We start from the raw sequence: 57,671 nt of genomic DNA, 5'->3' as shown, positions 1-57,671 counted from the left end.
TGTTCTGGGTGCAGTTGCTAAATACAACGGCTTCTCCATCATTGCGCTAATTAAATATATCAAAGACGAGCTATGGTTAGTTTTAGGTACCTCTTCTTCCGAAGCGGCACTGCCAAGCTTAATGCGCAAAATGGAGCATGCAGGGTGTGAAAAATCGGTTGTCGGGTTAGTTATCCCAACGGGTTATTCATTCAATCTTGATGGTACGAATATTTATATGACGATGGCTGCATTGTTTATTGCCCAAGCCACTAATATTGAGCTCACTATTTGGCAACAAATTTCGTTGCTGTTAGTTGCGATGATAAGCTCAAAAGGTGCAGCTGGTGTGACGGGTGCAGGGTTTATTACCTTAGCAGCCACACTGATGGTGGTGCCAAGCGTTCCTGTCGCAGGTATGGCGCTTATTTTAGGTATCGACCGTTTTATGTCTGAGTGCCGTGCATTAACTAACTTAGTGGGTAACGCATGTGCGTGTATCGTTGTTGCGCGTTGGGAAAAAGAACTCGACACAGAAAAATTGGCTCATGCATTTTCAGCAAAAAATGAAACATTAGATTCAGTGATTACTGAAGATGACAGCATCAATACAGACACAAGTAATATTCATCCGGTTGATTTAGCTAATAATAAATAACCATAACTTCTTCACTTAATAATAAATAGGCCGCTAATTAGCGGCCTATTTATTATATTCAAGATAATTTCTATAAACCTAAAGCATACTTCAACGCCAGCTTTTTCGCTTCTCCAGCACGCTGTGCCGCCATCAACCCAAGATTCCTAACTATTTTCAATCCTGGTAACTTTTCACTAAATGCCATATAAAATACGTCCATTCCAGCTTGCATAATTAAATTATCAGGCAAACGACGGCGTTGATAACGCTTCAATACATCAAGGGAATGCCAAGGTTGTATGTATTCGCGCGCGTAAATCACTTCTTTCAACAACGCATCAACATCTCGGTAGCCTAAATTCACTCCCTGCCCCGCTAATGGATTAATGGTATGAGCGGCATCACCAATCAATGCTAATCCATCTATTACATAGCGACGAGCATGATGACGAGTCAGTGGAAATGCCCCTGACGCAATTGCGGTAACAGGCCCTAAACGTTCAGGGAAAGCTTCAGAAATCGCTCCCGTCAACTGTTCCATTGACATGCCTTGTAAACGCCTAATCTTTGCAGGGCTGTCATACCAGACTAATGAAGCCCAATTATCATACAGCGGTAAAAATGCCCTAGGCCCTGATGGAAAAAACTGCTGCCATGTTTTATCTTGCTGAGACTGCTGTGTTTGAATGCTAATCAACATACATGATTGGCGATACTGCCAGCCACGGCTACCAATCCCTGCCATTTTGCGGACCTGCGAATTCGCGCCATCAGCTCCAATAACAAGCTTAGCTTGCAGAGCTCGGCCATCATCTAATGCTAATATCCACTCTTCTTGTGACTTAGGTTGGTATAAATTGATAAGTCTCGCAGGGCAGACAAGGTCTAGATTGTTGTATTTTTCACATTCTTGCCATAATGCAAGCTGTAACACACGGTTTTCTACCATAAACCCAAGTTCAGGCAACCCAAGACTCTGAGCATCAAAAACCACATTGCTCTCTGGCTCTTCCCATGTTTCTAACTGGCGATATGGAGCACTTCGCATTGACTTAACATGTTGCCAAGCCCCTAATTGCTCCAACAATTCAACAGAAGCACGGCTAATCGCAGAAATACGAACATCTGGAGCACTTTGTGGGTCAAAGGCCGCAGGTTGTGCTTTTTCAAGCAAAGCGACTCGCATGCCTTCTTGAGCAAAGCCCAATGCTGCTGCCGCGCCAGTCATACCTGCGCCAACGACGACAACATCATAAGATTCGATTAATTTATTCATACGTTCGCTACTATTTATTGTTTAATAAAGATTGTTGTTTGATAACAGTGACCACGTTGATAAAGGTATTGTACCGAAAAATGATGATCCTCACAGGAAATATAAGCATTGAAGGCTTAGAGGTTATTCGAGCCCTTCATCTTTATAACCTTACAAACAGTGTATTTTGCCGAAAACACTTTAATTTGCACAAAAAACAACCACAATTTTGCAACATCCTCTGGTCACTGATGCCGCAAATGAATACAATACGTGCTAATTTTAAAACAATAGGCAAATTGCCTGCCCTTAGATTTCGTGTGGTGATATTATTTTAAATATCTTTGCATTTATCCCATCATACAATGATGTCCTTAATCAAAATGCATGCGAGCTCCCAAATATAAAGGGTAGGACTTTGGATTTACAACGCGTTTCGGAGTCCATTACACTAGCCGCTTCGAAAACACCGGATATACGACATGTCGACGAATAAAAAGCTATACATTAAAACTTGGGGTTGCCAGATGAATGAGTATGACTCATCCAAAATGGTTTCTTTATTAGAAAATACCCATGGTTATCAACTCACTGAAATTGCTGAAGAAGCAGATTTATTACTGCTTAATACCTGTTCAATTCGTGAAAAAGCACAAGAAAAAGTCTTCCATCAACTTGGTCGTTGGAAGTTTTTTAAAGACAAAAACCCTGACATTATTATTGGTGTAGGCGGCTGTGTCGCTTCACAAGAAGGGGATTTTATTCGCCAACGTGCACCAAGCGTTGACATCGTTTTCGGCCCGCAAACTTTGCACCGTTTGCCTGAGATGATTAACCAAGTTCAAGGTACGCGCAGCCCAGTTATTGATATCAGCTTCCCTGAAATTGAAAAATTTGACCGTTTACCCGAACCTCGTGCTGAAGGGCCAACGGCTTTCGTTTCGATTATGGAAGGCTGTAATAAGTATTGCACCTTCTGCGTAGTGCCTTATACCCGTGGTGAAGAAGTTAGCCGCCCTTGTGATGATATTCTATTTGAAATCGCACAGTTAGCTGCACAAGGTGTGCGTGAAGTTAACTTACTGGGTCAAAACGTGAATGCTTACCGCGGTGAGACCTTTGATGGTGAAATTTGCTCATTTGCAGAATTACTGCGTTTAGTTGCAGCTATTGATGGTATCGACCGTGTTCGCTTTACCACTAGCCACCCAATTGAATTTACTGACGATATCATCGAAGTTTACCGGGATACTCCAGAATTAGTCAGCTTCTTGCATCTACCCGTGCAAAGTGGCTCAGACCGCGTTCTAACGATGATGAAACGTGCTCATACGGCACTTGAATACAAAGCCATTATTCGCAAACTACGCGAAGCACGCCCTGGTATTCTTATCAGTTCAGACTTTATCGTGGGCTTCCCCGGTGAAACAACCGAAGACTTCGAAAAAACCATGAAACTGATTGCTGACGTGAATTTTGACATGAGCTACAGCTTTGTTTATTCCGCGCGTCCTGGCACACCCGCTGCAGATTTACCTGACGACGTAACGGAAGATGAGAAAAAACAGCGTCTATACTTACTGCAACAGCGCATTAATCAGCAGGCATTAAGCTTCAGCCGCCAAATGGTGGGAACCATTCAACGTATCTTAGTTGAAGGAACATCGCGTAAAAATGTTATGGAGCTGTCTGGGCGTACTGAAAATAACCGTGTTGTGAACTTTGAAGGTACACCGGATATGATTGGTAAATTTGTGGATGTCGAAATTGTGGATGTTTATACCAACTCATTACGTGGTAAAGTCATTCGTACAGAAGATCAAATGGGTCTTCGCGTTCATGAATCGCCAGAGTCTGTTATTGCACGCACCCGTAAAGAAGATGAGCTAGGTGTTGGTAGTTTTCAGCCCTAAGCCACAACCATAGGATATTCAGTGACCGAGACAAAAAATTTGCAAATCGCAACACAAGAAATCTTTCTAGAACCCGCAGATAACCAACGTTTAATGGGCCTCTGCGGGCCATTTGACGATAATATCAAGCAGCTAGAACGCCGCCTTGCTATCGAAATTAATCGCCGTGATAACCGTTTTAAGTTATCGGGTAAGCCGCTGAACGTTCAAGCGGCCAGCAAAATTTTGCGTCAACTGTATGTTGATACCGCGCCTGTGCGCGGTGTTATCCCTGATATCGACCCTGAAAATATTCACTTAGCCATTCTGGATAGCCGTGTTTTAGAGCAATCCGCCGATAGCGTTCCTGACTACGGTAAAGCGGTGAATATTAAGACTAAACGTGGTGTGATCAAACCACGCACCCCAAATCAAGCGCAATATATCGCCAATATTTTAGACCATGATATTACGTTTGGCATTGGCCCTGCGGGAACTGGGAAAACCTATTTAGCGGTAGCCGCGGCAGTTGATGCCTTAGAACGCCAAGAAGTTCGCCGCATTCTGCTTACGCGCCCTGCTGTTGAAGCAGGTGAGAAACTTGGTTTTTTACCGGGCGACCTCAGCCAAAAAGTCGACCCTTACCTGCGCCCACTTTATGATGCGCTATTCGAAATGTTAGGCTTTGAAAAAGTTGAAAAACTGATTGAGCGTAATGTTATCGAAGTCGCGCCGCTGGCCTATATGCGTGGCCGTACGTTGAATGATGCTTTTATTATTTTAGATGAGAGCCAAAACACCACCATCGAGCAGATGAAGATGTTTTTAACACGTATTGGCTTTAATTCTAAAGCGGTTGTGACGGGAGACATTACTCAGGTTGACTTGCCTCGCGGTAGTAAATCAGGATTACGTCATGCCATTGAAGTGCTCTCCGAAGTCGATGATTTAAGCTTCAATTTCTTCCACAGTGAAGATGTGGTTCGTCATCCTGTTGTTGCCAAAGTCGTCATGGCTTATGAAGCATGGGAAGAACAAGACAATAAACGTCGCCAACAGTTACGTGAAGAAAAAGAACAGCAAAAGCAATTTGAAAAGCAGGAAAATCTATAAATGAGTGACATTATTCTCGATTTACAAATTGCGTGCGAAAACCCTGAAGGCTTGCCTCCTGAAGCCGAATTTCAGCGTTGGTTAACAGCTGTTTTGCCTAAATTTCAAGCACAAAGTGAAGTCACTATTCGGGTGGTTGATGAACCCGAAAGCCATCACTTAAACTTAACCTATCGTGGCAAAGACAAACCGACCAACGTGTTGTCATTCCCCTTTGAGGCTCCGCCAGAAATTGAGCTGCCTTTGCTCGGTGATTTAATTATCTGTCGCCAAGTTGTTGAGCAAGAAGCTATCGAGCAACAAAAAACGGCAGAAGAACACTGGGCTCATATGGTCGTTCATGGTTGCCTTCATCTTTTAGGCTATGATCATATTGAAGATGATGAAGCAGAAGAAATGGAAAGTTTAGAAACCGAAATTCTGGCTGAATTAGGCTACGAAGACCCATATCTTGCAGAAAAAGAGTGACCTAACTATAATTTTTTGAGATATCTTTCTCAAAGAAAGCATTATTTTACAAAAAACTGACGGTTATTTTGCAGATAAACCGTCAATTTTGTGCTAAAAAAGAATGTAGCAAACTGTTTTTATTAACTAACCTAAGCTCCAAATACTTTGACTTGGGCTACTTTTGGTACCAAGTGCAGCCAACAACGCTGCGGTTCGAGATACGACGAGTGAATACTCTAAATAATTCGAATTGCAGCTAGGCGGCAAGCTAGGATATCTCGATGAGCATACATAAGTATGTGATTCGATTAGCCGAGTCCAGCCAACAACGCTGCAGTTCGAAGTATGACGAGTATTTTTTGAGGAAAAAAAAATTAACCGCCATGAGCGACGATAACTCTTCGAGTAGCGATAACCCTGGTCCTAAGAAAGGGTTCTTTGCACTGTTAAATCACCTATTTCATGGTGAACCTAAAAATCGTGATGATTTGGTCGAATTAATCCGCGACTCTGAACAGAACGATTTGATCGATCCTGACACCCGCGAAATGCTTGAAGGGGTAATGGATATCGCGGATCAACGCGTGCGCGACATTATGATCCCGCGTTCCCAAATTGTTACCTTAAAACGTAATCAAACGCTTGATGAGTGCCTTGATGTCATTATTGACTCTGCTCACTCACGCTTCCCTGTTATTAGTGAAGACAAAGACCATATCGAAGGGTTATTGATGGCAAAAGATTTACTGCCATTTATGCGTACCGACGCAGAGCCTTTTAGTATCGATAAGGTATTACGCCAAGCGGTTGTTGTACCTGAAAGTAAGCGAGTAGACAGACTACTCAAAGAATTCCGCTCTCAACGCTATCATATGGCTATCGTTATTGATGAGTTTGGTGGTGTTTCTGGTCTAGTAACCATTGAAGATATTTTAGAGCTCATCGTAGGCGAAATCGAAGACGAGTATGACGACCAAGACGATGTTGATGTTCGCCAGCTTAGCCGCCATTCTTATTCTGTCCGCGCCCTGACGCAGATTGAAGATTTCAATGAAGCCTTTGGGACTCATTTTAGTGACGAAGAAGTTGATACGGTCGGTGGCCTCGTTATGCAAGCCTTTGGTCATCTACCTTCTCGTGGTGAAACCATAACCATAGACAACTATCAATTTAAAGTTGCGATGGCAGATAGTCGCCGGATCCTTCTGCTTCACGTAAAAATCCCAGACGACGCGCCAGTTCCAACTTTGGAAGAAGAAAAGACTTAATGAACTCAACGTCTATTTATCAAAGTCAGCGGTTGCGGTTACTGCTGGCTTTAATTTTCGGAGCCAGTGGAACGCTGGCTTTTTCGCCTTTTGACATCTGGCCTGCCGCACTACTTTCTATCCTTTTCCTCCAATTACTGACCTTGCAGCGCACGGTCAAGCAATCTTTTGCTATCGGCTTTGCTTGGGGATTTGGCTTATTCGGTAGTGGCGTTAACTGGGTTTACGTCAGCATTGCAGATTTTGGCGGCATGCCAGGCCCTGTTAACGTATTTATTGTTATTCTTTTAGCGGCATACCTTTCTCTTTATACTGGGCTTTTTGGCGCATTGATGGCTAAATTTGCCCCACATGCCAATATTTGGCGTTTAGTCTTTTTTGCCCCAGCACTGTGGCAGGTTACTGAGTTTTTACGTGGTTGGGTTCTCACTGGTTTTCCATGGCTGCAATTTGGTTATAGCCAAATTGATGGGCCGATGAAAGCTCTCGCTCCTATATTTGGGGTGGAAATGATTACGTTGCTATTATTTAGCATCAGTGGTCTGCTAGTACTCGCTATCCTACGCCGCAGCTTTATCGCGCTCGCTGTTGCTGCTGCCTTAATTTTTGCCCCATTACTCGCCAAAAATGTACAATGGTTTACCCCCCTTGAAGACAAGAAAATGGAAGTGGCACTGGTTCAAGGCAACATTCCCCAATCAATGAAGTGGGAAGCCAGCTTTTTACAACAAACCAAAGACACCTATATGGAGCTCTCTCGCCCTTATATCGGTAAAGCGTCTTTGATTGTTTGGCCTGAATCGGCAGTACCTTCCGTTGAGCTCGACAACCAAACGTGGCTTAAATCTCTCGACCAATTACTGGCAGAGTCGAACACTCAGTTAATTACGGGTATTGTGGATGCACGCCCGATGGATGGTGAATATACTTTTTATAATACAATCATTGTATTAGGCGATAAAAAACCGTATTTATATCCATCTAAAAACCGCTATAACAAACACCATTTAGTGCCATTTGGTGAATATGTACCTTTAGAAGATTTACTGCGCCCTATCGCACCGTTCTTTAATTTGCCGATGTCAGGTTTTAGCCGTGGCGATTATGAACAAGCGCAATTAGCAGTTGGTAATATTCATCTAACGGCTGCGATTTGCTATGAAATTATTTTAGGTACACAGGTCAGAGATAACTTTAAGCCTGATAGCGACTACTTACTTACTGTTTCAAATGATGCGTGGTTTGGAAAATCCATAGGCCCTTGGCAACACTTCCAAATGGCACGGATGCGTTCTTTGGAGTTAGGCCGCCCACTGTTGCGCTCAACCAATAATGGTATCACCGCAGTGATCAGTGCAGATGGCTCTATTCAGGATATGCTGCCACAATTTAAAACGGCAACACTGGCTACTGAAGTCACCCCAACAACAGGGCTGACTCCTTACGCACGTTGGAGTAATTATCCGATGTGGGGAGTGGTCGTGATATTTGGTATTCTCGGTTTTGCTATGAATAGACGTCAAAAGTAACGATGTTAACCCCACCTCGATGCCTATAAATGAGGTGGGGAAACTAGCTAAGCAACTAATAACCCTCGTACATCTGCAATTTTCACTGTCACAATACAACCTGCATTGAATTGTAAAAAATCATCTTCAATACCATCGGAAAAAATAACGCCGTTATCGGGCATTAATGACTCCACCGCTAACGGGTTACTCGGCTCTATCGTGCCAAATACCCATCTGGTTCCTGTCGTTTTACTTAAAAACGGCTCCCTAACACTAAACTGTAACTTACATTCCTCCCAGCCAAATCCTTGTGCTAACGGATGATTATTCCCTCCCATAATTGCCTGTGCCCCCGCTAAAATAGATTGAAACCACCCCGTTGACCCAAGTCCGGTCGATATAATAATTCCAGAGGATGATTGAAACTCTTGTTCTCCATTCCAGTTCAATAAATAACGTGCCGATGTGTGGCTTTTCGGGCCAATAAATAAATCGTTCACCGCCAGTAGTGATTGCCCGTCATTGGTTGTTGCCTGTGCAAAGGTCACTGATTTTTGTTCAACCTGACCTTTCAATGTTTTCGTTACCACCTCCTGTAATTGACTAATTTCAAATGGCAGTAGTTTTCCATCCCACCTTGCAGGATCGGGGTTAATCGCAATAACGGGCTGCCCTTTTAAATACTTTAACGTATTAGCCACTAAGCCATCCTGCCCAATCACGACGATAATGTCCTGCATAGAAAATTGGTAGCTTGGTAATAATTTTCTTTCCAATAATTGAAATCGGCCTAAAGACTTCAAAATTGATTCAGCTTGAACTAATTGCCGCTGATATAAATCATGTTCATTCAAGTAATCATCGACTTCCACATGATTATGTTCCAAATAAAATTTTGCCTGAGGCCATGTATTGAAGCGTTCAATGAGCTCCTGTAAGCGAGTTTTACGTATCACGAGAATGAATCGGGCATCATCAATCTTATTCATTATTTCGCCCCTTTTTTCATTAGCTGTCCAAATAAATCAGGGGAAATATTTAACTCGCCAATTTTTCCTGCATTTTGTGCTAATGATTCAAATGCCATTGCCATCAATTGCTCTGGTCCCATTTTCGCCAACGCAAGCGCTTTTAAGTTCTCCACTGGTAATTGGCTATAAGCTTTCATTTTAGATTCAATCGCATAGGCATCTGCATCAGATTGGATCCGTTGGTTTTCCACGCTAAGTGCCACCAACTCATTACGTTTTGCTTCCGCACTCACCTGTGCTGTTAATTCTTCTTGCTTAATCTCTGCACGTTCACGTAACAACTTACGTTCATTATCAAGGCGAGCTTCTTCAATTTGCTGCTCTTTGGCCTGCACAGATAAGTCAGTTTCTAGCTCAGCTTCTTTAATCGTCCTTTCTTGTTCGACAGAAAATTTTCGTCTGGCATAGATAGCGTCATCCGCTTCTTTCAAAATGGATTCTCTCGCTTGTGCTTCTAATGCTTTGAGGGTTTCAGGTGAAGGTGCAATTGCTGCAATGGAAACATCTAAAATAGCGATGCCTAATGACTCGATTGCAGCTTGTTCTGCAAGTTGCTTGCTAACTAATGTCACCAATGATTGGCTAATCAATAATGCATCTCGTAATGAAGTAGTTTGTATCTTAGCTTGGATAATAGTTTGAGCCGCACGCACTACCCTGTCGCTCAGTTTAAGTGGATCTTCAGATGCATAGCTTTTTCCATCTTTAGTTAAGTTAAAATTTAAAACATCCGCCGTTTTTTCGGCAGCGACTACCTGAAAAGAAATTTGTCCCTGAATACGTAAACTTTGGAAATCAGAAGATTGTAAATTAAAAATAAAGGGGGCTTCTTGTGCATTCAATGGAAGCGCCGCAATAGAGGTTTTATCCGAGTTATACCAAAAACTGAGCCCCTTACCTTGTTTACGCACTTTTCCATTCACTGATTGAATAACAAAAGTTGATGAGTCTGCTTTGAAATATTTAAAGTTAAACATAGTGTACTCCTCATTAATGTCCTTAAGACTTTAATTTATTATTGTCTTATAGACAAAAACAAGTCAAGAACTAAATGTCCTAATGACAATAACTATTTTTATCTGTATGATTTCCCCCTAAACTTCACCTTTGAATTTGAGTGGTAACAATATGAATGAAAAAGAATTTCTTGCTAGCTATGACAGAAAGGATTATTTATCACCTTTACTCACTGTCGATGCCGTTTTGTTTGCTTACCATGAAAACACGTTGAAGGTATTACTGGTTGAACGAGCTAGTTTCCCCGAAAAGGGGAAATGGGGTTTGCCGGGAGGATTTATTGATGAGCAACATGATCAAACCTTAGAAGAAGCTATTTTACGTAAACTAAAAGAAAAAACAGGCGTGATCCCCCCTTATATTGAGCAGCTTTGTACAGTTGGAAACCACCAACGTGATCCACGCGGTTGGTCTGTCACTGTTTGTTATACGGCTCTAATTGCTTACCAAGCCTGTGAAGCCCATATTGATACAGTAGATTCTGTCAGGTGGGTCTCTATTGATGAAATAGATCAGCTTTCTCTTGCGTTCGACCATTTTAAACTCTATCAACAAGCGAGAGAACGTCTAAAGCAAAAATCACTTTATTCGATAGTTCCAGGCTTTGCATTACCTGAAGTTTTTACCTTAGCTGAACTTCAACATGTCCATGAAGTTCTGATTGGTAAGCCCCTGCAAAATAAATCATTTAGGCGCCGACTTGAACAAGCGGATTTGTTGATTGATACTGGAGAGAAACGCCATGAGCGCGGTCGCCCTGCTAATTTATATCGCTTAAAACCACAATCAGCGGATTACCGTTTTATTCGTAATTTGGAATTTTAATTTTTGAACTGCCTGATAAATCAATATTATCAGGCACCGCAATGAATGCTATTGGCAAATCGCAGGGGTCACAATATAAGTAAAAATGAGTTTGTTGGACTTATGGTAATTATGCGTAATGCCTTCAGGGAACATTCCATGCAAAATATCCATACCTGCATTTTTACCGCAGTAGTTGCGGTTCAAAATTTCACGCATATTTTGCTGCCAGCTATCGCCTTCCAATACGTTGTCAGGGATCCCTTTGATGGTGTATTGGTAAAATAACATGCCATTTTTCGCGGTGACTTCAGTCAATAGAGTCACATCATCAATCAGCATAGGTAATGATTCTGCCATGTCAGACAGAAAAATGCCCCGTAACATCGTTGGGTCATCATCTCCTTTAGCATTAAAGGCATTAATTTTATCTTCTGTTGAATTAGCTTTTATTTCATCATAACGCTGTTCTATTTGTGAATTTTCGATCGTTCCTGACGGTTGTTCCGGTACTGTTTTCTCTTCCACCTCAGGGGAACATCCCGCGATTAGTATCACACCTAAAAATAATCCAACCACTTTTTTAAACATAGCCATCCCATTCACCTATTTTATTATTTATATAGCCGAATGAGTTTACCATAATGATAAATTAAACTTATAGGCAGAAAAATCCCCTTTTTTAGCCCAAAGGGGATGATAGAAAACTAAAAAGATGCCAACCACATACGCATTTTTAAGCCATAAGAACTCGTCCAACCCGATGTAAAACTGACTAGCTCACCGTTATCAATCACCATAAAAGTGGGCGTCGCACTGACCCCAACCGCATTGGAAAGTTGCCCGCTTATATCGTTGATCACAGGAAAGGTTAGCTCCTTGTTTTCCATCCCCTTAATTAAGCGAGATGTTTCACCTGAACGTATCGCTACCGAAATAATTGGCATACCTGATTGGCTTAATTCTGATACCGTTGGCGAAGTCAAATTACAGACCCCACACCACGTCGCCCAGAAATAAACCAATATCGGTTTTTCTTTACTTAACTCTGCCAATGAAACCGTCTCACCGTTGGCCAGAGTGTGTTGTTCCAATAATACAGGCGCAAGGGTTTGTGGCTTGCGCCATAAATCCATCACTGTAAAGGCAATAAATAAAATAATTGCCAAAACAATAATTTCTTTAGACCATTTTTTTATTTTATTCATATAGTTGCTTACCTATTTGGTATCAAATAGTACAAATCAATGATGTAAGAAACCAAAACATCCACTTAAAATGAATGCTTTAGCATTTAATTAAATATTTGTTTTCCTATCCTCTAATTCTAGAGTTTTGGATTGTTTAATCTTTATCCTCTAATTTTAGAGTTTGGATTGTTTAATCTTTATCCTCTAATTCTAGAGTTTGGATTATTTAATCTTTATCCTCTAATTTTAGAGTTTGGATTATTTAATCTTTATCCTCTAAATAATTCGCGTTGTGGCTAGGCGGCAAACGAGACTATCGTGGGGAGCATACACAAGTATGTGACTCACGTAGTCGAGAGCAGCCAACAACGCCACAGCGCGAAATATGACGAGGATAACGAGGATTATTTGAGCTTAGCCAACTGCTCCTTCACTACCGCCTCAAACTGCTGTGCATCAATAGCACCTGGGATCAACTCATCACCTACCAATGTTGCTGGCGTACCATTCACACCCAATTTCTCTGCCAACATCATATTGGTGCGAATGCCATCACGGCTCTTATCACTGGCTTTCAGTTTATCGTTTCCTGTCGCTTTAAGCGCATCTTTGATATTGGCATCTGATAGCATGCCTTGTTTTTGCATAAATTTGTGGTGTAGAGCTTCAAATGCTTTCGGATCTTCTTGCCACAGCGTCATGGTTAACTGAGCTGAATCCATTGAAGTCTGGCCTTTAAATGGTAAGTATTTAATTACCACAGCCACATCATCAGGGTATTTTTTCACAAGATCCATCAGTTGTGGGTCGAAACGCTTACAGAATGGGCAGTTAAAATCAGTAAAATTAACCAAAACTAACTTGGCATCTTTTTTACCGATACGCGGGCTGGTTGGGTCATTAAACAAAGCATCGTGCTCCGCTTTTAACGTTTCTTTCATTTGGGCTTGTTGTCTTTCCCCTTGTTTAGCTTGCAGGGCAACAATCGCTTCTTCCAAAATTTCTGGGTTTTCAATCAAAGTATCACGCACTAATTTACGCACTTGCGCTTCTTGGTCTGCACTTAAAGGTGCCGCTTGTGCTACTGACCCCATCATTAGCGACGAAAATAAAACGGCTAAGATTGTTTTTTTCATTTTGTGGCTCCTTTGGCCTGATTCATAACGGATATTAGCGATTCACGGTCAAGTATTGTTGACAGTACTTCGCCTTCGGCCAAGTTAGGGCCATAAATTTGATTAAATGGAACAGCGACCTGCCCACGTTTTTGTAAAAATGCCGTAATTTCAGGTGAAGGTTTGGTCCAATCACCTCGTAAAGTAACAACATCAGGTTCACTAAGTAGCTGTTGGATATCATCTCTCAGTAGTACATTGTATTTATTTGCCTTACAAGTCACACACCATTCAGCAGTAACATCAATAAAGACGCGCTTGTTATCCGCCAGCGCAGCCGTAATCGCTTGCTCAGTCAAAGGTTGCCAATTTACGGTATCTTTAACGAGAGAACGGCTGCCGGAATGCTGTTCTTGCGTCATCCAAACAAACCCACCAGCAAAAGCGGCAAATAATATGAATGGCAAGATAGCTGCCCTTACACCTCGTTTTATCGCGATAAAAACAACTAATAATACTAAGAAAATGACAGCAATCGCCGTCGAAGTAGGCACACCAAAATGTGGTATTAATAAGCTAATTAACCATAAGCTAGATACCAGCATCATTAACCCTAGTATGGCGCGTAATTTCAGCATCCACATACCTGGTTTTGGTAGTAAGCGAGAGATAGCCGGAAAAGCAGCGATCAGTAACCACGGTAAACTCATACCGATACCTAATGCGGTGAAGATCAACCACAACTCTTCCATCGGCGCTGCCAGTGCAAATGCTACGGCTGTGCCCAAAAATGGTGCAGAGCAAGGTGTTGCCAGTAATGTCGCGAATACCCCTTGCCAAAAATGACCGCTGCTACCATGCCCCCCAGCTGTTGCCAAGCGTGTATTGGCCTTGCTACCTAAGTTGATTTCAAATAAGCCAAATAAATTTGCAGTAAATAGCGCTGTTACCAATACCATAAAACCGATAAACCATGGGTTTTGGAACTGAATACCCCAACCAACAGCTTGTTGACCGACTCGTAATAACGTCATCAATAGCGCCAGTAACCAAAAGGAAACTAAAATACCAAGAGATGACAATAAAAACTGACGGCGAATGGTATTTTGCTCACCATGAGGCACCATCAATACAGAGCCAAGTTTCATCGCTAACACAGGCAGAACGCATGGCATCAGATTAAGGATCAAGCCCCCCAAAAGTGCAAATAGCATCACCTGCCATAACGAAGCACCACTCACTTTTGATGCTATCGTGCCAGTAAATGTACTCACTTGATGACTAATTTGCTGCGAAATTTCGCCATCTGCAACCACAAAAGAAACTGTTTTACCGGTTAAATCGGGAGACTCGCCCCCCCAATCATCACCAACATCTATTGTTGCTGTTAAATGATTGCCTGTTGTCTCTATTACAGGCACGCCTAATGCTGCACCTTCAACCACATCAGTAAAAATGTTAGGTTGTTCCCACGAATTTCCTGAACTTTTTTGTAATTCAATGATTAGCTTATCATTGGTAAAGCCAACTTTGGTTTGCTCTACTAAGCCACTAGATGGTGGAACCGCCCCTTTGGCTTGGTTAAATGCCCAAGTAAAGTCAGCAGGAGCTGGCTCTGTTAAATCGAGTTCAAACGGGTAATCGGTTAAAATACACACATTACTGCAGGTTGATAACGTGAGTGTTCCAGCAAGTTTATCGAGCTTTTCATTACTTGTGACTGTAATGGGGAAAACAATATCTCCCATATAGCCTTGAGTTGAAACACCCGCGACATCAAAGCGACCAGGTGTTGGCCATTGCCAATCTGTTGATTCAACAGGTGACGACCATACAATTTCAGGTGCGACTCCGCCTTCGCCAGGCGAACGCCAATAGGTTTTCCACCCGTCATCAAGTTTTACATCGAGCAAAATGTCGATTTTGCCATTTTCCTGTGCCGAACTTAATAACCTGACCTGCGCATGCCGTGGAGTGTTGTCATTCATCCACCCCGTATTCGCAGGTTGCAACCACCCCGTATCTGCAGCGTATAAACTGCTCGAAAATAGTGCAAAAAATATAAAAAATGAATTAATTAAAAAACGCATTGTTTCCTCCAGAATAAATTACACAAACGAGTCCCTATCCGTTGTGTGCTAATTCCGAAGATTACAAAATTGTAAGTGTCGTCTGACTCTTGGAGGGGCATGCTTCTCTTCATTATTTGCTCTAGATATAAATAGATTAGTACAAAATAAAGTTAGCGCAGCCAAAGAAAGAAACATGAAGAAGAATGGTTCAAGAACAGCAGGTAGCAAAGTCATTAATGACTTAGCACTCAGTTCACAGCTGGAAAGATGTGTACCGCTGCTATCACTTTGTTTTACCTGTGATTGATCGATATAAGAAACGTGAGTACCCGTGTTAATTTGTGCTTGCGCTAATACATCTGGCACAAAAAAATTGGCGAGCAAACGCTCTCCGACGGCACGTTGATTCATACAAACCAATACCATCAGACAGGCGAATATCACTAATCCTTTACCTAATTTTAAATGCCTGTTCATGCGCATCTTGGTATAACTTCCTGAAATAACACTAATTATGCGACTTTGACAACCATAACGATAAAAACCTATCTTTGACTAATACCGTTACCCGATCTATAAGTTAAATAGAGGTTACATCTTACACAGCAAAACATTCCGTACAAGTGCCATCAGCTAACTTTACAAATATCACCCTCTTTTTCAGTAAACAAAAATGCAGTTCTACCAAAACTAGGCACGCAAATTGCTTTATCTAATATATGGCATGAAACGAAGATAACTTGCACCTTAACAGTGCATGATTATCAGTTTAAGACAATTTTAGATGGTAAATCACCATGTTAGTGCGGTAATTCAAAAATTACCCAAATAATATGCGAGACAGCTCCCGAAATTGAAACAATTCGTTTTCATTAATTAACAAATTTAATTACTTTTTAACAACAATAAAACATATAGCGGATAATCGCGGAATTGTCTAAATCTGCGAAATATTTGCAAACACAACACTACGAAACCACAGTAATTCAGGCGTTATCTCGCGATAGCACCTTAAAAATTACAACGGGTTTACACCGATGTTCTAAAGGAGTTGTAACTATGCGTATAAGTAAACTTGTATTATCGATGATGATTTTAGGTGCAACCTGCGCAGTCCAAGCAGAGGAGTTAAACGGCACTCTGAAAAAAATCAAAGACAACGGTGTAATAGTTGTTGGTCATCGTGAATCTTCCGTACCTTTCTCTTACTATGATAATAGCCAGAAAGTGGTTGGTTACTCACAGGATTATTCAAATGCCATTGTTGATGCAGTGAAGAAAAAATTAAACATGCCTGATCTGCAAGTCAAACTCATTCCAATCACATCACAAAACCGTATTCCACTCCTGCAAAATGGCACATTTGATTTTGAATGTAGTTCAACAACCAATAATGTAGAAAGACAAAAACAAGCCGCTTTCTCTAACACAATCTTTGTGGTTGGGACGCGCTTACTCACTAAAGGTGACTCTGGTGTGAAAGACTTTGCTGACTTAGCCGGTAAAAATGTCGTCGTGACCTCAGGTACAACTTCTGAAATTCTGTTGAATCAGTTAAATGATGAAAAAAATATGAAAATGCGCATTATCAGCGCGAAAGACCATGGTGATTCGTTCCGTACCTTAGAATCAGGTCGTGCTGTTGCCTTTATGATGGACGATGCGTTGTTAGCAGGTGAGCGTGCAAAAGCGAAGAAACCGGATATCTGGGAAATCGTTGGCAAGCCGCAAACCGAAGAAGCTTATGGCTGTATGTTGCGTAAAGATGACCCTCAATTTAAAGCGCTTATCGATGAAACCATTGCAAATGCACAAACATCAGGTGTCGCTGAAAAATCCTTTGATCGTTGGTTCAACCAACCTATTCCTCCGAAAAATCTGAACCTGAAATTTACGTTATCCGATGAAATGAAAGCCTTATTTAAAGCACCAAATGATAAAGCATTAAACTAATAAAAAGACAAACAGGGTATTACTGAAGTAAGAATTGCAAGGCGGTCGTTCCCCGCCTTGCATCCTCTTTTACGACAGTATTCGGGAATTTCATTGCCCACAGGAAGTCAATATTATGTCAATTAATTGGAATTGGGGGATTTTCCTTCAGGAAGCCCCGTTTGGGAATACCACCTACTTAGGGTGGTTAATATCTGGCCTCGAAGTCACCGTAACACTTTCTATTTGCGCCTGGATCATCGCATTTCTAGTTGGTTCATTTTTCGGTATTTTACGTACCGTACCTAACCGCTTTTTAGCTTTTTTAGGTACCGCTTACGTAGAGTTATTCCGTAACGTACCGCTTATCGTACAATTTTTTACTTGGTATTTAGTTATTCCAGAACTTCTCCCTCGTTCAATCGGGGATTGGTTTAAAATGGAATTAGATCCTAACTACCAATTCTTTATTTCCTCAATGCTTTGCCTTGGGTTATTTACCGCAGCACGAATGACTGAGCAAGTACGCGCAGCCATTCAGTCACTGCCTAGAGGGCAAAAAAGTGCCGCACTCGCAATGGGCCTCACTTTGCCACAAACCTATCGCTACGTTCTATTACCCAATGCCTATCGGGTCATTTTGCCACCAATGACCTCAGAAATGTTGAACTTGGTTAAAAACTCAGCCATTGCGTCAACCATTGGCTTAGTCGATATGGCAGCACAAGCAGGAAAGCTATTGGACTATTCTGCTCACGCATGGGAATCCTTTACCGCAATTACATTAGCTTATGTCGGTATTAACGTCATTATCATGATTCTGATGACGTTACTAGAGCGCAAAGTTCGCTTACCAGGCACCATTGGAGGGCGATAAAATGATGTATGAATTTGATTGGAGCTCAATTGCTCCGAGTATGCCCTTTTTAATCGATGGCTTCATTGTCACTGCGAAAATTACACTGACCGCGATAGTGGTGGGAATTTTGTGGGGAACGGTTTTGGCCGTGATGCGGTTATCCACATTCAAGCCAATCAGCTGGTTTGCAGCCCTGTATGTGAATACATTCCGTTCTATTCCGTTGGTTATGGTTTTGCTGTGGTTCTACTTAATCGTTCCTAGCTTATTACAAAATGTTCTAGGCTTATCACCAAAAAATGATATTCGTTTAATTTCTGCAATGATAGCCTTCTCTCTTTTTGAAGCCGCTTATTATTCTGAAATTATTCGTGCGGGTATTCAAAGTATTTCACGAGGACAAGCTTCTGCGGCGTTAGCTTTGGGAATGACAAATATGCAAACCATGCGGCTCGTGGTATTACCGCAAGCCTTTAAAGCCATGGTGCCGCTGTTGTTAACTCAAGGAATTGTTCTGTTTCAGGACTCATCCCTCGTGTATGTACTCAGTTTGACAGACTTTTTCCGTACTGCCACCAATATTGGTGAGCGTGATGGGACACAAGTAGAGATGGTACTGTTTGCGGGTCTGGTGTACTTTATTATCAGTTTTGGCGCTTCTATGTTAGTGAATTATCTTAAGAAAAGGACTGTTTCATGATAACCCTGAAAAATGTATCCAAATGGTATGGCCAGTTTCAGGTGCTTACAGACTGCACAACTGAAGTTAAAAAAGGTGAAGTTGTGGTTGTGTGCGGGCCATCAGGTTCTGGTAAATCCACATTAATAAAAACAGTGAATGGTTTAGAACCAATTCAACAGGGTGAGATTTTTGTGAATGATATTCAAGTTAATAACAAAAAAACTGACCTTGCAAAACTTCGCTCTAAAGTTGGGATGGTATTCCAACACTTCGAGCTATTTCCTCATTTGTCGATTATTGAAAATCTGACATTGGCGCAAGTTAAAGTATTAAACCGCGATAAAAAAGAAGCTGAAGCAAAAGGTTTGAAATTATTGGAACGCGTGGGTTTATCCAGTCATGCCAATAAATTCCCAGCTCAGCTTTCAGGGGGACAACAACAACGTGTCGCTATTGCTCGAGCGCTGTGTATGGATCCTATCGCCATGTTGTTCGATGAACCAACATCGGCCCTTGACCCTGAAATGATCAATGAAGTACTCGATGTTATGGTTGAGCTCGCCAATGAAGGAATGACCATGATGGTGGTGACCCATGAAATGGGCTTCGCCAAAAAAGTGGCTAATCGCGTTATTTTTATGGATGAAGGCAAGATTGTCGAAGACAGTAAAAAAGAAGACTTTTTCGCTAACCCACAATCTGATCGTGCAAAAGATTTCCTCGCAAAAATTCTCCATTAATCTTTCTCAGGGAGCCATTAGGCTCCCTAGCCTTAACACACATTCATGCGGGACAATATTGTTGCACTATGAGTATTGCCTAAGCGAATAAATCAACAACAACTTGCTGAATTTGAAATAGTTCACGAAACCACTACCATTTCACTGGCTTTTTAGTTAAGTTGTTTGGTTATCAGCGTAAAATATCCTGATCCGTTCCCCGAAAAACAATATCCAGCTTCCCCCTATTAGGTTCAGCTAATCAACTATTGTTGTTTTCGGTGTAGATCCGCTATGCTATGCGGATCTCAATTAAGAAAGACATTCACGCTACAGATGTAGCCTTTATTCACCATAGGATTATCGGTGCCATGCAAGAACAATATCGTCCAGAAGATATAGAGCCTAAAGTACAGCGTCACTGGGATGAAAAAGCAACTTTCAAAGTGACAGAAGACAACAGCAAAGAAAAATACTATTGCCTGTCCATGCTACCTTACCCTTCTGGTCGACTACACATGGGCCACGTACGTAACTACACCATGGGTGACGTTATCTCTCGTTACCAACGTTTGTTGGGGAAAAACGTTCTCCAACCAATTGGTTGGGATGCGTTTGGTCTACCTGCTGAAGGTGCTGCGGTTAAAAATAATACTGCTCCTGCGCCATGGACTTACGCCAATATCGATTACATGAAAAACCAGCTAAAAATGCTCGGTTTCGGTTACGATTGGGATCGCGAAGTCACCACTTGTACTCCTGAATATTACCGTTGGGAACAATGGTTCTTTACTAAACTGTATGAAAAAGGTTTAGTGTACAAAAAAACCTCTGCGGTTAACTGGTGCCCTCACGACTTAACTGTTTTGGCGAATGAACAAGTGGTTGATGGCTGCTGCTGGCGTTGTGACACCCCTGTTGAGCGCAAAGAAATCCCACAGTGGTTTATTAAAATTACCGACTACGCAGAAGAGCTGCTCAACGACCTCGACAAATTAGATGACTGGCCAGAGCAAGTCAAAACCATGCAGCGCAACTGGATCGGCCGTTCCGAAGGGACTGAGATCACATTCAATGTTGCAGACCGTGATGAAACCTTAACAGTCTATACCACTCGCCCTGATACCTTTATGGGGGCAACTTATGTGGCTGTTGCAGCGGGTCACCCTCTGGCTAAAGAAGCCGCGACAAATAACCCTGAATTAGCCCAATTTATTGATGAATGCCGTAACACCAAAACTGCGGAAGCGGATATGGCGACCATGGATAAAAAAGGCATGGCAACCGGCTTATTCGTTATTCATCCATTAACCCAAGAAAAACTGCCAATTTGGGTCGCTAACTTTGTTTTAATGGAATACGGTACTGGCGCAGTTATGGCCGTTCCTGCTCACGACCAACGTGACTGGGAATTCGCCCACAAATACAACTTACCCATCAAAGCGGTTATTGCCGATGCTGATGGCAACGAGCCTGATTTATCCCAAGAAGCGATGACTGAGAAAAATGCACTGATTAACTCAGGTGAATTCAGTGGATTAGACCACCAAGCGGGTTTCAATGCTATTTCAGATAAACTCGTTGCTCTGGGTGCTGGTCAACGCAAGGTAAACTACCGCTTACGTGACTGGGGTGTTTCACGTCAACGCTACTGGGGTGCTCCAATCCCAATGGCAACATTGGAAGATGGCACTGTGGTTCCGGTTCCTGAAGATCAGTTACCTGTCATTTTGCCAGAAGATGTCGTAATGAACGGTATTACAAGCCCGATTAAAGCAGATCCTGAATGGGCTAAAATGACCATTAATGGTCAACCTGCATTACGTGAAACCGATACCTTCGATACCTTCATGGAATCTTCTTGGTACTATGCTCGTTATACCTGCCCGCAATATGACGACGGCATGTTAGACCCTGAGGCAGCAAACTACTGGTTACCGGTTGACCAATATATTGGTGGTATCGAACACGCCATCATGCACTTAATGTATTTCCGCTTCTTCCATAAGTTGATGCGTGATGCAGGGTTAGTCAACTCCGATGAACCAGCAAAACGCTTACTGTGCCAAGGCATGGTGCTGGCTGATGCATTCTACTACACAGGTAGCGATGGCCAACGTGTTTGGGTTTCCCCAGCCGATGCCATTGTTGAACGTGACGACAAAAACCGTATAACTAAAGCGGTAGACAATGAAGGTCATGAACTGGTGTATACCGGCATGAGCAAAATGTCTAAGTCGAAAAACAACGGTATTGACCCTCAATTAATGGTCGAAAAATACGGTGCGGATACTGTTCGTCTGTTTATGATGTTTGCTGCTCCACCAGAGTTAACCCTTGAGTGGCAAGAATCCAGCGTTGAAGGGGCTAACCGCTTCGTGCGTCGCGTTTGGCGTTTAGTGCATGAGCATTCACAAAAAGGTGCAACTTCACCTTTAGATATCAGCACATTAACACCAGAACAAAAAGACTTACGTCGTGACCTGCACAAAACAATCGCGAAAGTCTCCGATGATTTCAGTCGTCGTTATGCATTTAACACTGCGATTGCCGCTATCATGGAATTCTTGAACAAATTAGTTCGTGCACCACAGGAAACTGAGCAAGACCGTGCATTAGTACAAGAGTCTCTCGAAGCAATCACACTGATGCTATCTCCAATCATTCCACATGCTTGCTTTGAAATGTGGAAAGCGCTCGGTCACCAAACAGACATCGATTTCGCACAATGGCCAGTTGCTGATGAAACAGCCATGATTGACGATACCAAACTGGTTGTCGTTCAAGTTAATGGCAAGGTTCGTGGTCGCATTACCGTTCCGGCTGATGCAAACCAAGAATTTGTCCTAGATATGGCAAAAAATGAACCGAGCGTAGCGAAATACCTTGAAGGTGTTAGCATCCGCAAAGTAATCTATGTCCCAGGCAAATTGCTTAACCTTGTTGTAGGTTAATATTAGGTTATTGGCTGATAAGGAGGCCAGGTGCGTTATCTGATAACTTTATTTTTGAGCTTAGCGGTACTAGTCACCGCAGGTTGCGGTTTTCGTCTTCAAGGAACAACTCAAATTCCTGAGGAACTGAGAACATTGCAGCTAAGTTCAAGTGACCCATATGGCTACCTTACAAGGGCGCTTAGGGAGCAACTGCGGCTCAATAACGTGACCATTCTCGAAACGGGAAGAGCCGGTGTCCCCATTTTGAAAGTTTTGAGCTCTAATGAAAACACTGAAACTGTGTCCGTTTATCAAGATGGTAAAGCGGCAGAGAAACAATTAACACTGGTAATGAATGTGCAAGTGTTGATGCCTGATGGAGCTATCTATCCTTTACAAAGCCGTGTTGAACGCACTTTCTTCGACAACCCTTTAGAAGCGCTTGCGAAAGATGCTGAAAAAGAAATTGTAAGACAAGAAATGCAAGAACAAGCTGCACGTAATATTGTACGTAAATTATTGCTTGTTCATTCAGCAGAACTTGAGAAGGCAAAAAACCAAGCGGCTGATGCGAATACTCAACCATAATGACGCGTATCTACCCTGAACAGCTGGCCTCTTCGTTACAAGAGTCTCTAAGAGGCCGCTATTTAATATGGGGCAATGAGCCCCTTCTTCTTCAAGAAAGCCAAGATGCCATCCGCAAAGCGGCACAAGAACAAGGCTTTGAGGAACATTTTTCGTTTTCTCTTGAGCAAAATACTGACTGGGATGAAATTTTTAGTCTCTGTCAAGCTTTAAGCCTGTTTGCTAGCCGCCAAACACTCACTCTGCTGTTGCCTGAAAATGGCCCTAACGCTGCCATGGCAGAAAAGTTGAATCAACTGGCGCAGCTACTCCATTCAGACCTACTTCTTGTGTTACGCGGCCATAAACTCACGAAAGCACAAGAAAACAGTGCTTGGTTTAAAGCGATTAGCCAAGACGCCATTTATATCAGTTGCCTGACCCCTGAATATCAACGGTTACCACAATGGGTTTCTAAACGCGCCTACAGTATGCGGCTTTCTTTAGAAACCGAAGCTAACCAACTACTTTGCTATTGTTATGAAGGGAATTTACTTGGCTTAGCGCAAGCACTTGAACGGCTATCCCTTCTTTATCCTGATGGTAAACTCACCTACCCTCGTGTCGAAAGTGCCGTGAATGATTCTGCGCATTTTACGCCCTATCATTGGGTTGATGCCCTATTGGCTGGTAAATCGCGCCGTTCTTGGCATATTTTAGAGCAACTGCAACAAGAGGATGTTGAGCCCGTTATATTATTGCGCTCAATCCAACGCGATCTGATGCTGCTAATTACATTGAAACGCCAATCTGTAACAATCCCATTAAAAACATTGTTTGATCAGCACAAAGTTTGGCAAAACCGCCGAGGTGTACTCACTGAAGCCTTACAACGCTTAACACTGCATCAATTGCAATCCGCATTAATGTTATTAACGCAAGCAGAAATCAATATAAAACAAGATTTTAGCCATTCTCCATGGCCTGACCTGCAATCACTGTCTATGCTATTATGCGGCAAAGCATTTGCAGAGAATTTTATTCATGAGTAATTCATTTTCAAAACAGCATAACTTACTAGCGTTATTCGGTGGAACATTCGACCCCATTCACTTTGGACATTTACGCCCTGTGCAAGCCCTTACTCAGCAAGTTGGGCTCGAAAAAGTGATCTTGCTACCAAACCACGTTCCCCCCCATCGCCCACAACCAGAAGCAACTCCATCACAACGTTTAGAAATGGTGAAGTTAGCAATACAGGATAACCCTTTATTTGCTATCGATACGCGTGAATTAGCGAAAAATAGCCCTTCTTATACGATAGAAACTCTCGCTGAACTACGTCAAGAAATTGGGCCAGAAAAGCCCCTTGCGTTTATTATTGGTCAAGATTCTTTATTGTCGATTAATAAATGGTACGGTTGGGATCGAATTTTAGATAACTGTCATCTATTAGTCTGTTCGCGTCCGGGGTATGCCACTCAATTTTCCGACCCTATAATGCAAAACTGGCTGTTAGAACATCAAACAACAGACCCGATTGCTTTAAATCAAACGGCCAATGGGTACATTTTTATTGGGGATACCCCATTGGTAAATATCTCTGCAACAGAGATCCGCGAAAAATTAAGCTCGGGCGACTCTTGTCACGAATTAATTCCAGATGCGGTTTTGCAATATATTCATCAACAGCACCTTTACCAACAATAAGGGAGCTCTCTTATTGAACAACTATTAGGATATGGCTCAAAAATAACTTGCTCCATTAAATAGCTGTCTGGGTATTGAACAAGCAATTGCTTCATCATCTCTAATGGCCTGTTTAGTGGTAAATTACCCGCTAAATAGTCATTAATCAGCCATAATAAGCGTTTTTTCTCATCTTTCGTGGCTTTATGTTTGAAATAGCCTTGCATATGGCTCAACGCATTAACTTCAATGTTTTTTGCTGGCACTGCCGCCAATATTTCCATTAAACAGGCTTTATATTGATTAAAAAAACACACAAGATCGGTACTACTTTTAATACTCGCCACTAAACGCCCTGTATACTGATAGCCAATAGGTGAATACGCCATGATGAGATATTTATGGCAACTATGAAATTGAATCATGTTGTGATGTGTTAAATCGTTATATAAACCATCTAATCTTTCTATCGTATACAATTTCGTTAAAAAGCAGTCCCACAACGCTATATCTTGTAGCTTATCATCCGTTAATATCGGAATATTCGCAGGGAATAATCCTTGTAATTTAACAAGTTGCTGTCTAGAGCAAATAATACCATTAACTTTATTTTGCATCCGCTCATAGGTGAGGTTCGTTACAAATTCAACCATAGAATTCACCTGTGGATGAATATTAGCGGATAGATGATTAATTCCTTCAAATATAAAAACTTTTGGTTTAATTATTTGCACAATACATGTCTCATTCTAAAATATTTGTCAGGAGTACAGTTTTTAGCGTTATTTTGTAAAGTTAGCACAAACTTCTTGCTCAAATGTACGGATATCCCTATAAATTTCACTCCACGATGAATAAAAAATAATTTAGCCGATTTTTCTTAAAATCTAGGGTAAAATAGCAGGGCTGTTAATATGTTTACTTTGTTATCAGCGATTATTTTATCTACAAACTACAAACAGTGTTTAACGTGATATTCTGTTTATTTGAATAAAAGGTGAACCTTTTGCAAGGAACTGAACTCCAACAATTTATTATCGATCAGCTTGATGATGCTAAAGCAGAAGATATCATTACTATCGATGTTCAAGGGAAATCAAGTATTACCGATCAGATGATCATCTGTACAGGGACATCAAGTCGCCATTTGATGTCAGTCGCTGACAGGTTAATCGAAGCTTGCCGTAAAAATGGTTTAATGCCATTAGGTGTTGAAGGGCAAGGTATTTCTGATTGGATAGTCGTCGACCTTGGCGATGCCATTGTTCATATTATGCAAGATGAGAGTCGTCGTATGTATGAATTAGAAAAGCTCTGGAGCTGAGTTTGAAATTACAGCTCATCGCCGTTGGAACAAAAATGCCGGACTGGGTCCAGACCGGCTTTATGGATTACCTCCACCGTTTTCCTAAAGATATGCCATTTGAATTAACGGAAATCCCTGCAGGAAAACGCGGGAAAAATGCAGATATAAAACGCATTCTAGAAAAAGAAGGCGAATTAATGCTCGCAGCTGTAGGTAAAGGAAATCGCATCGTCACCTTGGATATTCCAGGCGATCGTTGGGACACCCCAAAACTTGCCGTACAACTCGATAAATGGAAACAAGATGGCCGTAATGTCAGCTTATTAATCGGTGGTCCCGAAGGCCTTGCACCTGCTTGTAAAGCGGCGGCAGAGCAAAGTTGGTCACTATCACCACTAACGCTCCCCCATCCACTGGTTCGTGTTCTTGTTGCCGAAAGTCTTTATCGCGCATGGAGTATTACGACTAACCACCCTTATCACAGGGAATAGTCAGGTTTAAATATGTTCAAAATGGCAATGGGATGAAAACACAACGCACCCCTTTTCGCGACCATACCGCTGAATCAGTTTTATTTATCCGCCGAGCGCTTATCGCCTTCGGTGTGATTGTCATTTTAACGTCTATTCTTGTGACCAATTTGTATCACTTACAAATTGTCCGCCACGAAGATTACCAAACACGGTCAAATGATAACCGAATCAAATTGGTGCCTATTGCACCAAGCCGTGGGATTATTTATGACCGCAGAGGGACTCAACTCGCCCTTAATAGCACGTTTTACCAGCTAGAAATCGTGCCGGAAAAAGTCAGTAATCTGCAAGAAACCTTAGATAACCTTCGTAATGTAGTAGATTTAACTGACGAAGACATTACTAATTTTGAAAAAGAGCGTAAGCGCTCACGTCGGTTTACCTCTATTGCATTGAAAACCCAGCTCAACGAAGTTCAAGTTGCTCGTTTTGCCGTTAATCAGTACCGTTTTCCCGGTTTAGAAGTCAAAAGTTACCAACGACGCTCTTACCCATATGGTTCAGCATTAACCCATGTGATTGGTTATGTGGCAAAAATCAATGACAAAGATGTTGAACGTCTTGATAAAGAAGGTTTATTACCTAATTATGCTGCTAGTCATGATATCGGTAAATTAGGTATTGAGCGTTATTATGAAGATGTCTTACACGGTAAAACCGGCTATGAAGAAGTGGAAGTGAATAGCCGCGGTCGCGTTATTCGACAATTGCATGAGCAACCACCGCAAGCAGGTCGAGATATCTACCTCACTATTGACCTTGAATTACAAATTTATATCGAAAAACTGTTAACCACCAGCCGTGCAGCCGTAGTGGTCACTGACCCACGTAATGGCGAAATTTTGGCTCTGGTATCTAATCCAAGTTATGACTCTAACTTGTTTGTAAACGGCATCTCAAATAAAGATTATCAAGCGTTATTAAATAATCCTGACAGACCGCTGATTAACCGAACAACTCAAGGGTTATATCCCCCTGCATCGACAGTAAAACCCTTTATTTCTGTTGCGGCATTAAGTGAAAAGGTCATCACACCGAATACGACCATTTTTGACCCTGGTTGGTGGCAATTGCCGGGCTCCGAAAAACGTTACCGTGACTGGAAGCGCTGGGGGCACGGCAAGCTGAATGTTTCAAAGTCAATCATTGAATCAGCGGATACTTTCTTCTATCAAGTGGCTTATGATATGGGGATTGATCGTATTTCTGAGTGGATGGGGCGTTTTGGTTTTGGTGATTATACCGGAATTGACCTTGCAGAAGAACGTTCTGGTATCATGCCGACCCGTGAATGGAAACAAAAACGCTATAAAAAGCCTTGGTATCAAGGCGATACCATTCCAGTTGGGATTGGGCAAGGCTATTGGACAGCAACACCAATTCAAATGTCAAAAGCATTAATGACATTAATCAATGATGGCCAAGTTAAAACCCCACATTTGCTTTACGGCACAAAATTGGGTAATGCCATGGTGCCTTATGAAGACAAAGAAACCAAACAAATTGGCGATATCAATTCCGGTTTTTGGGAGCTAGCGAAGCATGGAATGTACGGTGTCGCTAATGCACCGAATGGTACTGGACGCCGTAGTTTCATTGGTACCCCTTATAAAGCGGCAGCAAAATCAGGTACTGCGCAGGTCTTCAGCTATGAAACCTATAATGCCAGTAAACTTGCTGAGCACCTACGCGACCACAAATTGATGATTGCTTATGCTCCGTATGATAAACCCACGATTGCCGTTGCAATTATTCTGGAAAACGGGGGCGCGGGCCCAGCAGTCGGTGACATTGTGCGGCAAATATTTGACCACGTTCTTCTTGGTGATAACCGTACTGAAGTCGCGGTGTCAGCAACTAATGCAGGAGAAGACCGCTGATGCATAATCCTAATAATAACAATGAGCTATAAAGAATATGACAGACGATAAGAAAAAAATTTCGTTATCCACACGTCTGCATATAGATGTGCCTATGCTGCTAATTATTATCGCGTTGCTTGCATACAGCGCATTTATTATGTGGAGTGCTAGCGGCCAAGATCCTGAAATGATGGAGCGTAAATTAGGGCAGATAGCGACAGGCTTCGTCGTTATGATAGTAATGGCGCAGATCCCCCCTAGAATGTATGAAAATTGGGCGCCTCACCTGTTTATCTTCTGCGTTATTTTACTGATTTTTGTTGATGTTTTTGGGCAGATAAGTAAAGGGGCACAGCGCTGGTTAGACTTGGGTTTTATTCGGTTCCAACCCTCTGAAATTGCAAAAATTGCCGTCCCTTTAATGGTCGCTCGTTTCATGAACCGAGACCTATGCCCTCCTTCATTCAAAAATACATTAATTGCACTCGTATTGATTTTTGTACCAACATTATTAGTGGCTGCACAGCCTGACCTTGGTACCTCGATTTTAGTTGCAGCTTCAGGCCTATTCGTTTTGTTCCTTGCCGGAATGAGTTGGCGGCTTATTGCTGTTGCCGCCATTGCGCTCGCCGCCTTTATTCCACTACTGTGGTTCTTTTTAATGCATGGTTATCAAAGAGCCCGTGTCATGATGTTATTAGACCCAGAAACTGATCCACTAGGCGCTGGTTACCATATTATCCAATCAAAAATTGCGATTGGTTCTGGTGGATTAATGGGTAAAGGTTGGCTACATGGCACACAATCACAACTTGAATTTTTACCGGAAAGACATACCGACTTTATTTTTGCCGTGTTAGCAGAAGAACTTGGCTTAGTCGGTGTGCTTATTTTACTTGGTTTATACCTTTTATTGATTATTCGTGGGCTTTATATTGCTGCTAGCGCACAAAATACTTTTGGTCGGGTTATGGTTGGTGGTTTGATCTTAATCCTTTTTGTCTATGTATTTGTGAATATCGGTATGGTCAGTGGTATATTACCAGTGGTTGGTGTTCCCCTCCCTTTAGTGAGCTACGGGGGCTCCGCTTTGATTGTTTTAATGGCTGGATTCGGTATTATCATGTCGATACATACACACCGAAAATTCCTTTCCAAAAGTTTATAAAATGAGGCTTAGTATGCGTTTACAATGGATAATGCTTGGCGTCACCGCCGCGCTACTTAGTGGCTGTGTGACAGACGAAGTTAAACAACCAGCCCAAGTGCCAACCAATGTACCCACTCAAGATGTATTAGGTGCAGAGCCTCATTATGAGCCGTATCATCCAACTGCCAATAATGATTACTCACGTAATGGTCAACAGTACCAAATCGTACGCGACCCGTCACAATTTAGCCAAGTGGGTTATGCGTCTATTTATGGTGCGGAGTCTGCAGGAAATATGACTGCGATTGGTGAACGTGTTAATCCAGTGGAATTAACTGCAGCTCACCCAACGTTACCGATCCCTAGCTATGTCCGCATCACCAACATGATGAATGGCCGGATGATGGTCGTGCGTGTTAATGATCGTGGGCCTTATACGCCAGGAAAAAGTATTGCGGTGTCACGTGCAACCGCTGACCGCCTGAATTTAATGCCAACGACAAAAATTAAAATTGATGCCATTCAAGTCGCTCAAGACGGCACCTTGTCAGGAACTGGAACCGTTGGCTCTAATTTTGTGAAACAAAGCTATGCATTGCCGGGGCGCCCGCAATTAGGTTCTGGCCCAATGGGTACCCCTGTGATGGAGAACTTGCCAACGCCAGAAAATACATTGCCCGTTCAGCAACCAAAAGAGCCGATGCAGCCTACGATGCCTGACATGAGCTTACAAACACCACCACCACCACCAACAACAACGGAAGAAGTGGTTCCTGAGCGTGGTTTTCTCGTTCAAGCAGGCGCCATTAGTAGCCAAACCAATGCACAAAATATGCTGAATGAATTGAAAACACAGTTTAATGTTCCTGGGCGGTTACAACCCTATAATGGCATTTACCGAGTACAGTTAGGACCATTTAGTACAAGGCAACAAGCCGTTGAGGTTCAAGGCCGTTTACAGTCTGAAAAAAATCAATCGTCAATGGTCGTTGCGCCTTAGTACAACGTAGCTTTAGGTTGCTCCATTACATTTGATGCAACCTAAAGTTAGGCAATGTTAAACTGACAAAAAAATCATTGGTACAGTGCAAAAGTGGCTTTTTTCTTATCCCATTCTTTTGCTAAACTGCGCCTCCTTGTGTTAACCGAATTTCGGATGTAATGGTAAAACCATGAATAATGTCGCTCCATCACGCATCGTGCGTCATACTGTGCTGGGCTCCGCACTCCTTCTTATGACTGCTAATATTGCGAATGCTAATGAAACCTTCCCGAATACATCAATTCCTGCAGCACCTGCTATTGATGCAGAAGCTTATATCTTAATTGATTATAATTCAGGGAAAGTTCTCGCTGAAAGTAATGCCGACCAACGCCGCGATCCTGCGAGTTTGACAAAAATGATGACCAGTTATGTTATTGGTCAAGCAATTAAGTCAGGTAAAATTGGTGAAAATGATATCGTCACGGTCGGAAATGATGCGTGGGCTACCGGTAACCCGGTGTTTAAAGGCTCATCATTGATGTTCTTAAAACCTGGCGACCGCGTTAGCGTATCTCAATTAACTCGTGGTATTAACTTGCAATCAGGTAACGACGCTTGTGTTGCTATGGCCGACTACATTGCGGGTGACCAAGCCAACTTTGTTCAATTAATGAATGGCTATGTAAACAAATTAGGGCTAAAAAATACCCATTTCCAAACCGTTCATGGTTTAGATGCCGAAGGCCAATACAGCTCAGCCCGTGATATGGCACTTATTGGGCAAGCACTCGTACGTGATGTGCCTGATGAGTACGCAATCTATAAAGAAAAAGAATTTACCTTTAACAATATCCGCCAAACAAACCGTAATGGCCTATTGTGGGATAAGAGCCTTGCTGTTGATGGCATCAAAACAGGCCATACTAATGCCGCTGGCTATAACCTTGTCGCCTCCGCAACCGATGGTGATATGCGCCTGATCTCCGTTGTTATGGGAGGTAAAAGCAGCAAAGGCCGTGATGCCGAAAGTAAAAAGTTACTCACTTACGGTTTCCGCTTTTATGAAACCGTTAAACCATTACAAGCCAATGTGGATTTTGCCAGTGTGCCAGTCTGGTTTGGTGATGAAAATGAAGTAAAATTAGGTGTCACTGAAGATTTATACCTCACCATCCCACGAGGTCGCTTAAAAGATTTAAAAGCCAGTTATGAGCTATCTACAACTGAGCTAGAAGCCCCATTAACCAAAGGGCAGCAAGTCGGTACTATTAGCTTCCAACTTGATGGTAAAATTATCGAACAGCACCCTTTAGCAGTATTAAAAGATGTTGAAGAAGGTGGCTTTTTCAGTCGGTTAATTGACTATATTAAATTACTCTTCCACCGTTGGTTTGGTTAAGACTTGAAACTAAAATAAGTCATCCCCATATAGTAAATATCGAAATAGAGTAAGTATCGAAATGTTTGTTGGATGAATACATCTCATTGGCTGGTTTAATACCAGCCAATCTTTTTCAGCCAGCAGCCCAATTTAAAAATTAGGAGTGCCCATGAAAACGAAATTAGGTGAACTGCTTGAGTTCCCATGCCCATTAACTTACAAAGTCATGGGTTTGGCACAGCCTGAATTGGTTGATCAAGTGATTGAAGTGATACAACGTCATGCTCCGGGGGATTACTCTCCAGACGTAAAACCGAGCAGCAAGGGGAATTATCACTCCGTTTCTATAACTATCAATGCCACCCATATTGAACAAGTGGAAACTTTGTATAGCGAATTAGGTGCATTAGAATTAGTTAAAGTTGTACTTTAATTTCTGTAAAAATAAACTACATCCCAAAGGTTAACCATAACCGATTAAGGTGTAGTTTTTTATTTATTCTGCACTACAGAGCCTTATAATTATTTTTTCTTGCTGATAGTACAAATAAAATAAGTTTTTCATCAAAATGCCTAATGAGAAATAACTTTTCATATCAATTCCCAAACCTAAAAATATAAACGTCCCCAAATTTTTACCTTTTTCATATTTCACTCAAAAAAATCGCGTTAACATATTCATAACATGACAAAACTAGCACTCCCCCCCTACCAGCGTTATACTAAGTACTCAATTTTTTCAGGTGGATGTTAAAACATTGTCAGAACGAACGATAATTATCCGTCAATTAGGCCTTGCGCCGTACCAGCAAGTATCCGATGCGATGCATCAATTTACTGAAGAGCGCACTGAAAATACGTGTGATGAAGTATGGCTAGTTGAACACCCTCGCGTATTTACTCAAGGTCAAGCAGGGAAAGCAGAGCATGTACTAGCCCCCGGTGATATCCCTGTTATACAAAGTGATAGAGGTGGTCAAGTCACCTATCATGGGCCAGGACAGCAAGTGATGTACGTGATGCTCAACTTAAAGCGCAACAAAATTGGTGTTAGAGAACTCGTCACCGCACTGGAAAATACCGTCGTGAATACCCTTGCCCACTTTAATATAGCAGCGTATCCTCGCCCTGATGCTCCCGGTGTCTATGTGAATGGCGACAAAATTTGTTCTCTTGGATTACGCATAAGGCAAGGCTGCTCTTTTCATGGTCTCGCTTTGAACATTAGTATGGATCTTGAACCCTTTAATCGCATAAACCCTTGTGGTTACAGTGAATTAAAGATGACTCAGGTTAGTGATCTTGCTCCCAATGTGTCATTATCTGATGTTCAACCTGTGCTAATTCGTCAATTCTGTGACACACTGGGATTTCATATTGTTCAATAATAATGCTATAATTTTTTAACATTTTTAAAAAATATTTTAATGAATGGATAACAGCCTTCATTTGGTTTTATTTAGAATTATCACTTATCCATCAGCATAAAAGATAACTGGAACCGTCATATTATGAGTAAACCAATTCAGATAGAACGCGGAATTAAATATCGTGACGCCGACAAAATGGCGCTGATCCCTGTCAAAAACGTTGTGACTGAACGAGAAGAAATTCTACGTAAACCTGACTGGATGAAAATTAGGCTTCCTGCTGACTCCACTCGTATTCAAGGCATTAAAGCAGCCATGCGCAAAAATGGGCTGCATTCTGTTTGTGAAGAAGCTTCATGCCCTAATCTCTCTGAGTGCTTTAACCATGGTACTGCGACCTTTATGATTTTAGGCGCTATCTGTACCCGCCGCTGCCCATTCTGTGATGTTGCTCATGGTCGTCCAAATGCACCGGATGCCAACGAGCCTGAAAAATTAGCGCAAACCATTAAAGATATGGCATTACGCTATGTCGTTATTACGTCAGTTGACCGAGATGATCTACGTGATGGCGGAGCACAGCACTTTGCTGATTGCATTAGCGCTATTCGTGAAAAAAGCCCATCGATTAAAATTGAAACACTAGTTCCTGATTTCCGTGGCCGTATGGATCGCGCATTAGAAATTTTAACCGCGACACCACCTGATGTGTTTAACCATAACCTTGAAAATGTACCACGTGTTTACCGTCAAGTTCGCCCTGGTGCTAATTATGAATGGTCTTTAAAATTGCTCGAAAAATTTAAAGAAGCCCATCCCGATATCCCAACTAAATCAGGGTTAATGGTTGGTCTTGGTGAAACCAATGAAGAAATTATCGAGGTTATGCGCGACTTACGTCGCCATGGCGTAACGATGCTTACACTAGGCCAATACTTACAACCAAGCCGTCATCACTTACCCGTCAAACGCTATGTCAGCCCTGCGGAGTTCGATGAGATGAAAGAAGAAGCCATGGCAATGGGCTTCACTCACGCAGCTTGCGGCCCATTCGTTCGCTCTTCTTACCATGCTGATTTACAAGCTAAAGGTGAGGAAGTTAAATAGCCTCCACTATTTTACGTATAAACAAAAAATGCCTGATTTTCATCAGGCATTTTTTATTGCAATAGATAAAAAAACTCGCCCTAGATAACTAGCGCGAGTTTTCAGCTGTTCGTTTTAATCTTAATTATAAAAATTACAGAGGAATAACGTTAGCAGCAGATGGGCCTTTAGCACCTTCAGTAATTTCAAATTCCACTTTTTGGCCTTCAGCTAAGGTTTTGAAACCATCGCCCATAATCGCAGAAAAGTGAACAAATACATCTTTGCTACCATCTTCTGGAGTGATAAAACCAAAACCTTTAGATTCGTTGAACCACTTAACGTTACCTTTAACTTTAGACATCAAATATTACCTTTAAAATAAAATAGACACACCATCTGTATCAAGCTCAGTACATCAGATTTCTCAGTTACTTGTCTACAACCTAGATCACGAAAATGGACTAAAAAGATAAAAAAATATTATTTATCGATAGAATAGGTTCTGATTTCGACAATAATTCTTATCAATAGCAATTATCACAACCAATAGTATTATCTATAGCTAATTATTTAGTTTTTACTTCTCATGTAAAAGTAGCCAGTCTTTGATATCTAAGCCCCCTGTATACCCCACTAATTTCCCATCATGTCCAAGTACACGATGACAAGGAACAATTAATGAGATTGGATTACGTGAGTTTGCCATGCCGACTGCGCGACAATAATTAGCTGAGCCTAACTTTAAAGCCAAATCTTTATAGCTCCAGCGTTCCCCATAAGGTATCCCACAAAGATGTTTCCAGACTTTTTTCTGAAATTCTGTACCTTGTGGATTTAATGCCACCGTAAAAACGGTTCTTTTGTGATTAAAATATTCCTTTAGTTCTTTCACACAAAGCTTCGAATGCTCATTCTTCGTTTCTTTTTCTGTTTTTTCATCAACAAAATAAAGGCTCGTTATTCCGTTGTCATCAGCCGTAATATGGACCCACGGTTTAGGAAATTTATCCGGTGTCGCTAAATATTGATGGTACATAGTATCTCCTCAAAAGGACTCAATTACCTGATTGTATATACAGTTATAGAGTAAATTATTTCCACTTTGCAATGATCTTTTTTCTTAGAGTGTCTATCTGAATCATCTAATACGATATTTTTTTATTTTCAATGTTAATAACCACCTAGCCAACAATTAGAATGATTATCATTCAATATTTCATATTCACTACATATTGTATGGTTGATAAATTTAAAATCCATATATAGTATTTATGTGTCACATGCCTTATTTTTAATGCGAATAAACATTCAAAAGGTAAATAACATGACTGAGATTACCATTTATAGTAAACCTAACTGCGTTCAGTGTAATGCTACTTATCAAGCCTTAGATCGCAAATCTATTTCCTACCAAATTATTGACCTTACTGAAGATAGCCAAGCCCTTGAACTCGTAAAAAAATTAGGTTATCAACAAGTCCCTGTTGTTATTGCAGGTGACAAACATTGGGCCGGTTTTCGACCTGACATGATTAGCCTATTAGCCGCTTAGGTGATGTCATGGAAACGGAATCACTCATCTATTTTTCAAGTCGCTCAGAAAATTGCCATCGCTTTATTGAAAAGCTCGGTATCCCTGCAACACGGTTACCTATTGGCAACCACGAAAGTAGCCTAATTGCGACAAGACCTTATGTTTTATTACTACCAACCTATGGTGGTGGTGGTACAAAAGGGGCTGTTCCAAAAGAAGTGATTCAATTTCTTAATATTGAAGGCAATCGCGCATTTATCCGTGGTGTTATTGCTGCGGGTAATACCAATTTTGGTGATGCCTATGCGATAGCTGGAAATATCATTGCGCAAAAATGCCATATTCCCTACCTATATCGGTTTGAACTTCTTGGTACTGATAAAGATGTTCAATCCGTTCAACGAGGCCTAAAAACGTTTTGGCAACGTACAAACAACTAGAGTTATTCCAAATGGATAAAATGCAAAATATATCAGATGTGGATTATCATGCGCTCAATGCGATGTTGAATTTATATGATAACGAAGGCCGTATTCAATTTGATAAAGACAAAGAAGCGGCTCATCACTATTTTCGACAGCATGTGAACCAAAACACCGTATTTTTCCATGATTTAAAAGAAAAGTTAGACTTTTTAGTACAAGAAAACTATTACGAAAACAGTGTATTAGAACAATATAACTTTGAATTTATCAAAGCACTGTTTAAACAGGCATACGCACACAAATTTCGTTTTCAAACGTTTCTCGGTGCCTTTAAATATTATACTAGCTATACGCTGAAAACCTTTGATGGTAAACGCTACCTCGAACGCTATGAAGATCGCGTCTGTATGGTTGCTTTAACCCTTGCTCAAGGGGATGAATCCCTTGCTAAGTTGTATGTCGATGAAATTATTACAGGTCGTTTTCAACCTGCAACTCCCACCTTCCTTAACTGCGGTAAAAAACAACGTGGTGAGTTAATCTCTTGTTTTCTTTTAAGAATTGAAGACAACATGGAATCCATTGGTCGCTCAGTCAATTCTGCTTTGCAGTTATCCAAACGCGGGGGCGGTGTTGCCTTTTTAATGACCAATTTACGAGAGCAAGGTGCCCCAATAAAACTAATTGAAAATCAATCTTCTGGCGTTGTTCCTGTTATGAAAATGTTAGAAGATGCTTTTTCTTATGCCAACCAATTAGGCGCAAGGCAAGGTGCCGGTGCCGTTTATTTGCACGCTCACCACCCTGATATCATGCGTTTTCTTGATACGAAGCGTGAAAATGCAGATGAAAAAATACGGATTAAAACACTGTCTTTAGGGGTAGTTATTCCTGATATCACTTTCCAGCTAGCGAAAGATAACCAGGACATGTATTTGTTTTCACCATATGATGTTGAACGCACCTATGGTGTCCCTATGTCTGAAATCAGTGTGACAGACAAATACCATGAAATGGTCAATAACAAAGCGATAAAAAAATACAAAATTAATGCTCGGGAATTTTTCCAAACTTTAGCTGAAATCCAGTTTGAATCAGGATATCCGTATATTTTATTTGAAGATACCGCGAATCGAGCCAACCCTATCGCAGGGCGCATTAATATGAGCAATCTGTGCTCAGAAATACTGCAGGTTAATCGCCCTAGTGTTTATGAAGACGATTTAAGCTATCAACAAATTGGTAAAGATATTAGCTGTAATTTAGGCTCCATGAATATTGCTAAAACGATGGATTCACCGAATTTCGCTCAATCAATAGCGGCTGCCGTTAGAGCACTGAGTGCGGTTTCAGATATGAGTAACATTCGTTCTGTCCCTTCCATTGCCGAAGGTAACCGACAATCACATGCGATTGGGTTAGGGCAAATGAATTTACATGGCTACTTGGCAAGAGAACATATCTATTATGGTTCAGAAGAAGCGCTCGATTTCACCAATATCTATTTTTATGCCGTCACCTATAACGCATTAAAAACATCCAATCAATTAGCTATTGAAAGAAAAACTGCATTTGTTGGTTTTGAACATTCAACTTATGCTTCTGGTGATTATTTTGATAAATATATCAACAATATTTGGCTACCAAAAACACAAACCGTTCAGGAATTATTCCGACGTTCGGGTATCGAAATTCCAACTCGTGAAGACTGGCAAGCCTTAAGACAGTCTGTTATTACCTATGGAATTTATAACCAAAACTTGCAAGCGATACCTCCGACAGGGTCTATCTCTTATATCAATAATTCAACATCAAGCATTCACCCCATTGTTTCACGAATTGAAATTCGTAAAGAAGGTAAGATTGGTCGTGTCTACTACCCTGCTCCTTTCATGACGAATGAGAACTTGGAATATTACCAAGATGCTTACCAAATCGGGCCTGAAAAAATTATTGATACTTATGCCATGGCAACTCAGCACGTTGACCAAGGTTTATCTTTGACTCTATTTTTTAAAGATGATGCCACCACGCGAGATATTAACCGAGCGCAAATATATGCTTGGCGAAAAGGAATCAAGACATTGTATTACATCCGATTACGCCAAACTGCCCTCGAAGGAACTGAAGTCGAAGGCTGCGTATCTTGCACTTTGTAATAGGAAAATATTATGACCACCAGCACATCTAGCACACCAGTAAAAGCCATTAACTGGAACCGTATTCAGGATGATAAAGACTTAGAAGTATGGAACCGATTAACAAGTAATTTTTGGCTTCCCGAAAAAGTGCCATTATCTAATGATATTCCTTCTTGGAATACTTTAACTGCTGCAGAAAAACAGCTAACAATACGTGTATTTACTGGCCTTACCCTGCTAGATACGATTCAAAATACAGTGGGTGCGCCTTGCTTAATGCCAGATGCACAAACACCTCACGAAGAAGCCGTTTTATCGAACATTAGCTTTATGGAAGCAGTACATGCGCGCTCTTATAGCTCAATATTTTCAACTCTCTGTTCAACGATTGATGTTGATGATGCATACCGCTGGAGTGAAGAAAATATTGCATTACAGAATAAAGCTAAGATCATCCTATCTTACTATTGTGATTCACACCCTTTAAAGAAAAAGATCGCAAGTGTCTTTTTAGAATCATTTTTGTTTTATTCGGGTTTCTATTTACCAATGTATTGGTCAAGTAGAGGAAAGTTAACCAATACCGCAGATCTTATACGTTTAATTATTCGAGATGAAGCCATACACGGCTATTATATTGGCTATAAATTTCAAAAGTCATTATCCCAATATGATGAGAATACTCAGAAAGAAATTAAGGATTTTGCTTTTTCATTATTATTCGATTTATATGAAAATGAAGTGAAATATACACAAGAACTTTATGACACAGTAGGTTGGTCGGAAGATGTCAAAAAATTCCTTCATTACAATGCCAATAAAGCATTAATGAATTTAGGTTATGAAGCCTTATTTCCTGATACCGTCACCGATGTAAGTGCAGCGATATTATCGGCTTTATCTCCTGATGCAAATGAAAATCATGATTTCTTTTCGGGCTCCGGTTCATCTTATATTATTGGTAAAGCAGTCAGTACCGAAGATGATGACTGGAACTTCTAATTGAACTGTTAATTTAATTTATCAATAAGAATCACTCACAACCAAATCCATACCATGATGAATTATAATAATTTTATTTGTCATGGTATTTTTTCGCTCAAAAAACAGCCGAATTAATTCGTTTTTTATATGTATATCTGTTTAATTGCTCATTTTTAATGAGTTAATCTGGCAATAATTTTTAATTCAATCAATTATCACCTTATTTTACATAAATTTATTTAATGAATTTGATATTAATTTCTATTTTTTCATCTATCAACCAAGCATTTATTCCACATAAAAATCGAATAAAATCGGCAACTCGCATATTGATTAAATTAGTGTGAATTATTTTCAATTAAATTCAATCCCACCAGTAAGTTAACTTTAATATAGAAACTATAAAAGCTATCATCATATAACTTAACATCGTTTTTATTTACATTAATCGCATCACATTTCATCTCTATTATTTTTGATTAATTATACTTAACCTAGGGTTGTCAGCTGATTTTATTATGCTAGGGTTTATTGCTTGCAAATTTTACTAATAACTCAAATGGAGAAATTTGAATTTAATCCATAATTAACTAACCCATTAAACCGAATATAGGAATCTCTGCCCTAATAATTTTCAAAGGATAATCATAGATAGGAAACATAATGTTAACTATCACTATAGAATTCATCACTTTCAATATAGGTAATTTGTCTTCCTTGTTGATTGAAAATTGGGTAAATAATATATGGCAATAAAATTACAAGTTAAAAATTTATATAAAATATTTGGGGACAATCCTGATCAAGCATTTAAGCTATTAGAGTCAGGTATGAATAAAGATGATATCTTTGAAAAAACAGGCCTTACCGTAGGTGTTCAAGATGTTAATCTGACGATTGAAGAAGGCGAAATCTTTGTTGTCATGGGACTTTCTGGCTCAGGAAAATCGACCTTGGTGCGCCTCCTCAATCGCCTGATAGAACCTACCAGCGGGCAAGTCATGATAGATGGAGAAGATATTTCCAATATTTCAGACAAAGCACTGCGCGAAGTTAGGCGAACAAAAATTAGTATGGTGTTTCAATCCTTTGCGCTGATGCCACATATGAACGTGATCGATAACACTGCTTTTGGTATGGAACTTTCTGGCATTCCAAAAGAAGAACGCCATAAGAAAGCCATGAGTGCGCTTGAGCAAGTTAATCTTGAAAAATGGGCTAATTCATACCCAGATGAGCTCTCTGGTGGGATGCGTCAACGTATCGGGTTAGCCAGAGCGCTAGCTAATGACCCTGATATTCTGTTAATGGACGAAGCGTTCTCCGCTCTCGACCCACTCATTCGTACTGAAATGCAAGATGAATTGCTATCCTTACAAGGGGATAAACAACGCACGATTGTCTTTATTTCTCATGATCTTGATGAAGCTATGAGAATTGGCGACCGTATTGCCATTATGCAAGGAGGCGTTGTCGTTCAAGTCGGCACACCTGATGAAATTCTCAATAATCCAGCAAATGACTATGTTAAGACCTTCTTCCGCGGTGTAGATATCAGCCAAGTATTCAGTGCGAAGGACATTGCACGCAGACGGCCTAATGCACTATTGCATATCGCACCGGGTTTTGGCCCTCGTTCAGCGCTAAAAGTCCTCAACGATGAAGACCGCTATCACGGTTATTTAATTTCTCGAGGACATACCTTTGCCGGTGTGGTTTCTGTTGAATCCTTAGAAAAAGCACTCCATGAAAAAGCTGGTATTGAAGCTGCAATATTAACTGATATCGAGCCAATTCAAGGTGATACATCCTTAAATGAAGTTATTTCTACCGTGGCACAAGCCCCTTGTGCTGTTCCGGTTATTAACGAAAAAAACCGCTATTTGGGCGTAATTTCAAAAGGAATGCTGTTACAGGCGCTGGATAAGGAGACACCAAATGAGTAAGCAGAATCAAGAAGCAACGAATACCCAACAAGACCCGTGGGCGGATACTGAAGCCACGAATACGCCAACACAAGGTACTGAGAATATACCGGCGGATGACCCATGGGCAGCAACAAGCTCTAGCGAAACAAATACCGCTGGGGATGATCCTTGGGGAAATGCATCAGACACAACCACACCTGCTGACACCAGTTCAAGTGATTGGCTTGATGCCACTCCAACAGATAGCATCATCCCCGATCAGTTTAATATTATGGATCCCTTCCAGCACACACTGATCCCTCTTGATTCGTGGGTTGCACATGCTATCGATTGGGTAGTACTTAACTTTCGTCCTGTATTCCAAGGAATTCGTGCCCCCATTGATTTTATTCTAAGTGGGTTTGAACAATTCCTCACCTCGCTACCATCCCCTGTTGCCATTATCATTTTCGCATTACTCGCTTGGCAATTAGCAGGACGCGCGATGGGGGTGGCCACATTTGTTTCGATGATAGCCATCGGAGCAATTGGTGCTTGGTCAGAAGCCATGGTGACTCTGTCTCTGGTTCTCACTTCTTTGCTGTTTTGTATTGTCATAGGATTGCCTCTGGGTATTTGGCTGGCACGTAGTGATAGAGCCGCTAAAGTTATTCGTCCATTACTTGATGCGATGCAAACCACACCAGCATTCGTCTATTTAGTCCCGATTGTTATGTTATTTGGTATCGGTAATGTACCTGGTGTTGTCGTCACTATTATATTTGCTTTACCGCCCATCATTCGTTTGACCATTTTAGGGATCAAACAAGTTCCAGCTGATTTAATTGAAGCCGCTGAATCATTTGGTGCAAGCCCTCGCCAAATGTTGTTTAAAGTGCAATTACCATTAGCGATGCCAACCATTATGGCTGGGGTCAACCAAACCTTGATGTTAGCACTGTCAATGGTCGTTATCGCTTCAATGATTGCTGTTGGGGGCTTAGGCCAAATGGTCTTACGGGGTATTGGTCGACTTGATATGGGGCTCGCATCTGTCGGAGGGGTCGGTATTGTTATTCTAGCTATCATCTTAGACCGTTTTACCCAATCTTTAGGGCAAGATACTCGTGGCAAAACATCATGCCGCTGGTACCAAAAAGGGCCTATTGGGTTAGTTATGCGCCCATTTTGTAAAAAAAACCATTAATCAAAACATCCTCCATTCACCTGAGTGCCATTCATATGGCACCTAACTTGGCACTTAGCATGAAAGCCAAGCTCGCTGCGAAAAAACAGAGGGAACAATATAATGAAACATAAAATCATTCTTGCATCTGCACTAACAGCCATGTTTGCCGTTCCATTTGCCGGTGCTAACGATCTGCCGGGTAAAGGAATCAAAATTAACCCAGTGCAAAGCACGATCAGTGAAGAAACATTCCAAACACTGATTGTGGCGAAAGCCCTTGAAGAACTTGGCTATGATGTTCAGCCTATCAAAGAAGTCGACTATAACGTAGCTTACGCATCCATTGCGAACGGCGATGCGACTTACCTAGCCACCAGCTGGGTTCCTTTACATAACGCACAATATGACGCTGCTGGCGGCGATAATGTATTCTATCGTCAAGGGAATTATGTTGTTAATGCGGCTCAAGGCTACCTCATCGACAAAAAAACGGCTGAAAAATACAATATTACCAATGTTGAACAACTCAAAGATCCTAAAATTGCCAAGCTCTTTGATTCAAATGGCAATGGTAAAGCGGATTTAACGGGATGCAACCCAGGTTGGGGCTGTGAAGCGGCCATCAATAACCATTTAAAAGCCTATGACCTAGAAAAAACGGTCGACCATAACCAAGGTAACTATGCGGCGATGATGGCTGACACCATTACCCGATATAAAGAAGGTAAGCCTATTTTATATTATACGTGGACGCCTTATTGGATAAGTGATGTCCTCAAGCCGGGTCGTGATGTAGTTTGGTTAGAAGTGCCATTCTCTTCAATGCCAAATGGTGAAAAAACAGACACCACATTATCTAACGGAAAAAATTATGGTTTCCCACCAAATACCATGCATATCGTCGCCAATAAAAAATGGGCTGCGGATAACCCAGCAGCAGCAAAATTATTTGAAGTGATGAAGCTACCTATTGCCGATATCAATGCACAGAACTTAAGAATGCATAACGGTGAGGCGTCACAATCGGATATTCAACGCCACACAAATGCGTGGATCAAAGCCCATCAATCCACTTTTGATGGTTGGGTAAAGGAAGCGCAAGCAGCCGCTAAGTAAAAATAAACAAACCGATTAATAACCTCAGCCACCCTAGCCGGTGGCTTTTTTGCATCAATGACAAAAAGAAATAAACCAAGGTAATAAATTTTGTTTATAGTAGTCACCTAGCTAATAATAGGTAATCCTCATGAAACAGACCCAAACTGCAGAGCTGACAACGGGCCTCACTATTTTAATGGCCATTGCCACAGGTCTTGTCGTTGCCAGTAATTACTATGCTCAACCGCTTTTAGAGACCATTGCGGGGCAGTTTAATTTAACAACCAATATGGCTGGGTTTATTGTCACCGCCGCCCAACTCGGTTATGCCGCAGGTTTACTATTTTTAGTCCCTTTGGGCGACTTATTTGAGCGTAAACGCTTAATTTTAACCATGACCTTTCTTTCTGCATTAGGGTTATTAATTACAGCGCTTTCAAATAATATTTGGCAAATCCTTTTAGGTACCGCCCTTACAGGGCTATTTTCTGTTGTTGCACAAGTTTTGATCCCTCTCGCGGCATCTATTGCTAAGCCACATAAACGAGGCAAAGCGGTAGGAATGATTATGAGTGGTTTATTGCTAGGTATTTTACTTGCGAGAACTGTATCGGGTGCTGTTGCTATGGTCGGTGGCTGGCGTGCTATCTATTGGGTGGCCTTTGCGCTATTGATGCTATTAATGATTGTTCTAGCCATTAAACTTCCACGTTATCATCAAAAAACTAACTTAAACTACTTTCAGCTGATTTGCTCTATTGGCCGGCTATTTTTCGGCACTCCAGTGCTCGCGGTACGCGCTTCTCTCGGTGCACTATCATTTGCTAATTTTGGTTTACTTTGGACCGCAATGGCTTTCTTGTTAGCCAGCCCGCCATTCAATTATTCCGAAGGGACTATTGGTTTATTTGGCTTAGTCGGTGCTGCAGGTGCACTTATGGCTTCCCAAGCAGGGCATCTTGTCGATAAAGGAAAAGGAAAGCGCATTACGACTATTGGATTGGTATTATTGCTATTGTCCTGGATACCTATCGGCTTAGCTAAATATTCCCTCGTTGCATTTATCATTGGTGTATTAGTGTTAGACCTTGCAGTGCAAGCCGTCCATGTCACTAGTCAGAGTACGTTATATCGTATATTACCAGAAGCTCGTAACCGCCTAACCGCTGGCTATATGACCAGTTATTTTATTGGAGGCGCTCTAGGGTCTCTCCTTTCAGGTTATGCCTATGAACATGCGGGTTGGGAGGGCGTTGCGGTTGCAGGTGCAATCTTGACCACCATAAGTTTAATTATTTGGGCTATAGGGATTCGCTTTGATCCCGTCATCACCACAACTGATGACTAAATATGACTCATACCGATATCAATACGTTTTTAGATAAAAATTAACGAGCCCACACATCAATATATAAAAAGTTATAATGCATTAAAAATATACGGTTCAATTTTATCCATCCAATACGTTGAATATTGAATAAATAAACAGCCCATCACAGAACTGATAGTTATCAACTGTAATAGTAAACAAAGTAAATATTAGTGAATGACACAGTTAAACAAATACAATGACTCGATAAAAAGGTAGTATTCCTGTTAATAAATTAAATTACTGTTTCATCAAATAATGTTTTAATTATACAAAAATAAGTAATTACACCTACACATTGAAAATATCTATCTAACTTGTAATTATTGGGTAACAAAAAAAATGGTATTGAGTTAATGTCATGTGATTATATATTGTTTTGTATGATTGGAATTAGCCTTTAATTTAGTATTAGGTTGGTTGTTTTATAGTCAAAATTAACGCACTCTGAGTGAAATAGTCGATAGGCTATGCTAAAACTGGCGAATTACATTCATAAAATTTATGAATCATGTATCATTATCAAAATAAAATCGGCGATATTAATTAAGTATAATTGCTAATTCTATCTTTTAATATACCATTTAGATGGTTGATGACAGTTGTAATCTTACCAACTGAAACTAATAAGGTATCCCAATAATGGAAAGTTCATTTACACCGACTGAAGAGCTACTCAATGCTCGTGTAGAACAACAAGATTCACATGAAAGTCCTATTCCGTATCAAGAAATTCTGCTAACACGCTTATGCATGCATGTTCATGGAAAATTACTTGAAACTCGGAATAATATGTTAAGGTCTCAAGGTATCAATGAAACACTGTTTATGGCACTCATGATCCTTGATACAAAAGACTCCCGCAGTATTCAGCCATCTGAACTCAGTGCTGCTCTTGGTTCCTCAAGAACCAATGCGACACGAATTGCAGATGAACTGGAAAAAAATGGTTGGATTGAACGCAAAGAAAGTCACAACGATAGACGTTGCCTTCATCTACACCTCACAGAAAAAGGGACTGAATTTTTAAATGGTCTATTGCCACCTCAACACAGCGCATTAATTGATATTTGGTCTGTTTTAGATACTGATGAAAAACAACAGCTTGACACGCTGATGCGTAAATTACTGACAAAACTAGATACTATAAAAGATTGACCACAGAAATTGTAAGGTTAATGTATTTGAGCCATTCTTTAGCTCAAAGCTGAAAAAATACTTTTCAGCCAATAATATTTCATTATCCTTTCAGCCTTATGCTTTACGATATCCCATCAAACAGCAAAATCATTTGTAGTCTCAGTTTCCAGTGGTTAATACCTAACTACTGGAAACAACCGTGATCCTTATCCATAGAAGTGGAGAAATACGAGTATGAGTTCCCCTGAGGAAATGCAACAAACGCAAACTCCCCAACGAAATAAAAAAAGACAACGCAAAAGTGCGCTTATCTTTTTGACTCTATTATTTATTATTATAGGCGTTGGCTGGGTGGTCTACTGGTATCTCGTTCTTCGCCACTATGAATCAACTGACAACGCTTATGTCGCGGGTAACCAAGTACAAATACAATCCCAAGTTTCTGGGAGCGTTATGACAGTCAATGTGGATAATACCGATTTCGTGACAAGTGGAACTGTTTTGGTTGAACTAGACCCACGTGATGCAGAATTAACACTCGATAAAGCAAAAACAGAATTAGCGAATAGTGTACGCCAGACTCGCCAGCACATGGTTAATAGCCGCCAGCTACAAGCCAATATTGACGTAAAACGGTCTGAATTAAACCGCTTACAGAATGATTTAAAACGTCGCGAAGTTTTAGGCAGTAGCCATGTCATCGGTAAAGAAGAACTACAACACGCGAGAGAAGCCGTTGTCAGTGCAAAAGCAGCATTAGACATGGCAATAGAACAATATAATGCTAATCAAGCCATTGTTTTGAATACCGCAATTGAAAAACAACCCGCAGTAGAACAGGCCGCGACACAAGTTAGAAACGCTTGGCTCACCCTACAACGGACGAAGATCGTCAGCCCTGTTGATGGCTATGTTTCACGTCGCAGTGTGCAAGTGGGTTCACAAATTACCCCTTCAACACCATTAATGGCCATTGTCCCTTCCAATGGTATGTGGATTGATGCGAACTTTAAAGAAACACAACTTGCGGACATGCGTATCGGCCAACCTGCGAAAGTCACGACTGATTTTTACGGTAAAGATATCGTGTTTAACGGTACTGTAGTTGGGCTTGATATGGGAACAGGTAGCGCATTCTCTTTATTACCTGCACAAAATGCCAGTGGTAACTGGATCAAGGTAGTCCAACGCCTCCCCGTGCGTATTGCCTTAGATGAAACTCAGCTTGAAGAGCATCCACTACGTATCGGTTTATCCACCGAAGTTACGGTTGATACATTAGATAAAAACGGCAAAGTGCTTTCTAAAGGGATGCGCGCTACTCCTGCTTATCATACTGCTGCATTAGCTGTGGATATGTCTCCTGCAGACAAAATAGTTACTGAGATAATTAATAATAACCTAGAGAATCAATAGGTGGAGGTGCAATCGTGACGACAGCACCTTTAACGGGATCTAAACTCGCATGGATGACGATTGCCCTTTCATTGGCAACATTTATGCAAGTTCTTGATTCTACAATTGCTAACGTAGCTATTCCGACCATTGCTGGAAATTTAGGGGCTTCCAATTCACAAGGAACATGGGTAATAACCTCTTTCGGTGTTGCTAATGCAATTTCCATCCCTGTTACTGGTTGGTTAGCGCGTAGAATCGGTGAAGTCAGGCTATTTTTATGGTCCACTGGCTTGTTCGCTTTAACTTCATGGCTGTGCGGTATTTCTGGCAGCCTAGAGATGTTGATCTTATTTCGTGTTTTACAAGGTTTAGTCGCAGGGCCTCTCATTCCTTTGTCTCAAAGCCTACTGCTTAATAATTATCCTCCAGCCAAGCGCAACATGGCCCTCGCCCTTTGGTCAATGACTATCGTTATTGCACCTATTTGCGGACCGATTCTTGGTGGTTATATTAGTGATAACTACCATTGGGGCTGGATATTCTTTATCAATGTGCCATTTAGTATTGCAATCATTTTTGCAATCATGCGTACCTTAAAAGGCCGTGAAACTAAAATATCTATTCAGCGTATTGATACTATTGGTTTGGTACTATTGGTTGTCGGTATTGGTGCTTTACAAATCATGCTTGACCAAGGCAAAGAGCTGGATTGGTTTAACTCGACTGAAATTATCGTCCTAACCGTTATTGCCGTTGTCGCTATCGCCTTCTTAATTGTCTGGGAACTCACCGATGACCATCCCGTCATCGACTTATCCCTGTTTAAAGAACGCAATTTTACGATTGGCTGTTTATCCCTAAGTTTGGCTTACATGCTCTATTTCGGGACGATTGTACTACTGCCGCAATTGCTACAAGAGGTTTATGGCTATACTGCGACCTGGGCAGGGCTAGCCTCTGCTCCTGTAGGGTTATTACCGCTACTGATTACGCCAATTATAGGGCGTTTTGGTAACCGAATTGATATGCGTTATTTAGTGACATTCAGCTTTATTATCTATGCAGTTTGTTACTATTGGCGTGCTTATACATTCGAACCTGGAATGAGTTTTGCCGAGGCCGCTTGGCCGCAATTTGTGCAAGGTTTAGCTATCGCTTGTTTCTTTATGCCTTTGACAACCATTACATTATCTGGCCTACCACCAGAAAAAATGGCCTCTGCATCCAGTTTATCTAACTTCACTCGTACCTTAGCTGGAGCCATCGGGACATCAATCACAACGACCATGTGGACCCAAAGAGAGTCAATGCATCATGAAAACCTCACTGAATTTGTTAACCCATACAACCCAAATGCCCAACAGATGTACAGCGAGCTGGCAAAAATTGGTATGAATGAGCAGCAAAGTTCGGCATACCTCGCTAAAACGATCACTGACCAAGGACTGATTATGTCAGCAAATGAGATATTTTGGCTCTCAGCTGGAATTTTCATCCTACTAATGGTCATTGTCTGGTTCGCTAAGCCACCATTTGGGGCAGGTTCGAAAGACGGCGGTGGTGCTCATTAATCAGCCCAACCCCATATAATTTTATGGGAGGCTATTGGCAAAATACTCTTACTGATTCAGTAAGTTGTCTTCATGACAGAAATAAAAAAGCCATACAACTGGGATATGCATCCTTTATGTATGGCTTTATTTTTCTTATAAAACGTAAGGATTATTTAACTTGGTTTTGTTGCCACCACTGGGCCAACATAATTCCCGTTGCAACAGAGACATTCAAGCTTTCCACTTTACCTGTTCCACCGATATACAAACTCATATCGCCTTGATCCCACGTACTATCACTTAAACCATCACTCTCTTGGCCTAAAACTAGTACCATTTTGGCGGGTAACTTCGCTTTTGCGAGATCTTGACTGCCTTTATGGCTAGAAGTCGTCACAATGGTGTAGCCTGCTTTACGGAATTTATCCAAAGTGTCAGTCAGCCCATCAGCATCAATCGCCTTAATATGCTCAGCCCCACCTTCTGCGGTACGAATTGCTGCACCTGACTCCAACATGCCAGCATCTTGTAAAATAACGCCTTTTACGCCAAAGTGGGCACAACTACGCATCATTCCACCTAGATTATGTGGATTCCCCACATCTTCAAGTGCCAATACGCAATCTTTTTCTGCGGCTTGTTGTAAATACGCATCCGCACTCATTCCACCACGTTTTTTGATGATAAAACAGACACCACCATGATGTTCGGTTCCTGATGCTTTCGATAACTCTTCGTCATCTACCACGTGGTAAGCCTTGCGATTTGCCGCCATCCATTTTAACGCGTCTCGAAAACGCGGCGTAACGGATTGTAAGAACCATGCACGAACAATCGCATCAGGGCGGTTTTTAAACATAGCTTGGCAGGCATTCTCACCATAGATACGAGTTTCTTCCTGGCGCTGCTTACGTAGTTGTTCAGGATCTATTTGACTCTTGCCAACAATTCCGCCGTGGTCATTCGCTAATTCTTCGCTATCTGGCTTTGAAACAGTGCGCCATGGCGAACGTTCACGAGATACCTCATTTCGGTTATCGGAGCGACGCCCTTCACGACTTCCTTCAGGGCGATTTGAGCGGCCACCACGATCTTGACGGGCCCCCTCTCGTCTATCGCCACCACGCTTGTCATTACCACGCCTATCGTCACGGCCACCGCCTCGGCGTTTGTCATTACCTTTATTATTGTCCTGCTCTTCACTGCGGACATACATCACTTTTACTTTGCCGTTTTTACCACTAAAATCATTCGAGTCGTTCATCACTATCCCCTACTAAGCTATGGCGCGAAGATTACATGATGTTGCATGGCTACGCTACCGATTCACACTATTATCTCATCTAAAAGTTATTGAATATACTTCTATCGCATAGAAATCGTTTTGCGTACAATATGTGCCTTCATTTTAGACCTAAAAAATATCACTCAACATGACTTCGAATGCCGTTTATCACTTGCGTCAACAGCGCCTCGCATTATCAACTAAACCATTTAAAGCGCGAGGCTGCCGAGTAAAACGTTGCCAATATTGCTTGTTACCTATCCCACAATGCCTGTGCCAAGATACCGTATCGTCACAAGCAAAAAGTCAATTCTGCTTGATTATGTTTGATGGTGAAGTATTTAAGCCAAGTAATACGGGAAAATTGATTGCGGATGTTTTGCCCAACACTTTGGCCTTTCAGTGGTCAAGGACAGAGCCTGATGCGCAGCTACTGGCAGCATTACAAGACACCACAAGGCAACCTTACCTCATTTTCCCAGAAAGCTACGCTCAAAATGAACGCGTCGTAGTCAACGAGCCTACTTTGTCGGATAAACCCGCTTTATTTATTTTACTCGATGGGACCTGGCCAGAAGCACGTAAAATGTTTCGGAAAAGCCCTTATCTTAATGATATTCCAATGCTTTCAATTAATACCAAAGCAAGGAGTGATTACTTACTACGTACACCATCAAGGGAAGAGCAACATTGTACCGCTGAAGTTGCAGCTACCGTTTTAGAATTAGCGGGAGATTTAAACGCTTCACAACAACTCTTTAGCCATTTCAATTTGTTCCGTCAAAAATACCTTGAAGGAAAGCCGCATCACCCTATTGCACAGATGCTACTCACTGAATCTCACCTCTAACTATTTATTGGTACTATTTTTCTCTTTCTTTTCGAGCCTAGTACCATTAAATGATAACTTTTAGATAATCGTGCTGATAAAACGTGAACGTGCTTGTATAAATTAATTAAACTCACCAGATAAACTAGCGCAATCGCAAAGATAAGGCATAGTATTCATAAGTATCACTCAGCCACTTTTTACCTATTGAACGCTTATCTCGTTCAGCAAAGCAAAGGGTTATCAACTATGGGTTTAGTCAGTCAGTTAGAATCTTTATTCAGGCCAAAGTCTATCGTTGTCGTTGGAGCATCTGAAAATCCTGGCCGTGCAGGTTCGGTGATGATGAAAAACCTACTTACCAGCGGCTTTAAAGGCCCTATTTTACCTGTTAACCCAAACCGAAACTCTGTCCTTGGCGTACTTGCTTATCCTTCCATAGATAAATTGCCACTCAAACCCGACCTTGCCGTTATCTGCACGCATTACTCACGTAATATCGCCTGTTTACAGCAATTAGGGGAAGCCGGCTGTAAAGTGGTTATTATTTTATCATCCCCTTCCATTCAGTTTAATGAATTAAAAAAAGTCGCCCAGCAATATCAAATTCGCCTATTAGGCCCGAATAGCCTCGGTTTTCTCGCCCCATGGCAAGGATTGAATGCCAGTTTCTCCCCGATTCCAATCTTAAAAGGGAAACTCGCGTTTATCTCACAATCTGCTGCTGTATCAAATACCGTTCTGGATTGGGCAAGGCACCGAGACATCGGTTTTTCTTATTTTATTGCCCTTGGTGATAGCATCGATATTGATATTGACGATTTACTCGATTATTTAGCCCGTGATAGCAAAACCAGTGCAATTTTGCTGTATCTCGAAAGTATTAGTGATGCGCGACGTTTCTTATCCTCATCTCGCAGTGCTTCACGTAATAAACCTATATTAGTAATAAAAAGCGGTCGAACCCGCAAAGCACAAGAACTTCTAGGCGATAAACCGAGCCTAGATGCCGCTTATGACGCCGCTATCCAACGTGCTGGGCTACTTCGCGTGCAAGATACTCACGAAATGTTTTCTGCGGTTGAAACATTAAGCTATATGACACCATTACGCGGTGAACGCCTCTCTATTATGAGCAACGGTTCTGCACCCGCAGCGATGGCATTAGACGAACTTCTCTTGCGTAGTGGCAAACTTGCAACGTTAAGTGTTGAAACAGAAAATGAATTAAGCTCCCTGTTACCTCTTGATTTATCGACGAAAAACCCAATTGACTTGGGGGATGATTCCACCGTTGAGCGCTACATCAATGTACTGAACAAAATGCTCGACAGCCACGACCATGACGCTTTATTGCTTATCCACACTCCCAGTGCGATAACGGAAAGTAAAGCCATGGCAGAAAAAATTATTAAAACGATTAAGCAGCACCCACGAGGAAAATGGCTAACCATCTTAACCAACTGGTGTGGAGAATATTCATCTCAAGAATCTCGCAGGCTATTTAGTGAAGCAGGGATCCCAACCTACCGTACTCCAGAAGGGGCAATCACAGCATACATGCATATGGTGGAATATCGCCGTAACCAAAAACAACTCAAAGAAACTCCGGCTTTACCTATTGGTATTACAGCGAATACTCAACAAGCTCATGAATATATTCAACAAGCACTGGAAAATAATAAGCTACACTTGGATACACATGAAGTTCAACCTATTTTAAAAGCCTACGGGTTAAATAGCTTACCCACATGGATAGCACACTCTAGTAATGAAGCCATTGAAATTGCAGAAAAAATTGGCTATCCCGTCGCCTTGAAATTACGCTCTCCTGATATTGTTCATAAGTCAGAAGTACAAGGGGTCATGCTCTATTTACGCAATGCTAAAGAGGTAGAAGATGCAGCTAAAGCGATTATGGAACGTGTTTCAACAAATTTCCCTAATGCACGAATTGAAGGCCTGTTGGTACAAAGTATGGCCAATCGAGCTGGCGCTCAAGAACTCAGAATCGCTGTTGAGCTAGACCCTGTTTTTGGCCCTCTCATCATGTTAGGAGAAGGTGGTATTGAGTGGCAACAAGAGAGCCAAGCTGCTGTCGCTCTTCCCCCGCTAAATATGGCTTTAGCTCGCTACCAAGTTATCAATGCCATCAAAAGTTACAAAATCAAATCTCGAAGTGCTTTAGAACCTTTAAATATCATAGGGTTGTCAGCTTTATTAGTGCGCGTTTCAAATTTAATTATTGATTGCCCAAATATTACAAGGTTAGACATTCACCCATTACTTGCCTCAGGGGATGAATTCACTTTACTTGATGTCTCCATGACTCTAAGCCCAACAGATGATGCAACAACATCTAGGCTGGCAATTCGCCCTTACCCTAGTGAACTCGAAGAAACGATTCATTTAAAAGAAGACCTTACCTGTTTACTACGTCCGATCCTCCCTGAAGATGAGCCTTTGCTAAAATCCTTTATAGAACAAGTTACTAAAGAGGATCTTTATTATCGCTACTTTAGCGAAATTAGTGAGTTTACCCATGATGATCTCGCCAATATGACTCAGATTGATTATGATCGGGAAATGGCTTTTGTTGCGGTAAGAAACCCCAATACATCTCCTGAAATTATAGGTGTAACACGGGCTATGGCGGATCCTGATAACCAAGAAGCTGAATTTGCAGTACTGGTTCGTTCCGACATGAAGGGGCAAACGCTCGGTTATCAACTGATGCAAAAGTTACTTAACTATACTCGGAGCCACGGCATTAAAAAACTGACGGCAATAACCATGCCTGAAAACCGTAATATGATTAGCCTAGCGAAAAAACTCGGCTTTGAAATTGACGTTCAGTTTGAAGATGGAGTAGTTAATCTGACACTGCACTTATAGAAATATCCAAGAATACGGCTCAACTTGTATAGTAATTAAACAAGTCGTCAATTTATACTAAATGGTTTGGCTAAATATGCTATCATCCATAGATCATTCGCTTAAAAATGTGCGCAAAGCGAGTTGCTATTAGACTAATAAGAGAAAATTCACACTGTGATGTTGTCAAAATTAAAACAAGCAAAACATCAACAATATTTGGTCAGTTTGCCAAAACTATCTCAAGAAATTGCTGATGTAAAAACGCTATATAAGACAGAAGATTTTCGTGATGAACTGCTTAAACAAATCTCTCAGGCTCAAAATACTATCTACATAACGGCTTTGTATTTAGAGAAAGACGATGCAGGTAAAGACGTACTTCATGCTCTATATGCTGCAAAACAAGCTAATACATCATTGGATATCAAAATTCTCGTAGACTGGCACCGTGCTCAACGAGGCCGGATAGGGGCTGCTGCAAATGCCACAAACGCCGATTGGTATTACGATGTTGCAAAACATTACCCTGAAATTGAAATTCCTATCTACGGTATTCCTGTAAATACACGGGAAGCACTAGGTGTTCTGCACCTAAAAGGCTTTTTATTTGATGATACTCTGCTCTATAGCGGTGCAAGTATTAATGACGTCTATTTACAGCGTCATAATAAATACCGTTATGACCGTTATCACCTTATCAAAAACAGCCAACTTACCGCATCAATGAAAAAATTTATTGATGACGCATTACTACAGTCTGATGCCATTCATCTATTAAATACACCGAATCGGCCAAAAACAGCTGAGTTTAAGCACCTAATTAAGCAATTTCGTTTGGCCTTACGGGGAGCGTCCTATCAATTTTCAGGAAACGCATCAAATGATGAGTTGTCTGTCACTCCCTTTGTTGGCCTCGGCAAGAAAAACGATTTAAACCGTGTTATCACTCATTTAATGGGTGCAACAAATAATAAACTAACAATCTGCACGCCTTATTTTAATTTACCTGCGGTGTTAGTCAGAGTTATTAGTCGGTTACTCCGTGATGGCAAACAAGTAGAAATTATCATTGGCGACAAAACTGCCAATGACTTCTACATCCCACCTGAAGAACCCTTTAAAATAATTGGTGCGTTACCATACCTTTATGAGATCAATCTGCGCCGTTTTGTTAGTCGCTTGCAACGCTTTATTGATAGCCAGCAGTTAACAGTTAGGCTCTGGAAAGACGCAGACAATACCTATCATCTAAAGGGGATGTGGGTTGATAATCACTGGCAATTGATCACGGGTAACAACTTAAACCCACGCGCTTGGGGGTTAGATCTTGAAAACGCAGTATTAATTCACGACCCAAAACAACAGTTGCAAGAGCAACGCAATCACGAGCTAGAGTGTATTCGAACTCATACTAAGGTTGTTAGCCATTTTCGTGAATTAGACAGTATTCAAACCTATCCTGTTAAAGTGAAAAAATTAATCCGACGTCTACGTCGAATACGAGTGGATCGGTTAATTAGTCGGATTTTATAATACATCTCAATTTAGCGTCACTTAAGTGACGCTTTTTACATTCATCATCTGGATAATGATACCTAATATGTTTAAGCCATTAATTTTTAGCTTACTTATATTTTCCATCACAGGATGCAGTGGTTTTCATTGGTCCAATGACAATTGGCAAGGCAAAGATAAAGCACAACATTTTGCATTTTCAGCCGCTATGGCTGCAGCGGGTAACGCTTATGCAGACAAACAAAATATACAACACCGCGATGCTGCCATATTCGGTATTCTATTCTCAGTTTCTCTTGGCGCAGCAAAAGAGCTTTATGACAGCAGGCCTGCTGGTACGGGGTGGAGTTGGCATGATTTTGCCTATGATGTTGCAGGGTCAATAGCGGGTTATAGTTTATATCAGTCCTTAAAGTAACCCTCTCCTTACTTCCCATTCTTTTAAATTCCCCTGCTATTTTCAATATTTCGCTCACCATCGAAGTATCTCTTAATTAACCCTTTATAGTTGAGCTCTCAATATTAAGGAGAGACTCATGATCGCAGTGATTTTCGAAGCCATCCCAGTACCAGAACAAAAAAATCGTTATTTTGAACTAGCCGGTCAACTAAAATCTGAACTTATGCGCATAGAAGGGTTTATTTCGGTTGAACGTTTTCAAAGTATAACCACTGAAGGAAAAATTCTCTCACTTTCGTGGTGGGAAACAGAAGAAGCCGTAAAAAATTGGAAAAAACATTTCATGCATATTGAAGCACAAGTTGAAGGACAACAAACCATTTTTTCTCATTATAGAATTCGAATTGCTAATACCCTAAAGGATTACTCATTCAATAAAGAGGATAATTTTAATGTATGATATTCATGTGATTATTGAAAACCAAGTGGGTGCTTTAGCACTATTGGCGACAACATTAGGGAAACATGGTATTGGCCTTGAAGGTGGTGGTGTTTTTTCTATCGAAGAAAAAAGCCATGCTCACTTTCTCGTCACCCAGCCAGAAAAAGCAAGCAATGCTCTGGCTACAGTAGGGCTGAAGATTGAAAGTATTTCAAAACCTGTGATCCGCAAATTAAAACAAGAACGCCCAGGCGAACTTGGAGAAATTGTTTCTCTGCTTGCACGCCACCAAATTAATATCTTAGTCCAATATAGCGACCATAATAACAGGCTAATATTAATAACAGACAATAATATATTAACTACTGAAGTTACAAAGAAGTGGGAAAACCTACCATATGATACCAAGCAAAAATAGTATTCTCATTGAAGAAAAAGAACCATTAGAGAAATCTATCGCAAAAGTTGCATTTGCGATTGCTGACCCTTCAAGAGTCAGCATTTTGTGTGCATTAATGGATGGTAGGGCATGGACAGCAACAGAATTAAGTGCAGTTGCAGATATAGCACCATCAACAACGAGCGCACACCTCACTAAGCTATTAAATAGCCACTTAATTAGCTGTCTATCTCAAGGAAGGCACCGGTATTACCGACTTGCAGGCTCAGATATTGCCGAATTATTAGAAACATTAATGGGGGTATCCATTAAATTAGAGTATACCCCAACAATAGCAACACCTATTCATCTGCGAAAAGCACGTACTTGCTATGATCACTTAGCAGGGGAAGTTGCTGTTCAGATCTACGAATTTATGGATAAAAATGGTTGGTTTACCGCTAAAGAAAACAAGTTATCAGATATTGGTATGGCGCAATTTAAAAAATTTGGGATAGATATTATTCCTCATACAAAACGAAAAATAGCATGCGCTTGCTTGGATTGGAGTGAAAGGCGTATGCACCTAGGAGGACTTGCAGGAGCCTTGCTACTACAATTCTTTGAAAAAAAAAGATGGATAGATAAAGCAAAAGGCTATAGAGAAATTACTTTTACTTCCAATGGTAAAAAAGCTTTAAAACGTATTTTTGATATTAATATCGGTTAACCTAAAATAGGCATTATCGATAAAATTCAGTATGTTATCAATACAAAAAAGCCTCGTGATTTTTATCACGAGGCTTCGA

Annotated in this window: 54 protein-coding genes (1 of these 54 running past the window's edge); 42 read left to right on the top strand and 12 right to left on the bottom strand. The window is 41.1% G+C overall.

Translation table 11 applies throughout. From position 1 onward, the window contains the following. Positions 1 to 637 carry the 3' portion of a dicarboxylate/amino acid:cation symporter gene (locus PR767_RS06560; RefSeq protein ID WP_272520031.1) on the top strand. Its footprint begins 719 nt before the window's first position, so only the last 637 of its 1,356 coding nucleotides appear in the window; its start codon lies beyond the left edge, outside the window; the stop codon is at positions 635 to 637. Positions 638 to 707: 70 nt separating this feature from the next. On the opposite strand, the gene ubiF is transcribed toward PR767_RS06560, so the two are convergent. Further along, a complete protein-coding gene (gene ubiF, locus PR767_RS06555) occupies positions 708 to 1,895 on the bottom strand; it encodes a 3-demethoxyubiquinol 3-hydroxylase (protein WP_272520030.1) in 1,188 nt (395 codons plus the stop codon). A gap of 461 nt (positions 1,896 to 2,356) precedes the next feature. On the opposite strand from ubiF, the gene miaB reads away from it, so the two are divergent. From miaB to lnt, 5 genes are all read left to right on the top strand, one after another. Beyond that, positions 2,357 to 3,787, top strand: coding sequence for a tRNA (N6-isopentenyl adenosine(37)-C2)-methylthiotransferase MiaB (gene miaB, locus PR767_RS06550; RefSeq protein WP_004908990.1), 1,431 nt, complete (start codon positions 2,357 to 2,359; stop codon positions 3,785 to 3,787). Positions 3,788 to 3,826: 39 nt separating this feature from the next. Then, positions 3,827 to 4,879 carry a PhoH family protein gene (locus PR767_RS06545; RefSeq protein WP_272520090.1) on the top strand — a complete coding sequence of 351 codons (1,053 nt, stop codon included), beginning with the start codon at positions 3,827 to 3,829 and terminating at the stop codon, positions 4,877 to 4,879. Continuing rightward, a complete protein-coding gene (ybeY, locus tag PR767_RS06540) occupies positions 4,880 to 5,347 on the top strand; it encodes an rRNA maturation RNase YbeY (RefSeq protein WP_004908987.1) in 468 nt (155 codons plus the stop codon). 365 nt (positions 5,348 to 5,712) lie between these two features. Continuing rightward, a complete protein-coding gene (corC, locus tag PR767_RS06535) occupies positions 5,713 to 6,597 on the top strand; it encodes a CNNM family magnesium/cobalt transport protein CorC (protein WP_004908986.1) in 885 nt (294 codons plus the stop codon). Further along, positions 6,597 to 8,126 (top strand): apolipoprotein N-acyltransferase, encoded by a 1,530-nt coding sequence (gene lnt / locus PR767_RS06530; protein ID WP_004908974.1) that lies wholly within the window; start codon positions 6,597 to 6,599, stop codon positions 8,124 to 8,126. The genes corC and lnt overlap by 1 nt, the downstream gene beginning before the upstream one ends. A 47-nt stretch (positions 8,127 to 8,173) precedes the next feature. Here lnt and PR767_RS06525 read toward each other — a convergent pair whose 3' ends face one another. Both PR767_RS06525 and PR767_RS06520 read right to left on the bottom strand, forming a co-directional pair. Then, a complete protein-coding gene (locus PR767_RS06525; protein WP_222959894.1) occupies positions 8,174 to 9,097 on the bottom strand; it encodes a sugar kinase in 924 nt (307 codons plus the stop codon). Further along, positions 9,097 to 10,116, bottom strand: coding sequence for an SPFH domain-containing protein (locus tag PR767_RS06520; protein ID WP_109913202.1), 1,020 nt, complete (start codon positions 10,114 to 10,116; stop codon positions 9,097 to 9,099). The genes PR767_RS06525 and PR767_RS06520 overlap by 1 nt, the downstream gene beginning before the upstream one ends. Before the next feature lie 151 nt (positions 10,117 to 10,267). Here PR767_RS06520 and PR767_RS06515 point away from each other — a divergent pair, with 151 nt between their 5' ends. Next, the gene (locus PR767_RS06515; RefSeq protein ID WP_004908966.1) at positions 10,268 to 10,981 is read left to right on the top strand and encodes an NUDIX hydrolase; all 714 of its coding nucleotides are present in this window, start codon (positions 10,268 to 10,270) and stop codon (positions 10,979 to 10,981) included. 48 nt (positions 10,982 to 11,029) lie between these two features. Here PR767_RS06515 and PR767_RS06510 read toward each other — a convergent pair whose 3' ends face one another. The 5 genes from PR767_RS06510 to PR767_RS06490 all read right to left on the bottom strand — a co-directional run bounded on the left by PR767_RS06510 (position 11,030) and on the right by PR767_RS06490 (position 15,814). Continuing rightward, positions 11,030 to 11,557, bottom strand: a complete 528-nt coding sequence (locus PR767_RS06510; RefSeq protein WP_117162198.1) for a protein K — start codon at positions 11,555 to 11,557, stop codon at positions 11,030 to 11,032. A gap of 110 nt (positions 11,558 to 11,667) precedes the next feature. Continuing rightward, on the bottom strand, positions 11,668 to 12,168 hold the full coding sequence (locus tag PR767_RS06505; protein WP_004908960.1) for a protein disulfide oxidoreductase: 501 nt from the start codon (positions 12,166 to 12,168) through the stop codon (positions 11,668 to 11,670). A gap of 386 nt (positions 12,169 to 12,554) precedes the next feature. Then, a complete protein-coding gene (locus PR767_RS06500; RefSeq protein WP_004908958.1) occupies positions 12,555 to 13,286 on the bottom strand; it encodes a DsbA family protein in 732 nt (243 codons plus the stop codon). Further along, entirely contained in the window at positions 13,283 to 15,355 is a 2,073-nt protein-coding gene (locus tag PR767_RS06495; protein WP_004908950.1) for a protein-disulfide reductase DsbD family protein, read from the bottom strand. The genes PR767_RS06500 and PR767_RS06495 overlap by 4 nt, the downstream gene beginning before the upstream one ends. Before the next feature lie 48 nt (positions 15,356 to 15,403). Further along, positions 15,404 to 15,814 carry a hypothetical protein gene (locus tag PR767_RS06490; protein ID WP_042851762.1) on the bottom strand — a complete coding sequence of 137 codons (411 nt, stop codon included), beginning with the start codon at positions 15,812 to 15,814 and terminating at the stop codon, positions 15,404 to 15,406. 582 nt (positions 15,815 to 16,396) lie between these two features. Here PR767_RS06490 and PR767_RS06485 point away from each other — a divergent pair. The 8 genes from PR767_RS06485 (at position 16,397) to nadD (ending at position 24,742) form a co-directional block, all read left to right on the top strand. Next, a complete protein-coding gene (locus PR767_RS06485) occupies positions 16,397 to 17,290 on the top strand; it encodes an amino acid ABC transporter substrate-binding protein (protein ID WP_272520029.1) in 894 nt (297 codons plus the stop codon). 115 nt (positions 17,291 to 17,405) lie between these two features. Continuing rightward, a complete protein-coding gene (locus tag PR767_RS06480) occupies positions 17,406 to 18,146 on the top strand; it encodes an amino acid ABC transporter permease (protein ID WP_109913204.1) in 741 nt (246 codons plus the stop codon). Between the two features lie 4 nt (positions 18,147 to 18,150). Beyond that, positions 18,151 to 18,828, top strand: a complete 678-nt coding sequence (gltK, locus tag PR767_RS06475; RefSeq protein WP_109913215.1) for a glutamate/aspartate ABC transporter permease GltK — start codon at positions 18,151 to 18,153, stop codon at positions 18,826 to 18,828. After that, positions 18,825 to 19,550 carry an amino acid ABC transporter ATP-binding protein gene (locus PR767_RS06470; RefSeq protein WP_004257041.1) on the top strand — a complete coding sequence of 242 codons (726 nt, stop codon included), beginning with the start codon at positions 18,825 to 18,827 and terminating at the stop codon, positions 19,548 to 19,550. Before gltK ends, PR767_RS06470 begins: the two co-directional genes overlap by 4 nt. A gap of 350 nt (positions 19,551 to 19,900) precedes the next feature. Then, positions 19,901 to 22,483, top strand: a complete 2,583-nt coding sequence (leuS, locus tag PR767_RS06465) for a leucine--tRNA ligase (RefSeq protein ID WP_109913205.1) — start codon at positions 19,901 to 19,903, stop codon at positions 22,481 to 22,483. Between the two features lie 30 nt (positions 22,484 to 22,513). Continuing rightward, entirely contained in the window at positions 22,514 to 23,053 is a 540-nt protein-coding gene (gene lptE, locus PR767_RS06460; protein WP_004908937.1) for an LPS assembly lipoprotein LptE, read from the top strand. Next, a complete protein-coding gene (gene holA / locus PR767_RS06455) occupies positions 23,053 to 24,084 on the top strand; it encodes a DNA polymerase III subunit delta (protein WP_210782422.1) in 1,032 nt (343 codons plus the stop codon). The genes lptE and holA overlap by 1 nt, the downstream gene beginning before the upstream one ends. Then, positions 24,077 to 24,742 (top strand): nicotinate-nucleotide adenylyltransferase, encoded by a 666-nt coding sequence (nadD, locus tag PR767_RS06450; protein WP_272520028.1) that lies wholly within the window; start codon positions 24,077 to 24,079, stop codon positions 24,740 to 24,742. Before holA ends, nadD begins: the two co-directional genes overlap by 8 nt. Here the strand turns inward: nadD and PR767_RS06445 are convergent. Continuing rightward, positions 24,730 to 25,374, bottom strand: a complete 645-nt coding sequence (locus PR767_RS06445; protein WP_231136567.1) for a DUF1722 domain-containing protein — start codon at positions 25,372 to 25,374, stop codon at positions 24,730 to 24,732. The two genes, nadD and PR767_RS06445, sit on opposite strands and share 13 nt — an antisense overlap. A gap of 344 nt (positions 25,375 to 25,718) precedes the next feature. Between PR767_RS06445 and rsfS the strand changes: the two genes are divergently transcribed. From rsfS to lipA, 9 genes are all read left to right on the top strand, one after another. Then, positions 25,719 to 26,045, top strand: a complete 327-nt coding sequence (rsfS, locus tag PR767_RS06440; protein WP_080641496.1) for a ribosome silencing factor — start codon at positions 25,719 to 25,721, stop codon at positions 26,043 to 26,045. Between the two features lie 2 nt (positions 26,046 to 26,047). Continuing rightward, a complete protein-coding gene (rlmH, locus tag PR767_RS06435) occupies positions 26,048 to 26,518 on the top strand; it encodes a 23S rRNA (pseudouridine(1915)-N(3))-methyltransferase RlmH (protein WP_004908925.1) in 471 nt (156 codons plus the stop codon). Positions 26,519 to 26,550: 32 nt separating this feature from the next. Further along, positions 26,551 to 28,440: a peptidoglycan DD-transpeptidase MrdA gene (gene mrdA, locus PR767_RS06430; protein WP_004908921.1), complete on the top strand. Its 1,890-nt coding sequence runs from the start codon at positions 26,551 to 26,553 to the stop codon at positions 28,438 to 28,440. A gap of 37 nt (positions 28,441 to 28,477) precedes the next feature. Continuing rightward, positions 28,478 to 29,590 carry a peptidoglycan glycosyltransferase MrdB gene (gene mrdB / locus PR767_RS06425; RefSeq protein WP_109913209.1) on the top strand — a complete coding sequence of 371 codons (1,113 nt, stop codon included), beginning with the start codon at positions 28,478 to 28,480 and terminating at the stop codon, positions 29,588 to 29,590. Between the two features lie 13 nt (positions 29,591 to 29,603). Beyond that, a complete protein-coding gene (rlpA, locus tag PR767_RS06420) occupies positions 29,604 to 30,572 on the top strand; it encodes an endolytic peptidoglycan transglycosylase RlpA (RefSeq protein WP_272520027.1) in 969 nt (322 codons plus the stop codon). 172 nt (positions 30,573 to 30,744) lie between these two features. After that, positions 30,745 to 31,956, top strand: a complete 1,212-nt coding sequence (gene dacA, locus PR767_RS06415; RefSeq protein WP_109913210.1) for a D-alanyl-D-alanine carboxypeptidase DacA — start codon at positions 30,745 to 30,747, stop codon at positions 31,954 to 31,956. Positions 31,957 to 32,107: 151 nt separating this feature from the next. Continuing rightward, on the top strand, positions 32,108 to 32,371 hold the full coding sequence (gene ybeD / locus PR767_RS06410) for a DUF493 family protein YbeD (RefSeq protein ID WP_004908910.1): 264 nt from the start codon (positions 32,108 to 32,110) through the stop codon (positions 32,369 to 32,371). A gap of 391 nt (positions 32,372 to 32,762) precedes the next feature. After that, a complete protein-coding gene (lipB, locus tag PR767_RS06405; RefSeq protein WP_231136593.1) occupies positions 32,763 to 33,326 on the top strand; it encodes a lipoyl(octanoyl) transferase LipB in 564 nt (187 codons plus the stop codon). Between the two features lie 123 nt (positions 33,327 to 33,449). Continuing rightward, on the top strand, positions 33,450 to 34,415 hold the full coding sequence (lipA, locus tag PR767_RS06400; RefSeq protein ID WP_004908904.1) for a lipoyl synthase: 966 nt from the start codon (positions 33,450 to 33,452) through the stop codon (positions 34,413 to 34,415). Between the two features lie 133 nt (positions 34,416 to 34,548). Here the strand turns inward: lipA and cspE are convergent, their stop codons facing one another. Further along, positions 34,549 to 34,758, bottom strand: a complete 210-nt coding sequence (cspE, locus tag PR767_RS06395) for a transcription antiterminator/RNA stability regulator CspE (protein WP_004257099.1) — start codon at positions 34,756 to 34,758, stop codon at positions 34,549 to 34,551. A 216-nt stretch (positions 34,759 to 34,974) separates the two neighbouring features. Then, on the bottom strand, positions 34,975 to 35,433 hold the full coding sequence (locus tag PR767_RS06390) for a methylated-DNA--[protein]-cysteine S-methyltransferase (protein WP_004908893.1): 459 nt from the start codon (positions 35,431 to 35,433) through the stop codon (positions 34,975 to 34,977). Between the two features lie 288 nt (positions 35,434 to 35,721). Between PR767_RS06390 and nrdH the strand changes: the two genes are divergently transcribed. From nrdH to emrB, 11 genes are all read left to right on the top strand, one after another. Continuing rightward, a complete protein-coding gene (gene nrdH / locus PR767_RS06385; protein ID WP_210840372.1) occupies positions 35,722 to 35,949 on the top strand; it encodes a glutaredoxin-like protein NrdH in 228 nt (75 codons plus the stop codon). 8 nt (positions 35,950 to 35,957) lie between these two features. Continuing rightward, positions 35,958 to 36,371, top strand: coding sequence for a class Ib ribonucleoside-diphosphate reductase assembly flavoprotein NrdI (nrdI, locus tag PR767_RS06380; RefSeq protein ID WP_115167758.1), 414 nt, complete (start codon positions 35,958 to 35,960; stop codon positions 36,369 to 36,371). 11 nt (positions 36,372 to 36,382) lie between these two features. Beyond that, complete coding sequence (nrdE, locus tag PR767_RS06375; protein WP_211888889.1) at positions 36,383 to 38,515, top strand: class 1b ribonucleoside-diphosphate reductase subunit alpha; 2,133 nt, start codon at positions 36,383 to 36,385, stop codon at positions 38,513 to 38,515. Positions 38,516 to 38,527: 12 nt separating this feature from the next. Next, positions 38,528 to 39,499 (top strand): class 1b ribonucleoside-diphosphate reductase subunit beta, encoded by a 972-nt coding sequence (nrdF, locus tag PR767_RS06370; protein WP_004908884.1) that lies wholly within the window; start codon positions 38,528 to 38,530, stop codon positions 39,497 to 39,499. A gap of 728 nt (positions 39,500 to 40,227) precedes the next feature. Next, positions 40,228 to 41,427 carry a glycine betaine/L-proline ABC transporter ATP-binding protein ProV gene (proV, locus tag PR767_RS06365; protein ID WP_004908883.1) on the top strand — a complete coding sequence of 400 codons (1,200 nt, stop codon included), beginning with the start codon at positions 40,228 to 40,230 and terminating at the stop codon, positions 41,425 to 41,427. Then, entirely contained in the window at positions 41,420 to 42,595 is a 1,176-nt protein-coding gene (gene proW / locus PR767_RS06360; RefSeq protein ID WP_109913279.1) for a glycine betaine/L-proline ABC transporter permease ProW, read from the top strand. The genes proV and proW overlap by 8 nt, the downstream gene beginning before the upstream one ends. A gap of 102 nt (positions 42,596 to 42,697) precedes the next feature. Continuing rightward, entirely contained in the window at positions 42,698 to 43,693 is a 996-nt protein-coding gene (gene proX / locus PR767_RS06355) for a glycine betaine/L-proline ABC transporter substrate-binding protein ProX (protein ID WP_272520026.1), read from the top strand. 130 nt (positions 43,694 to 43,823) lie between these two features. Next, on the top strand, positions 43,824 to 45,023 hold the full coding sequence (locus tag PR767_RS06350) for an MFS transporter (protein ID WP_210844978.1): 1,200 nt from the start codon (positions 43,824 to 43,826) through the stop codon (positions 45,021 to 45,023). Positions 45,024 to 45,686: 663 nt separating this feature from the next. Then, positions 45,687 to 46,202 carry a transcriptional repressor MprA gene (mprA, locus tag PR767_RS06345; protein ID WP_109913276.1) on the top strand — a complete coding sequence of 172 codons (516 nt, stop codon included), beginning with the start codon at positions 45,687 to 45,689 and terminating at the stop codon, positions 46,200 to 46,202. 216 nt (positions 46,203 to 46,418) lie between these two features. After that, the gene (gene emrA / locus PR767_RS06340; RefSeq protein ID WP_109913275.1) at positions 46,419 to 47,600 is read left to right on the top strand and encodes a multidrug efflux MFS transporter periplasmic adaptor subunit EmrA; all 1,182 of its coding nucleotides are present in this window, start codon (positions 46,419 to 46,421) and stop codon (positions 47,598 to 47,600) included. 14 nt (positions 47,601 to 47,614) lie between these two features. Continuing rightward, positions 47,615 to 49,153: a multidrug efflux MFS transporter permease subunit EmrB gene (gene emrB, locus PR767_RS06335; RefSeq protein ID WP_109913274.1), complete on the top strand. Its 1,539-nt coding sequence runs from the start codon at positions 47,615 to 47,617 to the stop codon at positions 49,151 to 49,153. Positions 49,154 to 49,304: 151 nt separating this feature from the next. Here emrB and PR767_RS06330 read toward each other — a convergent pair whose 3' ends face one another. Further along, positions 49,305 to 50,399: a tRNA/rRNA methyltransferase gene (locus tag PR767_RS06330; RefSeq protein ID WP_110731775.1), complete on the bottom strand. Its 1,095-nt coding sequence runs from the start codon at positions 50,397 to 50,399 to the stop codon at positions 49,305 to 49,307. A gap of 169 nt (positions 50,400 to 50,568) precedes the next feature. Here PR767_RS06330 and PR767_RS06325 point away from each other — a divergent pair, with 169 nt between their 5' ends. The 7 genes from PR767_RS06325 (at position 50,569) to PR767_RS06295 (ending at position 57,592) form a co-directional block, all read left to right on the top strand. Further along, positions 50,569 to 51,270, top strand: a complete 702-nt coding sequence (locus PR767_RS06325) for a tRNA-uridine aminocarboxypropyltransferase (RefSeq protein WP_109913272.1) — start codon at positions 50,569 to 50,571, stop codon at positions 51,268 to 51,270. 228 nt (positions 51,271 to 51,498) lie between these two features. Further along, positions 51,499 to 54,144 carry a bifunctional acetate--CoA ligase family protein/GNAT family N-acetyltransferase gene (locus PR767_RS06320; protein WP_109913271.1) on the top strand — a complete coding sequence of 882 codons (2,646 nt, stop codon included), beginning with the start codon at positions 51,499 to 51,501 and terminating at the stop codon, positions 54,142 to 54,144. A gap of 159 nt (positions 54,145 to 54,303) precedes the next feature. Beyond that, a complete protein-coding gene (pssA, locus tag PR767_RS06315; protein WP_272520089.1) occupies positions 54,304 to 55,659 on the top strand; it encodes a CDP-diacylglycerol--serine O-phosphatidyltransferase in 1,356 nt (451 codons plus the stop codon). Positions 55,660 to 55,726: 67 nt separating this feature from the next. Beyond that, positions 55,727 to 56,059 carry a YfiM family lipoprotein gene (locus PR767_RS06310; RefSeq protein ID WP_181937025.1) on the top strand — a complete coding sequence of 111 codons (333 nt, stop codon included), beginning with the start codon at positions 55,727 to 55,729 and terminating at the stop codon, positions 56,057 to 56,059. A gap of 118 nt (positions 56,060 to 56,177) precedes the next feature. After that, complete coding sequence (locus tag PR767_RS06305) at positions 56,178 to 56,501, top strand: antibiotic biosynthesis monooxygenase family protein (RefSeq protein ID WP_109913268.1); 324 nt, start codon at positions 56,178 to 56,180, stop codon at positions 56,499 to 56,501. After that, complete coding sequence (locus PR767_RS06300) at positions 56,494 to 56,901, top strand: amino acid-binding protein (protein WP_272520025.1); 408 nt, start codon at positions 56,494 to 56,496, stop codon at positions 56,899 to 56,901. Before PR767_RS06305 ends, PR767_RS06300 begins: the two co-directional genes overlap by 8 nt. Beyond that, positions 56,882 to 57,592, top strand: coding sequence for an ArsR/SmtB family transcription factor (locus PR767_RS06295; RefSeq protein ID WP_228367195.1), 711 nt, complete (start codon positions 56,882 to 56,884; stop codon positions 57,590 to 57,592). Before PR767_RS06300 ends, PR767_RS06295 begins: the two co-directional genes overlap by 20 nt. The last annotated feature ends 79 nt before the right edge of the window (positions 57,593 to 57,671 follow it).

Source organism: Providencia sp. PROV223, from assembly GCF_028479245.1.
GTDB lineage: Bacteria > Pseudomonadota > Gammaproteobacteria > Enterobacterales > Enterobacteriaceae > Providencia > Providencia rettgeri.
The sequence above is the reverse complement of the archived record's forward strand: the minus strand, read 5'-3'. Positions and strand labels throughout refer to the sequence as shown.

What these genes read in the sequence shown, in the direction of transcription:
- ubiF (WP_272520030.1), bottom strand. Translation starts at nt 1,895, where the DNA reads ATGAATAAATTAATCGAATCTTATGATGTTGTCGTCGTTGGCGCAGGT.
- miaB (WP_004908990.1), top strand. Translation starts at nt 2,357, where the DNA reads ATGTCGACGAATAAAAAGCTATACATTAAAACTTGGGGTTGCCAGATG.
- ybeY (WP_004908987.1), top strand. Translation starts at nt 4,880, where the DNA reads ATGAGTGACATTATTCTCGATTTACAAATTGCGTGCGAAAACCCTGAA.
- corC (WP_004908986.1), top strand. Translation starts at nt 5,713, where the DNA reads ATGAGCGACGATAACTCTTCGAGTAGCGATAACCCTGGTCCTAAGAAA.
- lnt (WP_004908974.1), top strand. Translation starts at nt 6,597, where the DNA reads ATGAACTCAACGTCTATTTATCAAAGTCAGCGGTTGCGGTTACTGCTG.
- PR767_RS06525 (WP_222959894.1), bottom strand. Translation starts at nt 9,097, where the DNA reads ATGAATAAGATTGATGATGCCCGATTCATTCTCGTGATACGTAAAACT.
- PR767_RS06520 (WP_109913202.1), bottom strand. Translation starts at nt 10,116, where the DNA reads ATGTTTAACTTTAAATATTTCAAAGCAGACTCATCAACTTTTGTTATT.
- PR767_RS06515 (WP_004908966.1), top strand. Translation starts at nt 10,268, where the DNA reads ATGAATGAAAAAGAATTTCTTGCTAGCTATGACAGAAAGGATTATTTA.
- PR767_RS06510 (WP_117162198.1), bottom strand. Translation starts at nt 11,557, where the DNA reads ATGGCTATGTTTAAAAAAGTGGTTGGATTATTTTTAGGTGTGATACTA.
- PR767_RS06505 (WP_004908960.1), bottom strand. Translation starts at nt 12,168, where the DNA reads ATGAATAAAATAAAAAAATGGTCTAAAGAAATTATTGTTTTGGCAATT.
- PR767_RS06500 (WP_004908958.1), bottom strand. Translation starts at nt 13,286, where the DNA reads ATGAAAAAAACAATCTTAGCCGTTTTATTTTCGTCGCTAATGATGGGG.
- PR767_RS06495 (WP_004908950.1), bottom strand. Translation starts at nt 15,355, where the DNA reads ATGCGTTTTTTAATTAATTCATTTTTTATATTTTTTGCACTATTTTCG.
- PR767_RS06490 (WP_042851762.1), bottom strand. Translation starts at nt 15,814, where the DNA reads ATGAACAGGCATTTAAAATTAGGTAAAGGATTAGTGATATTCGCCTGT.
- PR767_RS06485 (WP_272520029.1), top strand. Translation starts at nt 16,397, where the DNA reads ATGCGTATAAGTAAACTTGTATTATCGATGATGATTTTAGGTGCAACC.
- PR767_RS06480 (WP_109913204.1), top strand. Translation starts at nt 17,406, where the DNA reads ATGTCAATTAATTGGAATTGGGGGATTTTCCTTCAGGAAGCCCCGTTT.
- gltK (WP_109913215.1), top strand. Translation starts at nt 18,151, where the DNA reads ATGTATGAATTTGATTGGAGCTCAATTGCTCCGAGTATGCCCTTTTTA.
- PR767_RS06470 (WP_004257041.1), top strand. Translation starts at nt 18,825, where the DNA reads ATGATAACCCTGAAAAATGTATCCAAATGGTATGGCCAGTTTCAGGTG.
- leuS (WP_109913205.1), top strand. Translation starts at nt 19,901, where the DNA reads ATGCAAGAACAATATCGTCCAGAAGATATAGAGCCTAAAGTACAGCGT.
- holA (WP_210782422.1), top strand. Translation starts at nt 23,053, where the DNA reads ATGACGCGTATCTACCCTGAACAGCTGGCCTCTTCGTTACAAGAGTCT.
- nadD (WP_272520028.1), top strand. Translation starts at nt 24,077, where the DNA reads ATGAGTAATTCATTTTCAAAACAGCATAACTTACTAGCGTTATTCGGT.
- PR767_RS06445 (WP_231136567.1), bottom strand. Translation starts at nt 25,374, where the DNA reads ATGGTTGAATTTGTAACGAACCTCACCTATGAGCGGATGCAAAATAAA.
- mrdA (WP_004908921.1), top strand. Translation starts at nt 26,551, where the DNA reads ATGAAAACACAACGCACCCCTTTTCGCGACCATACCGCTGAATCAGTT.
- mrdB (WP_109913209.1), top strand. Translation starts at nt 28,478, where the DNA reads ATGACAGACGATAAGAAAAAAATTTCGTTATCCACACGTCTGCATATA.
- rlpA (WP_272520027.1), top strand. Translation starts at nt 29,604, where the DNA reads ATGCGTTTACAATGGATAATGCTTGGCGTCACCGCCGCGCTACTTAGT.
- dacA (WP_109913210.1), top strand. Translation starts at nt 30,745, where the DNA reads ATGAATAATGTCGCTCCATCACGCATCGTGCGTCATACTGTGCTGGGC.
- ybeD (WP_004908910.1), top strand. Translation starts at nt 32,108, where the DNA reads ATGAAAACGAAATTAGGTGAACTGCTTGAGTTCCCATGCCCATTAACT.
- lipB (WP_231136593.1), top strand. Translation starts at nt 32,763, where the DNA reads ATGCATCAATTTACTGAAGAGCGCACTGAAAATACGTGTGATGAAGTA.
- lipA (WP_004908904.1), top strand. Translation starts at nt 33,450, where the DNA reads ATGAGTAAACCAATTCAGATAGAACGCGGAATTAAATATCGTGACGCC.
- cspE (WP_004257099.1), bottom strand. Translation starts at nt 34,758, where the DNA reads ATGTCTAAAGTTAAAGGTAACGTTAAGTGGTTCAACGAATCTAAAGGT.
- PR767_RS06390 (WP_004908893.1), bottom strand. Translation starts at nt 35,433, where the DNA reads ATGTACCATCAATATTTAGCGACACCGGATAAATTTCCTAAACCGTGG.
- nrdH (WP_210840372.1), top strand. Translation starts at nt 35,722, where the DNA reads ATGACTGAGATTACCATTTATAGTAAACCTAACTGCGTTCAGTGTAAT.
- nrdI (WP_115167758.1), top strand. Translation starts at nt 35,958, where the DNA reads ATGGAAACGGAATCACTCATCTATTTTTCAAGTCGCTCAGAAAATTGC.
- nrdE (WP_211888889.1), top strand. Translation starts at nt 36,383, where the DNA reads ATGGATAAAATGCAAAATATATCAGATGTGGATTATCATGCGCTCAAT.
- nrdF (WP_004908884.1), top strand. Translation starts at nt 38,528, where the DNA reads ATGACCACCAGCACATCTAGCACACCAGTAAAAGCCATTAACTGGAAC.
- proV (WP_004908883.1), top strand. Translation starts at nt 40,228, where the DNA reads ATGGCAATAAAATTACAAGTTAAAAATTTATATAAAATATTTGGGGAC.
- proW (WP_109913279.1), top strand. Translation starts at nt 41,420, where the DNA reads ATGAGTAAGCAGAATCAAGAAGCAACGAATACCCAACAAGACCCGTGG.
- proX (WP_272520026.1), top strand. Translation starts at nt 42,698, where the DNA reads ATGAAACATAAAATCATTCTTGCATCTGCACTAACAGCCATGTTTGCC.
- PR767_RS06350 (WP_210844978.1), top strand. Translation starts at nt 43,824, where the DNA reads ATGAAACAGACCCAAACTGCAGAGCTGACAACGGGCCTCACTATTTTA.
- mprA (WP_109913276.1), top strand. Translation starts at nt 45,687, where the DNA reads ATGGAAAGTTCATTTACACCGACTGAAGAGCTACTCAATGCTCGTGTA.
- emrA (WP_109913275.1), top strand. Translation starts at nt 46,419, where the DNA reads ATGAGTTCCCCTGAGGAAATGCAACAAACGCAAACTCCCCAACGAAAT.
- PR767_RS06330 (WP_110731775.1), bottom strand. Translation starts at nt 50,399, where the DNA reads ATGAACGACTCGAATGATTTTAGTGGTAAAAACGGCAAAGTAAAAGTG.
- PR767_RS06325 (WP_109913272.1), top strand. Translation starts at nt 50,569, where the DNA reads ATGACTTCGAATGCCGTTTATCACTTGCGTCAACAGCGCCTCGCATTA.
- PR767_RS06320 (WP_109913271.1), top strand. Translation starts at nt 51,499, where the DNA reads ATGGGTTTAGTCAGTCAGTTAGAATCTTTATTCAGGCCAAAGTCTATC.
- pssA (WP_272520089.1), top strand. Translation starts at nt 54,304, where the DNA reads ATGTTGTCAAAATTAAAACAAGCAAAACATCAACAATATTTGGTCAGT.
- PR767_RS06310 (WP_181937025.1), top strand. Translation starts at nt 55,727, where the DNA reads ATGTTTAAGCCATTAATTTTTAGCTTACTTATATTTTCCATCACAGGA.
- PR767_RS06305 (WP_109913268.1), top strand. Translation starts at nt 56,178, where the DNA reads ATGATCGCAGTGATTTTCGAAGCCATCCCAGTACCAGAACAAAAAAAT.
- PR767_RS06300 (WP_272520025.1), top strand. Translation starts at nt 56,494, where the DNA reads ATGTATGATATTCATGTGATTATTGAAAACCAAGTGGGTGCTTTAGCA.
- PR767_RS06295 (WP_228367195.1), top strand. Translation starts at nt 56,882, where the DNA reads ATGATACCAAGCAAAAATAGTATTCTCATTGAAGAAAAAGAACCATTA.